The following is a 57,671-nucleotide window of genomic DNA, read 5'->3' as shown; positions in this document are numbered from 1 at the left end:
ACGGCGTTTTTTCCTGAATCAGAGACCGGAACTGCTGCGCTGCATAGGAAATGGGCAGCGCATCCATCGGGTAAGGCTGCTTGCGGGGGGAGCCCAAATCTTCCTTTGCAGGGTCCGGTCCGCACACGCCCATCATGACTTCAGCCTGATAATAAAACGGCTCGAGGTCTTCATATTTCAGGGCCCAGTCACGGCCCTGACCATAACGGGTTTTCAGTTCAAAATCAGATGGCAGATAACGCCAGGCACACCCGGCCCAGTGCCATGTGGTGCCGCCCATCATCCGCAGATAAACCTGCTGGTATGCTTCGGCATTCGGGCCGGACGTATGCAGATACTCGTTGGGTGTCTGCTGGTTGGGCGGATGCCGCGCCCACGGCACAGCCGGGAATGGACCCTGATAGGACGGCTTGTTTTCCAGATTGCGGAAGTTTTCGACAAAATGCTGGCGATCAACCCGCGGGCCGGCTTCCAGCACGATAACGGAAATACCGGCACGGGCCAGTTCGTTGGCAATGGAACTGCCTGCGACGCCTGATCCTACAATCACAACGTCGGCAGAAAGGGTTTGGTCTGAAGACATAAAACTGGAAATCCTGCGCTATCAGGTCGGTTCGATGACGAACGGGGAAGCGGAAAGTGCCGGATGCCCGGTTGGGCGTTCGACTTCCGGTGGCTTGGTTGTCCAGTAGAACGGACCGCCTGTTGCGTATGTTTTGGGATAAACGGCATCTTTGGTGATGTCGAACATCAGGGCGGAGCGATAGACCACCACTTTGTTGTCTGCCACGCCGCGATACCAGCCTGTCAGAATCTCATGAATAACATCTTTCAGCGCCGGATCAGCCTTTTCAGCCGCGTGGGCAAGGTCTGCCGCCGTTGCCGCCTTGCTGCTGTCCATAAGGGCACGCAGCGTCTGGATCTTATCTTTACGATCCGGGTTCGCATGCACAATACCCATATACAGGGCTGTGCCAATGTTGGCATCCAGCGTATCGCGGTCGGTCAGACGCTGCGAAACCGCCATAAAGCTGGCGACCTCGCCTGACTGATCTGCACCAGCGGACGCATTGGGTTGCACCGTCTGGGCATGCGCCCCAGAGAGGCCACCTGCCACGGCAAAGCCAAGGCCACCCAGCAGCGCATCACGGCGCGACATGCGCACAAGGCGGTTAAGCCGCATGGCATTAGGCGACACACACCAGTCAGCCACCGGCTGACGGTTTCGGTCCTGTCTCATAAACCTGTTTCCTCACAAAGCTGGCTCCGCTCTGTCAGGAAAAAACACGCGGAGTGGGTATAGGGGGTCAACAATGCGCCTTTTTTATAGCCCCGCCCCCAAGATGCAATCCGTCATGACGGGATACCACCTATGGGGCTGGCTGGACGGAACCTTTGCCCCGCCTCCGTTTCTGGCAGAAAGACAGGCTGCCATGCGTGGCTCTGCCTTTCCCCTGCCATAAGATTCGACCATGCTGATGGTCCTGTTTCCGGTCGTTTTCTTGTCATTCGACCTTCTGCAATAAGGACCAAGCCCCCTGCTGCACCATCTGGACACCCTGCTTCAGCATTACGGCTACGGTATCGTCACCCTGATTGTCATGATGGAGAGCATGGGCGTCCCTGTGCCCGCTGAAGCCTGCATTATCACCGCATCGCTCTACTGCCTGAAGACACATCATCTTGCTATTGAAGGTGTGGCTCTGGCGGCTGTGGCAGGTGCCATTATTGGCGATAATTTCGGCTACATGATTGGCCGCCGGGTGGGGCTCCCCCTGCTGCGGAAGTATGGGCCAAAAATCGGTTTATCGTCCGACCGCCTGATATTGGGGCAATATCTGTTTCACCATCATGGCAGCGCCATTGTTTTCTGCGGGCGTTTTGTTTCTGTTGTGCGTGTCTTTGTGGCGGTGTTGGCGGGGGCCTGCCAGATGCACTGGCCACGCTTCATGCTGTTTAATGCGCTGGGCGGCACATGCTGGGCAGGCGGTTACGCAATAGGCACCTACCTGCTTGGCCGCAAAATTTCACAGGTCTCTGGCCCCACTGGCATTGCCATGGGCGTGCTGGCCGTTGTCGGAGTACTCGCCTGTGGGGCATTTCTGAAAAAGAACGAGCAGAAACTGACCGCCCTTGCCTTGCAGGAAGCCAAACAGGAACAGCAGGAAACCACCTGACGGAGCGCACGCCCCCTCCGTTGCGGTCCACAATTTGAAGACGCCTTACCGAATAGGCGTTTCACTCTCCCACGGCACAAGGCCATCTTCTATCCGGCGTGTTGTCACACCATAGACTGCCCGCACCGTGTCATCTGTCAGATCCGCGGGGGGGATGCTCTGAACAATCGTGCCCTCTTTCATCAGCACCAGATGGTCACAGAAGCGCGTTGCCAGCAGCAGATCATGAATAACCAGCACAATGCATCGTCCCTCTGCCGCGAGGTCTCGCAACAGATGCATAACGGACAGAGCATGCGCCGGATCAAGCGCCGCCACCGCTTCATCGGCCAGAAGAAGAGGAGCTTGGGTGCTCAGGGCGCGTGCCAGCATCAGGCGAGCCCGCTCCCCCCCTGACAGTTGATTGGCCGCGCGGTGTGCCAGCTCCTCAAGCCCTGTCAGGCTCAAGGCTTGACTAACAGCCGGATGCAGGGCCGCTTTTTGCCCCGCCTCACCATAAGGCAGGCGGCCCAGAGACGCTATTTCCCTGACCGGCATGGGCGGAAACGGTGGAATATCCTGCGGCATATAAGCCATCAGGCGGGCCCGTTCACGGGATGCAACCTCGACCAAGGGCCGCCCCTGTAGGCTTACATGCCCGGCAGAAGCCGGAAGTAGCCCGGCCATGACACGCAGCAACGTGCTTTTGCCTGCGCCATTCGGGCCAATCAGCCCTGTGACGTGCCCTGCCGCAAACTGGGCGGAAACAGACCGTAACAACTGTCTTTCGCCTATCTGGCAGGAAAGATTTGTGACTGTCAGCATCAGAACCCTCCGCGTTTTCTGAACTGAATGACACGATGGAAAAATACAGGGGCACCAATCAGCGCCGTCACAACCCCAATCTGCAATTCCTTATGGGTTGCCGCCAGCCTTACCAACACATCGGCCCCCAGCAACAACACCGCGCCACCCAAAAACGCGGGCAACAACAGCCGTGACGGACGATGCCCCGTAACCGCACGCAGCACATGCGGGACCACCAGCCCGACAAACCCAATAGCCCCTGAAACCGCAACGCATGACCCCACAGCCAGTGACGTACCCAGCACAATCCGCATCTGCACGCCGGTCACGCCCTGCAAGCGGAAGCCAAGGGTGGTGGCCACGTCATCCCCCAACGTCAGCGCATCCAATGCCCGGCCAGAAGACGCCATCAGCACCGTGCCAAGGCAAACACCCGGCAAAGCCAGCAGCACATCCAGCAGAGTGCGATCAGTCAGAGACCCCATAAGCCACCGCATGATTTCAAACGATGCATAGGGGCTGGGTACCAGATTGAGCACCAGCGCTGTGAGTGCAGCAGTGAAGCTGCTTAAAGCCGCACCAGCCAACAACAACACAAGTGCGCCCCCCTGCCCCACCAGCAGGACCAGCATGGCCGCAGCAGCAACAGCCCCCAGAAGCCCCCCAAGCGGCAGCATGGCCAGCCCCAGTTGGGCAAGGCCCGTATAACACACACACACAGCGCCTAATGCCGCCCCACCGGAAACCCCTAGCAGGCCGGGGTCAGCCAAGGGGTTGCGCAGATACCCCTGCAACACCGCGCCAGACAGGCCCAACGTACCACCCACCATAATGGCCAGCACCACGCGCGGCAGGCGCAACTCCCCCAGAATGACCGCCCCGACCGTGTGTCGGCCTGCCCACCAATCCTGCATTGCCTGCACAAATGAAAATGCATGTTCTCCCCACAACAGGGAGACCGCAGACAATGCGGCAATGCCGGCCAGCAGCAGACCGTTCAGCATGATAGGTTTTGTCGTCATGGTACGCCCTGCATCTGTTTAAGGCTGTCACGCACGTTCCGCAGAATGGCAACGGCATCCAGTGTCTGCGGTAAACCACAAAGCCATAGCGACGCAGGGACATCGACCGCGTGGTTGTTGAGAAAAAAATGTTTCAACACCGGGTTATCAAGCATGCCTTGTGCCAAAGAATACCCCTGTCCTGATCTGTCTCGTATCAACAGATCGGGTTGGTGCGCCAGAAGTGTCTCTAACGGCACGCGGCCAACTGCGGTGATACCCGCAACGGTTGAGAGATTACGCAACCCAGCATGGGCCAGCACATCATCTGGCAGAGACTTTGGGCCCGCCACAAACCCGTTGGCTTCATACACCGCCGCCACCGGGTCAGTCTGCTGACGGGATAAGGAAATTTCAGCAAGACGTTTCTGAAACGCTGCCACCAGTGCGCCCCCCCGCTCCGGGTGCCCGACAGCCCGCGCCACCTGCATGATCTGTACCGGAATATCTGCCAAGGACGATGCCGGGGGTAAGGTCAGCACCTGCGCACCAACCTCACGCGCGGCCTTTACGGCCACACGCGCAGTAAACTGTCCTGCCAGAACAACATCGGGTTGAGCCGCAATCACGTTTTCAGCCGATGGCGCGATAATTGGCACAGTTGCAGCTGTCTGACACAGCACCGAGCCAGAACAGTCTCTCACTAACGGGCTCAGACCAGCAATCTGGGCCCTGTCTGCCAGCAGCAGGGCCAACTGGTCTGTGCAGAGATTCAGCGAAACAATCCGCTCTGCCGCCTGCACCGAGGGCAGGCTCCCTGCGCCCACAACACAGACGCAGAGCAGACGCAGAAGCCAGCGGCGCATCAGTAACTCACGGTAATGCCGCCATACCCGCCACGCCCCGGCTGAAGATACCCGATCGGCTCCTCATACTGCCGGTTCAGCAGGTTATCGGCACGCGCAAAAATACTGATGTAGCGATTGATTTTATAGTTTGCAGCAATATCAATGGTGAAATACCCATGCCCTTTACCGCATGTACTGCAATAGGACGTACCGATAACCGGCAGGTCACGCCAGCCGCTGACGTACAGAATATTGCCAGAAAACGTCAGATCCTGCACCGGGGTCCATGTTGTATTGAAATTAAACTTATGCTGTGGGCGACGCTGCAAAACGGTATCGTTGCTTAAATCGCGCGCATGGGTCCATGTATAGTTCAGGTTGAAATCAAGGGTTTTAAGCGCTTTCCAGTCAAGAAACGCCTCAACCCCATACATCCGGGCCTGTGCGACGTTGTCATAAGAATACTGGTAATAGGGGTATCCACCCGCCATCTGCACTGTATCTGTTGACTGGATAAGGTTTTTAACCCGGTTATCATACCATGTTGCGCCGAAATGCAGTTTATCACTCAGCAGTTTTTGCTCCACCCCGGCATCATAACCAATCAGCCGTTCGGCCCGCAGATTGGGGTTACCCGTTTGGGAATAACTTGACCCAATCTGACTGAAGAAAAGCTGATAAAGGGTTGGCCCATGAAAGCCCGACCCGGCACTGGCTTTGATAATGGTGCCCGTATTAGGAATATGGATGGACGGCGCTACTCGCCACGTCACGTAATTTCCGTACCGGGAATTGGAATCATACCGAATGTTGGCAGCCCCATACAAAATATGGTTCCAGTTGCCCTGATACTGACCATAGCCTGCTGTCGTATCCATGCTGGCCTGTGTGTGATAGCCGGTATCGTAAGCAGATGCCGCCGTGTGGCTGGAATCAAACGTTTCATGAAAATGCTCAGCGCCCACCAGCAGGGTGCCGTATTTCTTGAAATCGAACGTGCCGTGCCAGTCTATTTTCAGGCGGCTCGACCGATAATAATCTGGCCCGGTGGCATACAGCCCCGTTTCGTTCCACCGATTACGGTTGGTCATGTAGCCAAGGCCAATGACCTGATCAAGAAACCCGTTCCATGACACCAGATGCGCTGTGCCACGTACAATGGCTTCGTTCTGGGTGTTCTGCTCCCGAACAGGGCCGCCTCCGTAGGCTTCACTCTGCAAGTCATACAGGGAATAAGTGTGATAATTGCTTTGTATCAGACGCGCTGTCAGGCCGAGATCAAAATTATGGGTAACGTCGTACCCCAGACGGATATTCGCTCCCCGGTTATCGTTCCGGTTCGATTTATGCCGTTGGTCACGCGTGGCACCATAATACCGTTCAATATAACGCGGAATGGAATGAAAACCGTCCATCCGGTAATGAGACAGCTCCACATTATAATGGAAGCGTCCCTTACTGCCCCGTGCGCCCAGAACCTGATTGAACGTACCGTAAGAGCCGCCTTCTATCCGCACAAACGGCTTAAAACGTCCCTGCCCCTGTGCCGTGGTCATATCAATGACGCCCGCCATGGCGTCTGCACCATACAGGCCGCTTTGCGGACCACGCAGAATTTCAATACGGCCCAGACCATCTGTCACAAACTGGCCTGCATCAAACATACCGCTGGCTGAACTGCCATCGTTAATGTCCATGCCATCCAGCCGCACCTTCACTTCATTAGCGTTATTACCACGCATGAAGATTGAGGTTGTTGCCCCGAAACCGCCAGACCGCACAACATTCAGCCCCGGCTGCCGCGCTAGTATGTCTGGCAACGTGCGGCGCTGCTGTGTTTTGATCTGATCTTCCGTAATAATGGTCAGTGCCGTCCCGATATCGTCCGTGCGGGTTGGGGTGCGGGCGGCACTCACCGTAATCTGCTCAGCCGCACTTTCTGCCTGACGCACGACAGAGGGCGCAGGCTTTACCGCTGCGGGCACATTGATTGCCGGCTTACGCACATTCTCTGGCACCGCATGTTGCGATGTAGCCTGCCGTTTTACCGATGAAGACGGCGGCACATCAGCCGCGTGCGCAACAACATGGCACAGCGTGAAAACGGTGGAACTGACAAGAAGCGTTTTGCGGAACATCACAGAAACAGAGCCTCGTGGTAAATAAGACGTTGCCACGAGAGAAAGACTGAAGACGCAACCATACCCTGACACTCTGGCATGGCCATGATCCAGTCGCTCTGCCGACACACCCCGATCAGCATTTCCCGTCTGCAACCCCGGCTGATGGCAGGTTTCCTGACTTACGGTATCGCACCCTGCACTAACCTTCCCAGGATGTGCTCCCAGTGGTCTGGCCGTAGCCAACATGCAGGGCATTCCGCTTACAGTTGCGGGGACAGCCCGGGCCTTGCCCGCGACATGCAGCAGGCTCACCCGGTTCCCTTTTGCATCTTTCCCGCAGGGGGAGAGAACCATCAGGCCCGGATGTGCCGCCAAAGCCATTTGACTGTCAAGAAATACGGCGGACTACCGCGCATGCAGCTCCAACATTTCCGTTATTTTCACAGTCAGATATTGATATGTTATACTATAACATTATATGCTGCCATGATGATCTCTGACGTTTTTTAAGGAAGCCCCCATGCCCGCCTTATTGCCCGTTACCGTGCTCTCCGGCTTTCTGGGGGCAGGCAAGACCACGCTGCTCAACCATATTCTCAATAACCGCGAAGGCCGAAAGGTGGCGGTCATTGTAAACGACATGAGCGAAGTGAACATTGATGCCGACCTGATCCGTGAAGGAGGCAGCGACCTGTCCCGCACGGATGAAAAGCTGGTGGAAATGACCAACGGCTGCATCTGCTGCACATTGCGCGATGACCTGTTGCAGGAAGTGCACCGGCTGGCGGCAGAAGGAAAGTTTGATTACCTTCTGATAGAATCAACCGGCATTGCAGAGCCCCTGCCCGTAGCCGCGACGTTTGAATTCCGGGATGAAGACGGTAACAGTCTAAGCGATATCGCCAAGCTGGACACGATGGTGACCGTTGTCGATGCCGTGAATCTACTGAATGATTATGCCTCGACCGACTTCCTGAAAGACCGGGGAGAAACCGCGGGTGATGAAGACGATCGCGCCCTTGTTGATCTGCTGGTTGAACAGATTGAGTTTGCAGACGTCGTGGTAATCAACAAAATTTCGACCGCCACGGCAGATCAGGTTGAGGCTGCCCGGCAGATTGTCCTGGCACTGAACCCGGATGCGGACATCATAGAAACCGATATGGGTCAGGTGCCGCTGAACCGTGTGCTGAATACTGGCCGCTTCGACTATGACAAAGCCCACCAACATCCCCTCTGGTTCAAGGAGCTTTATGGCTTTCAGGACCACACGCCTGAAACCGAGGAATACGGCATCAGCAGCTTTGTCTATCGCGCCCGCAGGCCATTTCAACCGGAAAAATTCAAGGCATTTCTTGATTCACACTGGCCCGGTGTTGTGCGGACAAAGGGGCATTTCTGGCTGGCCACGCGCCCGGACTGGGTGGGTGAAGTGGGGCAAGCCGGTGCACTGGTACGCAATCAGGCCATAGGGTTGTGGTGGGCCGCTATTCCCAAAAACCAGTGGCCGGACACAGACCAATGGCGCGACTTTGTGCTGAGAAAATGGGATCCGGTGTTTGGTGACCGACGGCAGGAAATTGTGTTCATCGGCACGCGGGATATGGATGAAACCGCCCTGCGTGCATCACTGGATGCCTGCCTGATACCGGAAGACGGCATCCAGAAATTTGACCCGGAACGCTATGCCCATCTGCCAGACCCCTTCCCCATCTGGCGACGTGAAGCCGCCTGACGAGGTTCAGCATGACCACACGCCACACCCTGCACTCGGCTTACAAAAGCAACTTTGTTACAACCGATATGCCATCAAACGAGCGTACATTGCGTCACGAAATCTGGCATCGGTACCAAGGGGATGAATGGTCGGCGTTCGATCAGCTTCCCCCTTCAATCAGGCAGAGATTACGTGAGCATGCGTATGATGCGTGGGCCGTCAATGCGCTGGTGCTCTGGCGTCATTACAAACGCGTTCATGGCCCCACCCACCGGGCGGAAAGGGCGTTGATCCGCTACCTTGACTACTGCGAGCGGCTGGAGCGAGACGCCTTTGCCACACGATACAATACTGATTACGGAAACCCACTGCCGCACGATGCTGCGGCTGTCAGCATCCTTCGCTATGCAGACACAAAATCAGGTAATCCGCTCTAAAAAAACCGGCCTGTGCGTCAAGAGTCAAACACGCACGGACGCTCATGAGCATCATGATCGGTTTTGAGAAGCCTCACTTTTCTGTATAAATCAGAACAGCAAACGGCAGAGTTTTTAGTAAACGAAAATGCTCTGCCTCTTTTTTCTGGTGGTGGTGCTGCGTCATGATGGTCCGTTCCCTTCTTCTGGCTAGTGTTTTTCTGACAGCGTCAGTGTCCGTCTGTCAGGCAACACCGGGGAACGAACAGAAAACCGCGCGTATTTTCACAACACTGCAATCTGACCCGGTGCGACTGGCACTCTTTATGCGGCAGTTTCCCAAAGGGGCTGATCTGCACAATCATCTGGTCGGTGCTGTGTATGCGGAAAGTTACTTGAAATGGGCGGCACAGGATGGGCTCTGTCTTTCCGTCAATCAGGGTAAAATTCTTCCCCATGGGTGCACGGCTACGCTGGGCAAAGGGGAATTGCCCGCCACCGCTCTGGCAAATAATTCCGGGGCCGAAAATCGTATGATTGACGCCCTGTCGATGCGCGATTTTGTACCAACTGCCACCGACCGTTCAGGGCACGACCATTTCTTTGCAACGTTTTCCGGTTTTGTGGCAGCCGCAGAAAAACATATGGGTGACAGTCTGGCTGAAGCGCTAGACCGTGCCGCACAGGATCACGTCACATATGTAGAGTTGATGATATCGCCTGGCTTGGGTGGAATGATCGCAGCAGGCAGCAAACATCCGCTACAGGACGAAAACTATGCTGACGCCATAAAAGCACTGACCCCCGAATTGCCGCAGTTAGTCGCCGCAGCACGACACGAAACCGACCAGATGGAACAGCAGGCACAGCAGGTCATGCAGTGTGGGTCTGCACACGCGCACCCCGGTTGCGCCGTTACCGTGCGTTATCTGTATCAGACGCTGCGCACGCTGCCCCCAGAAGCCGTTTTTGCGCAGCTTTATGCGGGTTATGACGTTGCGCATACAGACCCGCGCTTTGTCGGTGTCAACATTGTCGCCCCGGAAGACGACATGATTTCAATGCGTGATTACGATAAACATATGCGCATGTTTCAGGCATTGAACGCTGTTTACCCAGACGTAAAACTAAGTCTGCATGCAGGTGAACTGACCCCGGGTCTTGTCCCGCCAGAAGGGCTGACACACCATATCCGGTCCGCAGTGGAAATTGCCGGCGCCCGCCGCGTAGGCCACGGTATTGATATTCTCTGGGAAAATGATGCCAGCAGCCTTTTGACGGAAATGGCTAACAAAAAAATTATGGTCGAGATCAATCTGACCAGCAATGATGTTATTTTGAATATTAAAGGGAAAAACCATCCATTTTCCTTGTATCGCCGTGCTGGTGTACCTGTTGCCCTGTCAACGGATGATGAAGGTGTTTCCCGCGGAAACCTGACGCAAGAGTACATCCGCGCAGCGACCACATGGCCCCTGACTTATCAGGACATAAAGCAGCTTTCCCGCAACGGTCTGGAGTATGCGTTTATACCGGGCGAAAGCCTGTGGCAGAAAGGTGCTATGACTATGCTCTGCAAAAAACCAGAAGCAAAAATCTGCCAGAATTTTCTAAGTCATAATGAAAAAGCCCGTCTACAAATGGCTTTGGAAAAGAATTTTTCAGAATTTGAAAATAATGTTGTTAAAAATGATCTTTTCTCCCATTAAATTTTAGAACTGTATTCCGTGACACAAACTGGTTTCCTCGCTGCTTTGGTTTAAGGGTGTGTCACAAGCGCAGGCCAAAAGCGAGATGATGCATTGACACAAAGGGATAAATCCGCTTTTTCCAGTGTTGCTTAAAGAAACTGGTTAACATCATAATATATCGTGCTTGTGCCAAATAATTTCAAAAGCAGGTGTAGCATATCACCTGCTTTAATCACGTCGGGTTGCCCATGGTGCTTTGACAAAATTGTGTGTCAGGTAATCCAAGAAAACCGTTAGCCGGATGGGACGTAGCAACGTTGGCGGTGTAACCAGATAAACCGCAATGGACGAAGCCTGCCATTCCGGTAGCAGCGGCAAAAGGGAGCCGTTTTTCAAGCCATCCCACACCATGAATTCAGGAAACAGACCATACCCAAGCCCCGCATATAGCGTCGGCAAAAATGCTTCCGCATTATTCGCCCGTAATCGGGCATTTTGCGACAGCACATATTCTGGCTGATGCGCATGCTTCAACCTTACTGTGCCGGGTGCAGACAGATTGGTGTACACAAATCCTTTGTGGCGAGCCAGATCATACGGTTGCGCTATTCCGCCGCTCTTACTTATCCAATCCGGTGTCGCCACCAGAACCCGCCGTACGGTGCAGAGTTTTCGTGCCTTGAGCGAAGAATCTGCCAGCGCGGACACCCTCAAGGCGACGTCGTATCCCTCCGCCACAAGATCAACCACGGAATCATTGAAGTCGATTGTCAGATCAATATCGGGGTAGAGGCGTAGAAACTCTGGCAAAAGAGGCGAAAGGTGCTGAATGCCAAATGTCATGGGCGCAGCCACTCGCAGCACACCCGCGGGGCGCAATGTACCCTCCCGCGCCACGGCTTCTGCTGCTTCTGCTTCACTCACCAGTCGATGTGCGTGTTCCAGAACGCGCCGCCCTGTTTCTGTCAGGGAAAGCTGACGCGATGTTCGGTTGAGCAAGGCGGTACCAAGGCTTGCTTCCAACCGGCTGACAGCCTTTGAAACCGTTGGTTTTGACAGGTGAAGAACATCGGCGGCACGGGCAAAAGACCCTTGTTCTGCCACGCAAGCAAAAACGGCCCATGCCTCCAGATCTGGCAAGCGCATCAGTTAAAATCCGGAAATGATGTGTTTCTTTCATTTCTATATATTGGCGACAAGAAACCGTCTAGCTTTGGCTCAATAACAAAACATCATCTGGAGAAACGTCCCATGATTGACGTCAGACCTTTTGCAGAATTGGGCCATGCCAACCACGGCTGGCTGGATGCGCGGTATCATTTTTCCTTTTCACAGTATTTCAACCCCGAACGTATGCATTGGGGAACGCTGCGGGTCTGGAACGATGATACAATCGCACCCGGCGGTGGCTTCCCGACTCACCCACATAGCGACATGGAAATTATTACCTATGTGCGTGAAGGGGCCATTACCCACAAAGACAGTCTGGGTAATGTTGGGCGCACCGAAGCAGGTGATGTACAGGTTATGTCTGCTGGTTCCGGTATCCGGCATAGTGAATATAATCTGGAACAGACTGAAACCCGACTGTTTCAGATCTGGATTCTTCCAGACCGCAAGGGGCATACCCCATCATGGGGAACACGGCCTTTCCCTAAAGCCGGGCGGGACGGACAATTTGCCGTTCTGGCATCAGGCCATACTGAAGATAAAGATGCGCTTCGCCTAAATACGGATGCACGCGTTCTGGGGGCATCTCTAAAACAGGGGCAAACAATATCCTACCCATTGGGAAAGGACCGCCTTGCTTATCTGGTCGTTGCCAAAGGCGAAATTTCGATAGAGGGAAAGACGCTGCATGAGCGTGACGGTGCTGCCATTGCAGATATGGACAGTGTAACGCTAACTGCCGCGGCCGACGCCGAACTGGTCATGGTGGAAACGCCGCCTATTGATTAACTTTCTGGCTTTTCCCGGCAAAACCAAAAGGCTGTGCAGAAAATCTCTGCACAGCCTTTCTGTTACGCTCATCCCTATGGAGGCCACAAGCAACTTCACCCCTGCCTCTACAACATCTTATTGCAGAACAGGCTTGCCCAAAGCCGGATCAGTTCGACTTGGCTTTCCGGTTTCAATATGCCCGGCAAAACGGTTTTCCGTTTTCGGTTCTGCTGCAATTTTCACGCTGATATCATACCACTGATCACTCTCAGCAAGAGTGAGCGTTTTATGCGCCACAGCATGGGCTGCCACTGTTACAGTCTGGCTGGGCTGACCATAGGCGTTATCATGAATATGAAGCGTCTGGGTCCGGTTGGTGCGATTTACAAATGTCAGCACCAAAGCACCTGCTGTGGTATCATCCGTCGCAGACACCAGAACAGATATCTGGCCACTACGATGGAAATAACGTGCAAAGCCGTTAGGGCCAAGAACCGTGAACTTTGCCAGATGGTCAGCTGGGGTTCTCCAGTTATCCTGAAGGGTTGCACCCGCTCCGACTGTATAACGGCGCGGCTTTTCACTGGTATGGTCCTGATAAACATAGAAGCAGGCCCCAGTTGTGCCCTGATTTTCAAACTGGAGTGTAAAGCTGCCTTTGGGGCCAGAGACTTCATGCGCACCAAGAACATAGGGCAGAGGCCGCGCAGGGCGGCCGCCTTCTTCCTGCTCCCCAATATCAGACAGGCTGCTTGCAGCCGGTATGGCCGGGTCAGGCAATTTGCAGGAAAGATCGACCTGTTGTCTGTAATCTGATGTATCAGGCAGCCCGCTTTTCAGCCCCTGTTTGCGCGAGAAATCAAACGCACTGGTCAGATCCCCGCAGACTGACCGACGCCATGACGTAATGTTGGTTTCACGCACGCCAAACCGGGCCTCGATAAACCGTAAAACCGAGGTATGGTCAAAAACTTCCGAGCAGACAAAACCACCCGTGCTCCACGGAGAAAGCGCCAGCATGGGGACGCGAGGCCCCAACCCGTAAGGCAGCATATCTGCGGTGTAGCGGTTCGGCTCATACGGGGTAATCCGATCATGGATTTCTCCATGCGTATCAACCGTACTTTTGCCCGGCAGAACAGGGGTAGGCGGTTGCGGTGGCGGCACATGGTCAAAATAGCCGTCATTTTCGTCATACATCACAAGCAGAACGGTTTTCGCCCACACTTGCGGGTTTGCCGTCAGGGCATTGAGAACGCGGGCGATGTAGGTTGCCCCGTAACCCGGCGTCCAGCGAGGGTGTTCGGAAAAGGCTGCCGGGGGCAGAAGCCAGGAAACCTGTGGCAGGCGGTCAGTCATGACATCCTGACGCAGATCATCCAGCGTGCGCTTGGTCATGGCGCGCTGGTGCAGTGGGGATCCTTCGGGTGCATCAACATAGTTTCGGAAATTCATCAGCACGTTTGTGCCGAAATTTCCGTTTTCAACATCAGATGCCGAAAGTCCCTGCTGGTAAACCTGCCAACTGACGCCAGCGGCCTCCAGTCGTTCAGGATAGGTTGTCCATGTAAACGGATCAGGCACCTTGGGGTAGAAAACGCGATCAACCCAGTCAACGTTATCCAACACCGGGCCGCCGCCCACGCCCTCACCATCCACTGTGCCGGTCATCAGGTAAAAGCGATTGGGATGCGTCTGGGTGGGGGTGGAGCAAAAATAATGATCACAGACCGTAAATGCATCAGCCAGTGCGTAATGATACGGAATATCCTCACGCGTGTAATAGCCCATGGTCATATCGGTTTTATGTCTGGGCCACTGGTCGTTCCAGCCTGCGTTAATGGCTGCGTGTGTTGGCTTCCAGTTGTGGTCAAGATCGAGAACACACTGAGCGCTGCTGACATGCGTCCGCAGTTGGAAGGGCATAATACGCCCTTCGCCTTCCTTTTTACGCCACTGTGACCAGATGGGGGTGCCATCTGGTGACCGAACCGGGTGACGGTCAGCCACCCCGCGTACGCCACTAAGATGGCCAAAATAATGATCGAAAGAGCGGTTTTCCTGCATGAGCACAACAATATGCTCAACATCTTCCAACGTACCGCTCCGACGCTCTGCCGGAATAGCGAGTGCCCGGTTAATGGATGCCAGAAGGCCTGCTGTCACAAGCCCGCCGCCACTTTTTAAAAGTCCTCTGCGTCCAATAACCGGCATACTCACCCTCTCATCTGATATCAGTAATAAGATAACATTTATGAGAGAGTGAGACCAGTTTCTTTAGAAGTCGCTGCTGATTGTTGCAATGGCCGCAAACGGTGATGCAATTTTGTAAGTCGCGGATTTACCGCTGATGGTATTACCGAAGATACCCGTAGCAGTTTTCGCATTCACCTGCGGCGAATTGATCCACCCCAGATAGCGTTCGTTTGAAATATTCTGAAGGTTCAAACGAATGGTCGGGCTTTTGAAAATCCCCATTTTCGGCAGACGGTACCCCACATTGATGTTCATACGCACATAGCCGGGAATATGTTCGTCATTTGTGAAGGTTGAATACTGCTTGGCAACATATTTCAGGTTGAAGCCAGCAAAGCGGTGCCCGTCGTCATAGTCCAGACCAAACCCAACCTGATAGGCTGGGGCCTGCGGTGCCACCTTGCCTTTGGTATGCATGTAATCTGTTACTGCGCCGCTGGCTGAAGGCAGATTGCTGTCTGTTACCGCATGCAGATATTCAAAAGACACATAAGGACGTACGTGGTGGAACGGACGCGTGCCGATTTCAGCATCCACACCATCTGAATGTTCACCACCACCATTGATATTGGTCGTCCAATACTGACCATTTTCATTGGTAACTGTCTGCGTGAACAGGCGGTTGGTGAAGTTATAGTGGAAATAGGTGATCGAGCTTGAAATCAGGTCATCCTGATAACGCCAGCCAGCTTCTTCCGAAATGGAAATTTCAGGCTGCTGCTGTGGGTTTGCTTTTGTAGAATAACCCGTTCCTTTTACATAGGAACCAGAATCATACAACGCGTAGTTCTGCGGCATACGATAGTTGGTTGCGACAGAAACAAAGACCTGATTGTGCTCATTGATCTTATAGCGAACAGCGGCTGTTGGCAGCGCCTGATAATAATTGGTCTGAACGTATTTCTGGCCGACATCTGGCAGATAGTTTGTGCCCTGACGCTTGACGATGGAATATTTCAAACCGGCATCAATGGTCAACTTACCGTGGAACAGAGAAAGGCTATCACCAATGAATGGTGTATGGACCTGCGTCTGCGTCAAGGTGTCACGATACTGGGCTGTTTCACCATTGCTGAGAACAACATTGTTGCTGTCGCCCCATGTGCTGAGCGGGGTACCGTCGTCACTGACACCACTATAGGGCGCCGTCTGACGCTGCTTTGAATATTCAAACCAGTACCCAACCATCAGACGGTTAATGCCTGCTGTCCATGTCAGTTTTGTTGTCGCCCCGGGGCGATAGGTTTCCGTCAAAGACGGGTTGTAAAGCATGACTTTCCCAGACGGTGTCTGCCCGTCGATGCTCCCTGCCATGGTCTGGCTGCCGTAGGACATTTTGGTCATGTCCGTAGAATAGCCACCACCGCCGTTGCCATAACCGTACCAGAAATAAGGTGTTTCGGTCAGAACCAGATGGTCTGTCAGCTTGAAGGTTGACGGCATGGACGCGTAGATATTGGTGAAGGGGTTGGGGCGAAGCTTGTAATAGTTATTATCGCCTTTCACGTAATGACGTTCATAAACCGTGTTCGGCGGATCACCGGCTTTTAACCCACTGCTACCAACGGGGTTATCAAATCCGATACCCCATTTATCCCAGCTTGCTTTTGTAATGCTTGGATATGCGTTGTTCTTCAGAGAGTTGCCGACAACCGCCAGCGACACACGGTTACCATCACCCCAGTCATTCACGATTTTCATTTCACCGTGCTTTTTGTTTTCCCAACCCGGACCACGCCAGTGATCCTGACGCCCCTGTGAGTAGGAGAAATAAGCACGGAGATTGGTATTACCAATATAACCGGTATCAAAACGGGCAAAACCACGGGTTGCATTGTAAGACCCATAAGTCATGTCCACATGACCACCCATATTTTTCTTTGGGTCAATCATGTACATATCAACCACACCACCAGATGCGCTGATATGCGGGCTATCAAGATCTGCCGAACCCTGTGCCAAACGCACAGTCTTCAGGTTTTCGGCGTCCACAATTTCCTGCGGGTAAACGGCAAAGTTGCCGATATCGTTAATCGGGAAGCCTTCAAGCGTGAAACCCATCTGAGATTCAGTCAGACCACGTACCGACATATTGCCCCCGGTCATACCCAGCGGATCTGTATCGGACACGTTTGCACCTGGCAGCAGAGCAATAAGCTGCATCGGGTTCAGGGCGGGGTTCTGTTTGGCAATGTAGTCGCGTGTAACGGCTGACACGGATTTGGGAGAATCGGTCGGCGTCATCAGACCACCGCCGAATGCACGCCCCGTGTCACCATCACCCAGATCACGCGTGTGACCATGCACTTCCACATTTTCGTCAGTGGGAGAGGTCTGCCCCAGCATGGTTGGCAGAACGGTTTCCTGTTTTTTGGCAGGCTTTGCTGCCTTTGTGGTGCGGGACTTGCTGGCTGCTGAATCGACTGTTTTCTTTTCTGACGCTGTATCAGCCAGTGCCACCAGAGGTGAAGACAGAACAGTCGAACAGATCAGGCAGGCAAGAACGGATGAGCGTCGTTTGAGGGTCATTCAGTCTGACTTTCAATGAAGGCATGGGAGGAATCTTAAACGGCATTTTATTCAGTAGATTTTCGAATAGAAGACATTCATAATAATTTCATATTTCTCTCCCCACTCACGATCGAGCGGTTAGATGAAAATCGCATCCCGTTTCGGTAACGAAACAAGTTATGATTTTTTTTAATGGCTGACATGCACCCAAACAACTATAATCTTCATCAAATCCATATAATTTACAGAAAAGTAATATTTATGCCCAAATACTTTCCCGCTTTCGCTCTTACCGGCGCAATTCTGCTCGGCGTGGCATCTACCAGTACGCAGGCGCTGGCATGGGGGCGTGAAGGCCATCAGGTTGTTGCTGCATTGGCATGGGATTACCTGACACCGGATGCACGCCAAAAAATTGATCTTATTCTTAAGCAGGACAAGGACACCCTGACCCCGCCCGATTTTCTATCGCGCTCAACATGGCCAGACGCATGGCGGGCCGCCGGTCATAAAGAAACGACCGAATGGCACTTTGTCGATATTGAACTTGACCACCCAGATCTGGCTCAGGCCTGCTACAACTTCCCCCAACAGACCGGCCTAGCCAGTTCTGGCCCTGCCAAAGACTGCGTCGTTAACAAAATTCCGCAGTTTGCAAATGAGTTGAAAGACCCCAAAACCCCGCCAGCAGAACGTGTTCTGGCCCTGAAATATCTGGTCCATTTTATTGGTGATCTGCACCAACCCCTGCATGCGGCCGATAATCATGACAAAGGCGGCAACTGCGTACGTCTGTCTCTGGGCGGCCCACGCACCACCAACCTGCATTCCTACTGGGATACGGCCATTGTGTCTGAACTAGACCCAAGCCCAGCCAGCCTTGCAGATAAACTGTTTATGCAGATTACGTATGATGACAAACAGGCATGGCAGCAGGGAACTGCCGCTGACTGGGCCCAGGAGAGCTTCAGCCTCGCGCAGAAATATGCCTATCAACTGCCGGTTAAACCCGGTTGTGACCCGGATAGCGCCCCAATCGAACTTCCCCCCGGTTACGATGCCGCAGCGCAAAGTGTTGCGCGCCAGCAGCTTATGAAAGCAGGAGTGCGTCTGGCCTATGTGTTGAACAACGCGCTGTCTGGCACCAAAACCGAACAGTAAGTCAGATTTAGACTACAGATACCCGACACGGCAGACGCACCCCCAATCGCACCAACTGCTGTGTCGGAGGCGCTTTCTTGTTAGAGGAGTGCTGCCTTGTGAGTAAGGCACCTCGGCTGATCCAGTCTATTGAACGGTCTGCTTCCATTCTTGAAGTCATTGCACAGGAAGGCGGAAGCGCACGCTTACAACAGATTGCTCATCTCACCGGGCTGGGCAAAACGACTGTTCATAACATTCTGCGCACGCTGGACCACTTAGGCTACGTGCAGCGTCGCCCCGGTGACATGCGGTATCATCTGGGTGGCAGAATACTCAACATTGCCCGTATGGCCGGGGACGATAACGCGTTACGCAACCGCCTGCGCCCTGCCCTTCTTGCCATAGCGAAAGAAAGCGGCGGCACCGTCTATTTAGGCGTGCCCAGCGGGGACGAAGCGTCTTATCTGGATATTGTCACGCCCGACCAGCCGCCAGATGCACCCCGTGACATCTTACGACGGGAAGCATTGGAAGGCTCTGCCATCGGTCTGGTATTTCTGGCTTTTGTGCCGGGATTGGCCAAGAGAGTGCTGGCCCGTCTGGATGCAACAGAAGATGAAGCACTGTTTGCCCGCATAGAAACCGTGCGGGCCAAAGGCTATGCGCTTGATATTGGTGCCTACCGACAGGGCCAGAATGGTGTTGCCATTCCCTGTCGGGAAAATGGAGAAGTCCGTGCCGGTATTGCTGTGGCCGGGCCAGCGGAACTGTTTCCGCCCGCACGCCTGATCCGACTAAGCTGGATGATGACGCGCCATGCAGAACTGGCAGCGGTTCAACACTGTTGAAAAAATAAGGTTTCTCTGGTTTTACATATTCCCTCCTGAATCAGCACGTCTAGGGTGCGGTTTCTTTTCCACACAGACGGGCCAAGACCATGAAACTTTCTTCTGCCAAAGCCATGCTTGCGGCGGCGCAAGCGGAAGCAGAACGCCTTGGGGTAACAGTCTGCATCTCCATTCTGGATGCCGCGGCGTGGCCGGTTGCGTTCATACGCATGGATGGCGCCCCTTTGGGCGTTATTGATGTTGCTAACAAAAAAGCCCGCACGGCTGTTCTGTTTCATATGAACAGCGCAGACTTCGCGAAAATCGGCCATCCGAGCGGAGAGGCTTATACTCTGGAAAACACAAATGGCGGCCTGACCAGCTTTGGCGGCGGCCTTGTGCTGAAGACTAGTGAGGGTACCGTCATCGGTTCGATCGGCGTCTCCGGTGCCTGCACGGAAGATGATATTGCCATTGCCCACATTGCCGCCAACACCCTGCTGGCCTGACCCTTTTTACTGAGCGGATGCTTCTTTTATGACGACAGATACTTCCCTGCCCGAGGCAGCCGCCATACCGGCGGCGTTGCCCGCAACGCCTGTGGCCCCTCCCCACGGTAGAACCGCAGCCCTGCTTATTCTGACATTCGGGACCTTTGTGGTGGGCACTGGCGAATTTGCCATTATGGGCATGCTGCCAGAATTCGCGGCATCCCTCGGTCTTTCCCCAGCTGACGCGGGTTATGCCATCACAGCCTATGCCATTGGCGTCGTTGTGGGGGCGCCGCTGATCACTATTCTCGGCGCGCGCCTGTCACGCCGAGAACTGCTGCTGACGCTCCTGCTGCTATTCTGCTTTGGGAATATTCTGAGCATTCTTATGCCCACACCGGGATTGGTGGAAGTTGCACGCTTTATTACCGGCCTGCCGCACGGGGCATTGTTCGGTATTTCGGCTCTGGTTGCAGCATCCATGGTGGAGCGCTCTCGTCGTGGCTGGGCTGTGGGCCGCGTTCTTTCGGGTATTGCAATTTCAACCTTGATTGGTGCCCCATTTTCCACCTTCGCGGCCGATCATTTCGGGTGGCGCGTTGCCTATCTGCTTATCGGTATTTTGGGACTTGTGACGTTTCTGGGTGTCCTGCGATACATTCCTGCTGATGTGCCCAACCGCAAAAACTCGCCACTGAAGGAAGTCACAGCACTGGGCAACACGCAGGTTCTGCTGACGTTGCTGACAGCTGCTATTGGCTTCGGCGGCATGTTTGCAATCTACACCTACCTGACCAGTGTGTTGCAGAATGTAACACACGTCCCGGAATGGGAGGTCATGGTGTATATGGTGGTCTGGGGTGCTGGCATGTTGACCGGTGCCAATGTTGGCGCATGGCTGGTTGATCGCAACATTGACCTCGCCGCCATGCTGGCGCTAGCGGGCAGTGCAGTCACCATGGTGGTGTTCCCCATTGTGCTGCATAGCCATTTGGGTTTGATGCTGGATGTTTTCCTGGTTCCCGCATTCGTCAATGCACTTGGCCCCGCCCTTCAGACCCGGCTAATGGACTTTGCAGGAGATGCCCAGACACTTGCAGCCTCCCTCAATCACTCAGCTTTTAATATTGCTAATGCTTTAGGGGCGTCTTTGGGCAGCGTGCTGCTAGCGCATCAATACGGCTATGGCGCTCTGGGGTTCGGAGGAGCAATTCTCTCCCTGGCAGGGCTTCTGACCTACATTATCGCCCTCATTTTCCTGAAACGCAGCGGCATTCAGGAAGAACGGCAAACCATCGTTTAATCGCGACTGTCTTGACACATGCCGACCAAACTCTGTCAGAGTTTGGTCGGCTTACGCTAGGCAAGCAATAATATTATATGCCTCACGTATAATTATTTTGTCTCGACATGTAAAATAATATTTTATTATATTGCAATTATTTGATACAAAACGGTTCTTAACTTACAAGACACAGTAATAATAAAATATATTTTCTGAAGATATTATCTAAAATAATCAACTTTAGAGAGGTTTGTTTCAAGATAATTTTTCACATCAACTTCATAATTTGTAAATTTTTTATCTCTTAACCAGACCGCTCCTATTTCAATCTTCATATCTGGCAAAATTTCGACCTTCGGATAACGATCAGAATTGATCTGTTTTAACTGTTCAAAAGAAAACAGTGCCAAGCCAGAAAAATGAGAAACCATTTTTTCAGTTGCAGCAACAGAGTTTACTTCAATGCGCCGAATGGGAAAGGATAATCCTCTTACAGCTAATGCAGATTCAAATTTACTCCTTAAAGTATTCCCCACTTCTGGTAAAATCCAAATTTTTTCTGAAAAAATAGTCCATTTCTCTAATATTTCTGGAATGGAATATATATTTCCCTTAGTTACAACAGCATAATTTTCTTCATACAGTTTTTTTATACTAAACTGCGGAAAACGCTTTAAATCAGCAATATTTGTGAAAATAAAGTCATAAACGTTAGATTCCAAGCCACAGAGAAGAGGGTGTTGCTCTGTGCTATTCAAAGTCAAATGCAAATTTGGGTATTTTTCTTTAATTTGTGCAATATTTTTAGCCATACCATCATGAAAAATGGATGTTTCAATTCCTATTTTTATGTTGTCCTTTATACAATCCTTTACTAAAAACACTTCATTCATCAGATTTTTGAGTTCATTATTAATTTTCCTGCCTGTCATAATTAACTGTTCACAAATTGGATGAGGAACAAGGTTCCCTCCCTTTCTAGTAAAAATTTTAAATCCCAATATATTTTCTAATTCAATGCATGCTTTTGAAACGGCCGCAGGTGTGATATTTAAACGGTTTGCAGCTTGACGAATGCTCCGTGTAGCAACCAGCATCTCCACAAGACGAAAATGTCGTAATTTGATCTGTACACTCAGATCTAAATTTTGAGGCACAACAGTTTCCCTCACCACGTCCGGTTTGAGCGTTTTTATTTCTCATTGGACGAAACCAATAATTTTAATTGAAAATATTCATATAGTTTTGGGCTAACAAGAGATAATATATATCCTTTCTTAGGTTTAATTATATTGAGTAATTTAATTTACTTTTTTTATTTGCTAATACCAAACATTATTTTTATACATTCAATTTTATTTTTTTATAAACTATAGATAAAATAAATACTCCAGAAATAAATATTTAATTATGAAAGGCAATAATTTTTTACTTACTGTTTTTTATGATGTTTTCTTAATTTTTTTTATGATAAATTCACTTGCATATTGTGCTGCTGCACTCAAGCTCGTATCCTGTAACGATACGATCCCATTTTCTAATTGCATCTCTGGTAAAAATCGTAACGATGTCTCTGCCTCATCGATTGTACGTCCCAATGCCTTCAGCATGGTGAGAGGGAGTAAAGTATAAGCATCGGAAAGAGCTACTATTTTCTCCCCCCCGACAGGGGAGTTGATTTCAATACGACGCTTTGGAAGAGACAATCCTCTTGCTGCCAGCACAGAGTCAAATCTATCCCTCATTGCTAATCCAGGTATCGGCAACACCCATGTCGCAGATGAAAACTCCGCCCATTTTTCGATAACATCTGGAATAGAATGAATTTCCTCCATACTGGCTATGACGTATTGCTCTTTCCCTAACGATTGCGTTTTAAATCGTGCACGCGATGTTATATCGGTCAAATTGATAAAGATAAAATCGTATTGGTTTGCCTCTAACCCAGAAAGAAGATTTTGCCGAGAAGCATATTCAAGAGTTAAATTAAGATTGGGGTGAATTTTCTTCATTTTTGCAACACCCCGAACAATCGCATCCTGCAACATCGGTGTCTGAAAGCCGATTTTTACACTATCATGGAAACTTTCTTCATGAAGCGTAATATCCACCATTAAATTTTTCAGTTCTGCGTCTATCCTTCTCCCTGCAACGATAAGACGTTCGCAAAGAGGATTAGGTATAAGCCCCCCAGCTTTTCTTATAAAAAGTTTGGTACCTAAAATATTTTCAAGCTCCAGACACGCCTTTGAAACCGCAGCCGGCGTAATATTCAGTCGTTCAGAAGCAAGCCTGATACTTCTTGTATGAAATAATATTTCAACAAGTCTAAAATGTCTTAGTTTCATATGTTGACGTAAATCAGGTATCTTTTTCATTTCTTCTAAACCCAAAACTATCTGAAAAATTTTTATTTTGTTTTATTTGAATATCTAAACCAACATTTTTACATTGAGATTTATAATCCACCGCCTAACGCAAGATAGAACATTAAACAGAAATCTTTGAAAAAACCAAACGGTTGACGCTTGTAAACTTTTTTTCGATGTAACCTTGTTAGTCAAACTGATACATTTTTAATAGTGAGGATAAGCCGTCTGTTTTTCTTAACAAATCTATGGATTGGTTTCTCAACATTATAATATTTCGTGTAAGATATCGTTAAGGAAAACAGAATGTCTTCAGTGACCAATGGTATTTTGTATGTTGATGATTACGTCACGACCGGGAACGGTACAATTCCAACGGGAAATTTTTATGGAGCAAAATATAGCTCTGTCGTTATACAAGGCGGAGGCACTTATACAGGTCCTATTACGATAGCTTCAGGTGGCAAAGTAACGATCAACACAAACGGCCTTCTTTCTGGCGGAGCCACGTTAAATGGCGGCACAATATTCTCATATGCTTCTAACGGAACTTTCTTTTCGTGGGGCTCCAGTGGCGGATCTCTTGTCTTAGCAAGCGGAGCTGTCGATACAAATGAGAATCCAAAAGCTGGTAGCGCGTCAATTTTTATTCAGTCTGGCGCAACTCTTTCAAGCTCTACGCTTCAATCTGGAAACAGCATTGTTGTTAATGGAGGAGGAACACTTTCCAACACAACCATAAACGCGGGTGCAACTGCCATTTTCTCATCTGGAGCAAATGAGAGCGGTGTCACACTGAATGGTGGCACGATCAGTGCTTATAATTCTCCCCCATATTTTCAGTGGGGATCGAGTGGTGGCAAACTTATATTAAAAAGCGGCGCGGTCGATACAGGTGAAAGCCCTCAGCAAGGCGCAGCTTCAGTCATAGTCGAATCTGGGGCTTCTCTTTTACGTGGCACTTTTGTTTCAGGAAACCTCATAACCGTTAATAACGGTGGCGTTGTTTCTAACATTACGCTCAATGATTTCGGCACGCTATATGTTCAATCCGGGGGATTGGCCGACCTAACAACAGTTGCAAGCAATGGGCAAGTTGGGCTGGTTGGCTCCGCCACGAACACAACAATTAACCGTACTGGTTTGCTTGAAATTGTGTCCGGCGGCGTCGCAACAAACACAACGGTCGTCAGTGGTCAGGTAGTCGTTGACGGCGGTGGTACACTCAATTCTGCCGCTGTTACCGGTGCTAGCATCAATGGCAACGGCTCTTCCGTTCCAAGCGTACTCGTTTCTAGTGGCGCAACGATGTCAAACGTCACTGTAGGTGACTGGGCACAGTTACAGGTGAGTGCTGGCGGTTCTGCCATCAACACCATCATTAACAGCCGTGGTGGGCTTGGATTGCAGGGCTCTGCAACGGGCACAACAATTAATTCCAGCGGCGTACTAGATATTGCCAGCGGTGGCAGTGCAGATGATAATACTATCACGGCGGGTGGGGAAATTTATGTTGCTTCAAACGCAACGCTAGGTAACACAAACGTCGGCAGCGCAGGTATTGTCAGCGTCGAAAGCGGCGGAAACATTTCTGGAACCATTACCCTTCAGGCTGGCGGATCTGCTACAATCTGGAACAACGCTGGTGGATCAGTTGTCCTGCCTAGCGATGCCAACCACGGGTTAACCATTTCCGGTTTGGAAAATGGCGGCATTGTAAACACCATTATCAACGGATTTAGCGGGAATGCTCTCGGTGATTCTGACAGTATTGATTTGGCCGGTGTCTCGGCTAATGGGGTATCCTATGCTTACCCGTCAGACGATCAGGTGGTCATTACGCTTTCTAACAATACGACGATTACCCTCAATATCCCCGGTGTGAAAAATACCGGCTTTGTACTTGCTGACGACGGAAGTGGTGGGTCTCTTGCGGAAGTGTGCTTCCTAAGTGGTAGCATGATTGAAACACTGGAAGGAGATATTGCTGTCGAAGACCTGCGCAAAGGCGATAAAATTATTTCATATAATCAAAACGTAGCTAAAACGGTTACAGTAAGCTGGGTGGGCAAAGCTCATACTGTAGTGCGGACTAGGCAACGCACAGATGAAGCCGGCTACCCGGTACGTATTCGTAAAGATTCCATTGCAGATGGTGTACCTTACAAAGATCTGCTTGTTACTGCTGAACATAGTCTGTTTTTGAACGGACGGTTTATTCCTGCGCGTATGCTAATCAATGGGAACTCCATTCTCTATGATACCAGCATAAGCGCTTATGATTACTACCACGTAGAAACTGAACAGCATTCCGTTATTCGTGCGAATGGTACATTGACGGAAAGCTACCTAGATACCGGAAACCGTCGGACATTTACTCAGGAAGGACCTGTCATTGCTCTCTATGGCACGAATCATAGCTGGGAGAATGATGCAGCCGCCCCTCTATGTGTCGAGCGTAATTTTGTAGAGCCCATTTATCGCAAGCTCGAAACACGCAGTATTGAACTTTTCGGGCAGGCACAAAATGGGTTTGAGGCACAAATCACTGATGATTCCGGTCTACATCTTGTGACCGACAAAACCCATCTTGTACGTGCGGTACGTCATGAAGATGGAAAATACAGCTTTATGCTGCCCCCTCACACAGAATACGTACATATCGTATCGCGTACCAGCCGCCCATCAGACATTATTGGCCCGTTTGTTGATGACCGACGTGAACTGGGCGTAGAAATTGGGGACATTACCTTTATGACGGGCAAGGAAAAACACGATATTGTAGAACATCTGAAATCTAAACCGCCACATGGTTGGTATGCTCGGACCACACAGAATCGGTCTGCGTGGACAAATGGTTCTGCCAAGCTGCATATTCATGATATAGTGAGTAATCAAATGGGTTTACTCACTTTGACTATTTGTTCTTCTGGACCATATTTTGTATCAGAACAAACTAGATTCAAAGAAATTCTTTCTGCTTAATTAGAAAAAAGGGGATGCAGATACACAAATCTGCATCATCTTTACTAGAATTGACCAGAAAATTTTTAAGGTATATTTTAAACAGTCATTCCAAATTATTACGATTCAAGATAATGTCTCGAAATGCCTGATTATCCATGACATCTCATAAAGCAAACCCATACTCACGAATGCAATGTGGAAACGGCGATTAGTCGAAACAATCGCTACGCCACATAAAGCAAGATAAACGGGAATACGAAACCAATACTCTATAGAAAATAATGCGTAGTGTTCTGGTCCTTTAATAAGAGTGTCAATTAAATCAAAAATTACTGTTAGTGCAAAAAATGAAAAAAACCATTTTCGTCTGGAAATAAAAAAATCCTCATATCCGGTATAGTCGCTAATAGATTCTGGAAATAAAAATGCACTTAGAAAAAAGAGTACAATCGCATACAGAATCAGAAACAGATACGTTTCAAACCGCCACATCGGTAGTTCAATCAACCACAACTCCCACCACCAAAAATGCATTAACATTAAAAGTAGAGTCAGAACCCAACCAATATGTACCGGATAAATCCGTGTCTGGTTGGGGTGTTGAATGATACGCACAAGACCTGTCAGAAGCCGTGTTACACTTAAACCGACCACCATACCCATAATCATGCGGACATGCTGGAAGATGTCAGGAGAAGTCAATGGATGCAGAACCATGATAGTTTTCTCCTTATTCCATCTATTTTACAGAAACTTTCTAAATAATTATATCGGATGTTATTAATATGTTTCTCGCAGAAGAAATATTCCTCATTAACTTTCATTTTTATACGATACAAACATTTCTATATTTTTTACCGATCAATATCTTATCAAAAAGAATATACTGTCGACAATCTTGAAAAATGACTCTCTAAATTAAAAAATACAGTATCCTCAAACAGAAAAATCCTACAAGATAAATATATTCCGCATCCATCCTGTAGGTTTTTATATTTTTGTAAATTTGATTATTTAGTGGTGTACCCGCCGTTGACCAGAATGGTCTGCCCCGTCACCCACCAACCGTCCGAGACCAGAAAGCGAACAAACGGTGCAATATCTTCAATATCAGTCAAACCCGTTTTGCTAAATGCTGACAATGCAGCAGCAGATTTATGGTATACCACGGCATCTGGTGCTTCCTGACCGTAGAAAAACGGGGTGTCCATAGGGCCCGGTCCGATTGCATTCACGGAAATACCACGGGCACCATACTCTTTGGATGCAGCACGCGTGAAATGTTCCACCGCCGCTTTTGATCCCGCATAGGTAGAATAGAACGGTGTATAAGCGCCCAGAAGTGACGTCACCAGCGTTACAAGTTTGCCATTATCATTCAGGTGAAGGCCTGCTTCTTTGATAAAGAAATAAGCTGCTTTCGTATTCACAGCGAACATAGCATCAAATTCGCTTTCGGATGTTTCTGCGATAGGTTTCTTCAACACTTTACCAACCGTGTTGATCGCAATATCCAGCTTACCGATAGCGGCAATCGTATCCGTGAATAATTTTGTCGTAGCAGCGGCTGTTGTCAGGTCAGCCTGAAATGCGACAGCCTGCACACCAGCGTCTTTCAGAACAGCAAGTGTTTTCTCTGCATCAGCTTTAGAGGCATCACTGTTGTAATGGATTGCAATGGCTTTCGCCCCCGCAGCCGCAAGATCACGCGCAATCAGACTTCCCAGATTTTTTGCGCCGCCAGCAATCAGAACGGTTTTGCCGTTAATAGTATGGTCTGCCATGGGTTTATCTCCCTGTTCGATGAAGAACGTACCAGTCACGCTTTGCTGGTTGAGAGAGTATCATTCATGATATCATGATAAATATACCATTTTTCGACAATACATGTCGGAAAATACGAACAATCTATAACCTACGTGTGGAGTAACAGTGCTGTGGACCGGATTGATCTGTTTCGTATTTTTGCCCGGATTGTAGAAACAGCCAGCTTCACGCGGGCAGCCACAACGCTAAAGATCTCCCGTTCGACAATTTCCACGGCTATTCAGGAACTGGAAGCACGGGTCGGTACTCAATTATTGGTGCGTACCACCCGATCAGTTTCTGTCACACCTGACGGCGCTGCATTTTACGATCACTGTGTAAGACTAGTGGCTGATGTAGAAGAAGTGGAAGCACTGTTTCAACAGGACTCTGTCCGCCCCCAAGGGCTACTCCGTGTTGATCTGCCAGGCCGAATTGGCAGGCTGATTGTTGCCCCTGCCCTGCCGAATTTTTTAGAGCGCTACCCAGATATTAATATTGAACTTGGCATGACAGATCGCGCAGTTAATCTGATTGAAGATGGAATTGACTGCGTTTTGCGGGTAGGCCCTTTACAAGATTCAGGCCTTATTGGCCGTAAGGTAGGCGATCTTGCCCTTATTAACGTGGCAAGCCCGACTTATCTTGAACGATATGGTTCTCCTGCAAATCCTGACGATCTGGGTCATCATCATATTATCAGATACGCTTCACCCAGTTCGGGACGGGTGGAAGACTGGGAGTGGGTTGAAAATGGCGAGGTCTGCCAGATGCCAGTCAAAGGTCGTGTAACAGTAAACAGCGCAGAAGCGTCCATTGCGTGCTGTCTGGCTGGCCTTGGACTAATTCAGATCCCGGCCTTCGACGTAAAAAAGCATCTTGTAGAAGGAAACTTACAAGAGGTCATGCCAGATTGGCGAGCAGCATCACTCCCCATGACAATTCTTTACCCACACCGCAAACATTTGTCACGACGTGTCCAAGCATTCGTGGAGTGGATTATTCCATTATTACACGATCTACTTTGAAAAATACTTTCCTGGTCTATTACTATTAAGAAATTCAATAAATTTGAGATTATATTTTATGATTCAAGAGAGGCTTACATCGTAAACCTCTCTCGTTGAAAATTTACGCTATTTTTGAGTTATCATAATCAATACGTAAAACTGACTTCCCCCAAGAACATTCTACCGGCAGAAGGCGTAGCACGGTTTGAAAACAGGCTTTGATAATTCAGGCGGTTGGCAAGATTGTATCCATTCATGGAAATCTTCCAATGTTTATCAAACCGATGAGAAATCATCGCACTGAAATCGAGGTTGGCTGGTGCACGCAGTGTATTGGCTGCATTTAACCAAACATGTTGACGCCATGTAACCCCTCCCCCGAAGGAAATATTGTACGGCGTGTTTGGAAAAGCGTTATAAACAGACCAGAGTGTTGCCTGATTATGCGGCACATATTGAACATTTTTGCCGCGATTGGCCTGTGTAGCTGAATAGGTCGTGTCGCTATCATATAAAGCGTACGTCGCAGTTACATTCCATCCCGGCAGAATAATTCCGCCTACGGACAATTCCAGTCCCTGATTACGCTGACGGTCTGATGACCCCTGCACTTCACCTGTGACAGGGTCAGCGTTCATAGCGTTTCCTTTATCAAGACGGAACAGAGATGCTGTTGCCCCTATACGGTCATGAAACAGGCTGTATTTTGCACCAAATTCGTAAAGCTGTGCTTTTTCTGGGCTGGCAAAGGAATTTGTACCGGGACGAATAGGAACCGAACCGTTGGTAACGTACATCCCCATAGGCGTTGTTGAACTTGCCCATGTAAAATAATAAGTCTGATGTTCATCAGGGGTCGCAACAAGGCTGACGTTCGGATTAAACACGCCACTTACATCATGAAAATGTTTGTCAGGATTGGCTGCAACATTTCCCCCGGTCAGGTTGTAACTTGTCTGCCAACGGTCCCAACGAAAGCCTCCTTTTACAGAAAGCCATTTTGTCAACCAAATCTGGTCAAACAGAAACAGTCCTGTATCAAACCCGTATCCACTACTATGCGGTTTTGCCCCCAGACTGCCTAATGTAACCAGACCGGCAGGATTAGACTCACCCGGAACAAGGTCGAGATTACCAACATAGGGGTTGGGATTTACCAAATTCGCGTAGGGCTTGGCTTTCAAATATGTTGATTGTGAGCGCACATCATTCACGCGTTCAATATCAACCCCGGCAACCAACTGATGACGTAAAAAGCCCGTGTTAAAATTTGCAACCATTGACGCAACATTTTGCACCGACCAGCTTCTTTGCTCATATGGCAGGGGAGCCATATAGGTTCCAGGCCCGGTACCTTTCCCTGCACCAGATGGCCCAGACCGTGCAACCAATGCGGACGCTGGGTCGCCATTGAAATAGTTATTCACGCATGTTGTATCGCATGTGGCTTTAGACGCCGCAAAATTACGATAGTACTGGCCGCCACGCAGGTCATCATAAATGGTAATATGGTCGTTCACTTTATAGGTAAACCGGGCCGTTTCCATATTATCATTGGTTGAATTCTGGTCATTATTCGTCCCGTACCAATTAGTACGGCGAATACCATATTCGGTAATGGGCTGCCCGTAAGACGCACCCGGTTTTGTTACCACCGGCACACCGAAATCAGGTACAGAGTTTTCTTGCTGATGCAGATACTGCAAAACAAGTGTCGCGCGCTTCCCAAGGCCGAATGCTAAGGATGGTGCAATCCCCCAGCGATGAGAATAGATAAAGTCTCGACCAACAACATTATGTTCGTCTCCCATTCCGGTCAAACGAAACGCTGTTGAGCTATCCAGCTTCTGATTAATATCAAGCGTACCCCGGTAATAACTTCCCGAGCCACCTGTAAATTCGGCGGAGTAACTATTATGCAGACCCGGGGTTTTGGTGACCATATTGATGGCACCCCCTGTTGTCCCGTTACCAAACACTTCAGAAGATGGACCTTTGATAACAGAGACGGATTCAAAATTAAAAGAGTCTCTGGAGTAAACCCCAAAATCCCTTAATCCGTCTTCATAGATATCGTTCTGGGCCTGAAAACCGCGAATAAGAAACTGGTCCCCATTCATACCCCCCGCGCCTTCACCAATAGAAGCAGTGACACCCGGCACGTTCCGCAACGCTTCATCCAGAGATTTGACATTCTGCTGTTTCATCAACGCTTGCGGCACCACGTTGATATTCTGGGGCGTATGCATGACATCCTGCGGCATACGCGACAAACCAAGTGACTGATGCATGGTGTTAAACCCATGCCCTTTGACAGTCAGACGTTCTTCATCTTCTGCATTGATGCTGGCAACGTCCGTTGCGGTGTGTGCATCCGTTTTCTTGAACCGCTTGCTTTCGCGTTTGGGATGTTTTTCAGCGTTTGGCACATCGGGGGAAGTAGATGCCAATGCCTGAGCGGAAAAAAACAGAGCACTCGCAACAGACATAGGCGTAAGACACGCCCGATACACTTTGGTCATTCCCAGACACTCACCCCGATGTGATAATTGTGTCTGAAATATAGCAACTGATAATTATTCTCAACATAATATTTGATAATTCTGACTCATGTCAGTGCTGTTTCTCACGCATGATATTTATTAAAATTATTTTTAATTTTTATTCTTTTTATCTCTTAATTTGTAATTCGCAATGTTTCTCATAAATGGCATCAGATTTTGGGGGTGTATTATTCTGGCATCACCTTAGAATTATATTCGTCTGTATATATATTTATGCATGGAGATATATAGACAACCCGACCTTTGACCCGGCAAAAGGAGCCACCAACTGCTCTTTATCATAATGTCGGACTAGCCAGACTGATGCACAATCGTTTTTACACTACCTTCGCCAGCGGAACTTTTGGCGCACTGTTATTGGCCTCATCCGCTCTTGCCGCCAGCCCTGCGCCGCAGCCATATGGCAAAACTGATAAAAAACAGCCGCTCAAGGTCTCTGCTGTCAAAAAGCCAACGCCTACCCGGGCTCCTATTGCCGGGATATTGGATGGCTCGAACGGTGAAACGATTAACGTGCATGGACACCATGCGGCTGATGGCACCGCGTCAAAATACATGAATAAGGTTGTGTATCTCGGCCCGTTAGGCAACCGGGACACGCTGGATACCCCTTATTCTATTATGGGCGTGCCGCACGATGTGATTGTCAATCAGCAGATTCGAAACATCAACGACATGGCGGAGTTTCTGCCATCCGTACAGCTTGAAATCCGTGGGGACCCCAACACATCACGCCCGCAATCGCGCGGGTTTGAGGCTGATGTGGTTGCCAACTCTCGCCTTGATGGTCTGAACGTTGTGTCCACCACCCCTTACCCTGCCGAGTGGGTTGATAACCTACAGGTTCTGAACGGTTTGGCTGGTGCCATGTATGGGCCACAAAACCCCGCTGGCGTGTTTGAATATACACTCAAAAGACCAACAGACCGCCGGACAGAGCGTCTTTCAGTTGGTGTGGACTCCATTGGCACGCCAACCGTAAATGGCGATATTTCAGGTCGGTTGGGCCGAAATGGCTGGTTTGGCTATCGTTTGAACCTGCTACATGCCAATGGCACGGGCTACACCCAGGGTAGCTGGATGCGCCGTGAAATGGTCAGCGGTGATTTCGATATTCACCTTGATGATAAAACCGTCATTGAAATTGACGCCAGCCATTATAACTACGCGCAACGTGGCACAGCCCCTGCTTTTGGTATTCTGGCAACAGGCGTTGGCGGTAGCCATCTGCCTGAAGCACCAGATCTCAGCAAGCAGTTGGCTCCGGAATGGAGCGGCTACAACATGGAAACCAATACGTTTCTTGCCAAGATTCGGCATCAGTTCAATGAAAACTGGAGCTTCACACTGGGCGGTCTGTATCAGGACGCTGCGCGGCAGGCTTTTGGCGTAACCGATACACTGTGTGACGGCAGCAAAACCTGTGGCGGCCTGACGGGCAGCAACGGCTGGTTCAGTTCAAAAGCAACGGCCACAACAACTGCCAATGATTTCCGTGTTGGCAGTAATATGGCCTACGTCAATGGCCGTGTTTATACAGGCCCTATCAAACATGATCTGGTGATTGGCACCAACGGTTACATGATGGGCAACTATAATCCGACCGGAGCCTCAACAAGTGCTCAAAATCTCGGGGTTTATAATTTGTATGGTGCGTCCCCATCCAGCGGCACGCAGCCTTATTATCATGGCCGCTATAAATCCAGCAGTGTAACCAGCCAGTCTTTTATTGTGGGCGATACTCTTCAGCTTAACAAACACTGGTCTATCATGGGCACCCTGTCGTGGAGCTGGATTCATCAGGAAGGGGCGCTAAATGCCAAAAGCCCGCTGACAACACGGTTTGAAAAGTCTGCAGCTTTCAGCCCCACCACCAGCCTGATGTACAAACCAACCGATAACCAGACGTTCTACTTCACCTATGGTCGGTCAGTAGAAGCCGGGCCAGTAACACCCAATAGTGCAAGCTATACCAACACCAACCTTGCGCTGCCGATTGCCCATTCGGAAGAATATGAAGTCGGCTATAAACTTCGTTTCCAGAAAATGCAGGTCAATATTGCGGGTTTCCGCATGACATCACCCTATGCCATGTATGTATCAGCCGCAAACCCGACCGGCTGTGCCGCTGCTGTAAACTGCCAGACCTATCAATACGGTGGCACACAGCGCAATTATGGGGTGGAAGCGCAGATTTCAGGTGAAGTTCTACCAAATCTGTCCGTTCTTGCCGGCATGACGTGGCTGGATGCTGAACTGGTTGACGCGGCATCATCTTCCCTGAACAAGAAGGAAATTGTGGGGGCTGCTCCGCTGCAAGCCAATATCCTGCTTGATTATCGTCTGCCTGCTTCTCTCGGCAGTTTTGCCTCGGGCTGGGCATTCAATGCGAATGTGCATTACATGGGCAACCGTGCGGCCAATGTTACTAACACGCTGCACACCGGGTCTTACACCACCCTTGAACTGGGCACACGCTACGCCTTCCATGTCGCAAAATTCCCGTGGGTTCTGCGTTTCGGCGTCAGCAACGTGACCAATGAACGCTATTGGGCGTCTGTCTATACGGGTGCACCAAGCGGAACATCAGGTGCAGCGTCCAGCCTTTACGCCGGGCTGCCCCGTATTTATCACTTCACGTTCTCTGCCGAATTCTAACTGGCCGTCTCCCTCCTTCTGATAGAACGCATCAGAAGGAAGGAGATTATGCGCGTTAATCTGTTCCAGATCGGACCATTTCCCAGCACACCCGAACAGTGTTACCGTTCCTGATCTTGTTATTATCAGATTAGTGTGTGGCGCGTTGAAACCGTATTTTATTTTTGGCTTGGGTGCACTTCTTCTTACGGGCTGCACACCTGCTGATTTTCATAAACCCGGCCCACTTCAGAAAGAAGAGGCGTATAATCGTCTCTTCCCGCAATGGGTTGAACTTTGTGCTGTTTCCCAGATTTCAAAAAAGCCCGGTTATGGGGCTGATATTGCAGGTGGCCCCGGCGGCCACGCCGTATTCTTTCTCCATGGTGCCTGCCTGGACCCCACATCCCCTTATCCCGTGCTGACATCTTGCCCAGATGGAGAAACAGGGGTCAGCATGAACTCGCATTTCAAGAATGCAAACTGGGTTGGGATTTCCCATCGTGATTTTTTCTATAACGGCCTGCTGAAACCAGACGAACCACTCACCAAAGCCACCTACACAGCCACAAAGCAGGAAGCACAAAAAAGAGGTCTGTATAGTGCCATCCGCTTTCAGGATTGGACTTCTGAAGGAAAACCGGCTGATGTTTCAGATGAGCAGTGGAAATACGAAATTTCAATTGGCACGGATTATGCCGTCAGTTTTGGTCGAGCCAGATATTGTGCACGGCTTCCTGTTAGTGAAGAACAGTTCAAACAGGTTATCTCTTTTCTAAATGGCCGGAACGCACTTTACCATAATGGGCCAAAAACTTTTGAAACCAATGTTCTACAGGATAACTGCAATCACCTTACCCACAATGCCTTGGCCGCAGCAGGTTTCTGGCACGAACTGCCTGTACATCAGTTTATTCTAAAAGCGGCGTTAACATTTCCCGTACCCAAAAACGAAGTTGTCAATCTTCTTGATCAAACCCAGCGGCACGATATTGGTAACCTGCATGCGCTGTACCATGACAAACTGACACGTAAAAGCCTGATGGAAGATGGATGGCTACCAACAACGCCGGGCGTCATGCTGGATTCAAACCCGGTAAAAACCCCCAACGAGGTCTATAATACCCAGCTTTCCCTTATTTTTTATGATGACCCGCTGCTTGGGCATTATAATAAAGCGTTCGATCGATACCTTAATCAGCCGCGTTATCATGACCTGAAAACCAATCTTCTGTGGTATCAGGGCCTTTATGCAAAAGCGGCGGCTGAACGCAAACCTTTGGACTGGTGGTTAAAAAAAGAGCCTGCCGGGTTTGCGCCTTTTTACAATGCCTATTACGCGTGGCTTCAAAAACAGCAGGATCTGGTACAGCGCGGCCTTACACTGCTGTCTGATGATGCTTCCGCCGCCAGCGGGTTAATGCCAACGCAGCCCGAAAGGCCGCAAGGGGAACCTGAACACGCAAACGGCCTATGAAATCACCCGCCAGAAGGGAAATAATGCTATCGCGCATCCGAAAAAGGTTTTTGGGGTTTAAAAACAGTTCGCGTTGGGCGGGGTCATTAATACCGTAAATAAGCCAGGAAACCCGCCGCATTTCTGCCCGGGTTTGCCGTTCCTCACGTTGGGCGACACGCCTGCCATCCTCGGGGTTACGCAACCAGGCTTGGGCAACACGCGCCCCGCGAAAGGCACTTTTCATGGCCAGCAGAACGCCCGATGAAAACACCGGATCAAGAAAGGCGAAGGCATCGCCTATCATGTAGTAACCATTCCCCCAGTTGCGGTCAGCACAGTAGGAATAATTGCCCGTTGTGCTTAAATCACCAATCTGTTCTGCCGGGGCCAGACGCTCTGCCACACTGGGGCTTTCAGCCACTTTCTTCCAGAACAGGTCTGTTTTCGGCCCCGTATGTGACTGGAAAGCGTTTTTATCCCCCACAAACCCAACACTCATGATGTTGTCCCGCAGGGGGATCATCCAGAACCATCCATCGGGCACCAGATGAATGGAAATATAACCTTCCATCCCCGGTTCACGACGTTCTACATTTCGAAAATGAGCATAAATAGCAGCCGTGGAGTTATTTTTATCTGCTATCCGCGTATGATACCGCTTTGCCAGAAAACCGTCACGGCCTGACGCATCCAGCACAAAACGCGGTTTTATAACATGCTGATTGCCGTTTTCATCCTGAACGGTAATTTTTTTGGGACCATCCTTTGAAAACTCTGCGTCCTTAACCAGTATATTTTCAAACGTTTTTACACCGCTGGCCGCTGCGTTCCGAAACAGAATTTCATCAAATTCCGAACGTCTGACCTGATAGGCATGTTTGGCTCTGGGGCTGATAGCCAAGCGAAACGGGAACGCGACGCGCCCCTCCCCTTGGTCTGAAACAAATTCGGCACCGGGTTTGAAAACACCGATTTTTTCAACCTGATCAAGAACACCAATTGTTTTCAGAAGCGGCAAATTGCAGGGTAGCAGGGACTCACCAATGTGAAACCGCGGATGGCACTCTTTTTCCAGCATGACAACCGACAGCCCTTTACGGGCCAGTAACGTTGCTGCGGTACTGCCAGCAGGGCCACCCCCTATAACCAGAACATCACACTGAGCGGGAACCTGCGTCATGCCATACCTCCGTTAATGCCTATTGTCTGCCCGGAAATATAGGCAGCTTTATCAGATGCCAGAAAGGCAATCAGATCCGCCACTTCCTGTGGTTTTCCCGAACGACGTGCCGGGACAAGAGCCGCAATATCCGTCGTTGTCATGATGGCGGCAGTTGCGGGGGAGTCTATAATACCTGGGGCTACCGCATTGACCGTAATCCCACGGCTACCGACCTCACGCGCTAACGAACGCACGGCCCCTTCAAGCCCAGCTTTGGCCGCGGCATAGTTAACCTGCCCCTTATTCCCCATACGGGCTGAAACGGAAGAAAGGGCAATGATACGCCCCCACCGTGTGCGTGTAAGCGGCAAAAGTAATGGCTGAACAACATTGAAAAAACCATTGAGCGAGACGCCTATGACATCATGCCACTGGGCTTCGCTCATCCCCGCCAGAGTCGTGTCATCATGCGTACCGGCATTATGCACAATAACCTGTGGCACTCCCTGCGCCAGAAGAGTTTCAAGCCCTGTTCGGGTTTTGGTTGAACAGCTTAGGTCACATTGCCAGATTTCTGCTTGACCACCCTGTGTCATAAAATCTGCAACCATAGCCTCGGCTTTGGCAGGGTTATTATGGGTGTGTACAATAACGTGCAAACCGTCAGCCACCAGTTGCTGACAGATGGCCTGCCCTAACGGGCTTGTCCCCCCCGTAACAAGCGCCCGTTTCATGCTGATGCCACATCCACTGGTGTTCTGGCGCGGAACATCACCATGCCCCGGCCTTTCAACAACGACGCGCCCTGCTGCGTAGAGACAGAAAAACGATAGACCATGCCAGCAAGGTCATGCTGTTCTCGGCGCACAAAAATATTGAGAACACCATAGTCAGCCCGATCAAGACGATCGCATGTGACCACCAGATCACGCAAGGAAGCCAGATAGCCTCCTGTTTTTGCATCCTGATCGCCCGTTAATGCACCATGAAGCGCCGCTGCCTGCATGGCCATTTCCGCCCCGACAATCACGCCAAGCTTATCCTGATACCGTAAAGGATTATCCGCACGGAGATGCGCTGAAGTCTGGGCTGTGAGTGTATCGGCTGTCCACGCATCACATCTATCAAGCAGGCAGCTTTTTCCCTGATGCGGAATATGGGTTAAAATGTCTTCTATAGTCAGCATGGTGTGACTGCAATTGATAAACTACCTGGTACGGATGCCATTTTTACGGTGCCTTCTGTCCTGCTGGCAATTTTTTCCAGCAACGGCAACGCCCTTGCCGCAGGGTTGGTTGGAACCAGCTTCATCAGATCGGGATGCAAAACCTCATCCTGCTGCGTCGTGGTAGCACCATAGGTTATATCAAGAACACAGATACCATCCTGAGTGGTATCTGGTTGCAAAACAAACGCACATCCAAACGGATTTTCCGTTACGCGGGCTTTACCGATAGGACCCGGAATAGGCAGATCATACACCACCAAGACTGTTGGCGTTTTTTCCACCAGACATTCGGCGACGGCCTTTAGCAACCCTTGTGCAAACGACCAGTCATAACAGCCCAAGGCCACTGCGGGCACATGCGTATGGTGCCCAATGGTCCAATACCCGGCAGGCGCATTATGAACGGAATTGTGGAACTGTGTGGGGGAAACCTCCCCTCCCTCCGTTGTAATGGCTGACAGGATGGAATCAACAATGGCCCCATCCCCGTTGGAGCAGGCAAACACCCCGCGCAGCGAAGACGGTTGCAAACCTGACTGCTGGCTTGCTTCCTCTGCCGCAGCCAGCGCAAGACGTGTCAAAGGGCCACTTCTACGGCGTTCGTTTGCGGGCAGGCATTGTGCAGGTGGCGGCGTCACGGGTCCGTCCTGCCATGTGTCTTCTCTACGCAAAACCCGTTCTGCGTGAGGCCACCCTGCAAGACCTGGCCCCCAGACTGATAATCCCTGAACAACAACGCGCATCAGGCGGCCTCAAATATCAGGCTGCAGTTGGTGCCACCAAAGCCGAACGCATTGCTCATGACACGTCTTACCGGCCTGTTTTCATTGTCTGTCAGCACAGAACTCTGAAAAGAGGGGTCGAGTTGTGTCACATTCAGGCATCCGGGGATAAATCCTGATTTCATCAGGCCAATGCTCATCATGGTTTCAAGAATACCGGATGCGCCCAATGTGTGGCCGGTCCATCCTTTAGTGGAAGAACAAGGTACCTTTTTGCCAAATACCGTGCTAACGGCCTGATCTTCCATACTGTCATTTACCACTGTGCCTGTGCCATGCAGATTAATGTAATCAATATGGTCAGGCTCAAGATCGGCCTGTTTCAGGGCATCCTGCATGGCGATTATTGCCCCCCGTGCCTGCGGGTCTGGAGAAGACATATGGTGCCCGTCACTACTGACGCCATATCCGGCCAGACGGGCCAGAGCGGGTACCTGCGGTCGTGCCCCTTCCCGTTCAAGCAGCACAAAACCGGCTGCTTCCCCAACGGAAATGCCGTTACGGGCCGCATCGCATGGGCGTGTCGGACCGTCAGAAACCAGACCAAGAGACGCAAAGCCCCGTAACGTCATACGGCACAGGCTATCCGCCCCCCCGACAATAACCGCATCACACAAACCTGCCTCCAGCCAGTGCCGTGCATCGACAAACGCGCGTGAGGATGACGCACACGCGTTGGAGACTGTTAGCAGCGGCCCCTTTGTCCCCAAGCGTTCAGCCAGAAAACGGGGTAGGGAAAACAGGTCTTGCGTCCCTGACTGATGAAACGTCTGGGGCGGAAACCCTGTTTGTGCATCGACATCAAGATACGCATTTTCGGCTGACAGAATGCCAGATGTGGATGTGCCCACCACAACGGCAATACGGTCAGCCCCGTAAAAAGTTATGGCATCCTGCACGGCATGTTCAAAACCATCCTGCTGGCACGCCATATCGGCCAAGGCGTTATTGCGGCAGGCAAACGCACTTGGGCCGTGCGTGATAACATGACTTTCAACCCCGGAGACCCGGCCAATATACCCGGTGGTAATACCGAAAAAATCACACGGAATCAGACCTGATTGGCGCGTTTTCAGGGCATGGCACTGTTCTGCCAGTCCATGGCCAATGGCACTGACAATCGTGCCTGCTGTTAGCACAAAGGGGTTCATGAAAACGCTGCTCATCCCATCTTGGGGCGTTGCCCCGCCAGCAGAAAGCCATAAGCCATGGCAAAGAGGACGCCAAGAGCCACCGTCTTACCAATTTCCTGCAACAGGGGAGTATTGCAGGTAGCCAGCAGGCCGAATGTCAGCACCGTCATGGCATTGCACGTCAGCAACGTGCGCATGGTGCGGGCACGCTCGGCATCATCCAGTTGGGGGCGGGCGAAAAACAAAGCGTAATCAAGGCTGACACCCAACACAAATTGCAGCGAAATCAGATGAATTAACGTTAGCGGGTGCCCTAACCCTGCAAGCACGGCCAGCAGGCTGATCAACGCAGCGCCTACACTCGCCGTAACACGCACCAGTCTACTGACCGACCGCAGGCCATAGACCAGAACACCCACAGCCAGAACACACCCAACCAGCATCCAACGCAGCGTGCGGGCTGTGTAATGGGCTGACAGACCATCTATCTCCCGCTTCATATCCACTACAAGCACATTGGGCTGATCAGCCAGCGCGTGCTCTATGGCTGCGCGGTTTTGCACCCGTTCTGGAAAAACCAGCCCAAACCATTGTCCCTGACGCTCAAACAACAGGGGCGACAAAGCGGCTTCAAGGGGCGTGCCTGCCATATCCTGCACGGACAATGGCGTAAGGGTGCGCGCAGACGCCACATCATGCACAAAGGCCGAAAACGCATCAGGCTTGAAAGGAAGATTCTGCCGTGCTTCCGCTACCGCGTTCTGTAAATCTGCCACTGAAGGAAGGGATGCAACACGGTGACGCTGGGTCTTCATGGAGGGCAGCAGACGGGCCGCATCCTGCACTCCTGATAACGCCCCCTGTTGCTGCAAACGCGTCCATACACTTGCCAATGTTTCCTCACGCTCCAGAACAGCTTGGGCACTGGGGGCGGACACGGCCAACATTAATGACGCATCTGGCACGCCCAGTTCATGCCGCAGTGCATCATCCAGCAGGTGTGCCTGTTCCGGTATGGGGCTAAGGGCTGCCAGCCGGGTATCCAGCGTCAAAGGATGCTGCCAAAGCCAGAACACACTTATGAGCACTGGCACGAGACAGAACACACGATAGCGACGCACTGTCTCGGCCCGCACCAGCTTGCGCGATGGGCCGCTGACCGAAGGAGCAAGGTCTGCCGCCACAACCAGACGAGGCATCAGGTAAAGCGTTACACACGCGGCCACCATCAACCCAACAGCGGCGAATGTGCCCAACTGCGCCAGCCCCGGCAACCCGCAGAATATCATACCGGTCAGCCCCAGAATGGCGGTAGTCACACCAAGCCGCAGGCTATGGCCTATCCGGTGCAATGTGGCCTCTGGTCCCTCACCCCTGTCACGGTGGCCTATCAGCAGCACAGGGTAATCTAGCGCCACCCCCAGCATGGTCATACCAAACCCCAAGGCAATGCCATGCACGTAGCCAAACACCAGCCGCACCACCACCATGGCAACGCTGATAGACAGGAAAAACGGAACCCCGATCGCCGCCAGCACCCAGAGCGAGCGAAACCGCCAATACAGCACACCCGCCACCATAAGGATGGAGCACAGGGCCATAAGGTCCATATCCGCACGCATGCCACTTGCGCTTCTAACCGCGAAAATGGACGGGCCGCTCATCAACAAACGGGCTGCCCCCGGGTGCAGCCCCGCAAAAGCAGATTGCAGTGTCTGCTGCACAGCTTTTTGCCTGACGAGATCCATCCCCGGTGCTGTGGTACGTAACAGCAGCAAAGCACGGGGCTGGTCTGAGGCAAACCACACGCCATGCTGCATACGCACCTGTACGTCTGGTTCCAGCGCCTGCACCGCATTGAGAAAAGCCTTTGTCGGGTCACGCAAAAGCATGTCTGAAAATACAGACCCGGCGCTGGAGCCCAAGCCATCCAGCACCGTGTCAAACGCCTGTTCGAGTGCCTGTGGGCTGAAATCACGCGTCGATGCATCGGGCGCAAGCTGATAGCGATGCGCCATCATGGCGTTGTGCAGCCCCTGCGTTTGCTGGACGGAAAAGACGCCGTTCATAACAGAAACAAACTGCGGATCGCCAGAAAGAGCCTTCTGAAGACCAAGGCTAAGGCGGGCCAGTTCTGGCTCTGGCGCGCCTTCAATACCCAGCATTACAACCGTGCCAGCAACCCCTTCCTGCACTTCGCGCAGAAGAAAGCGGGTTCCGTCATCGTGCCCTTTTGGCAGAAAGCCTGCCATATCCAACCGCAGGGGTATGGCCCACATCACAACAGCAGCCAGCAAGGCCGACAGCGCAAGGGCCGCGGCCAGAAAATGAGGTCTTGCGGGACGGGTCAATGGTCTATCATCAGAGTTTGTCTATCGCCGTTAGCCTGAATAACCTTAAGGCTTTCTACGGCATTATTACGGCCAGACAGCACCACCTGACGCACCATTTTATGTGCCTGTTCAGATAGAGGGGTCATGGTCAGCGTCCATGCCCCCATGTCGCCTTGCGCGGTTACGGTGTAGGCTTGCCGCAAGGCCGCCATGTTTCCTGCCAGCGGCGCACGAAGCGTTGTGGCCAGCAACGCTAAAGCAGGGTTTTGGGCCAGAAGAATATGCCGCACATGCCCGCCCCGCTGGACTGATACGGTATCACCATCAATCACCAACGTTTCAGGGCGAGGCGACAGTGTTTCTTTTTCCAGAAATGCCGGATGCCTGAATACCAGCACACCTGATGACAGGAGCGGATGCGTCAGAACACCAAGTTCTCGCGTTTCATGAAAATGCTCTGTCCGTTCAGAAACGCTGCCCAGATGTGTCACAATCTGGGTGGCCAAATCATCCGGAACGGTTTCACAGTGGGCCTGTGGCGCAACCGTAAAAAATCCACCACAAAGCAAGAGGACTGCAAAACGCTTCATGGCAGTTCTTTCCAGTAATCATAAAAATTAAACCAGGAGAACGGGGCTTTCGCACATTGTTCCTGCATCCAGCGGGCGTAGCGTTCTGCGGCGTCCTGAACAAACTGCGGGCGGTCTTTTCTGCTGGTTGGATAGGGCACGTTAAATGGTTCGAACCGGACCTCATACGCTCCATCGCGCCCGCGGGTGGCGCAGAGAAGGAGGATGGGCACACCCGTTGCCAAAGCCAAGCGATAGGGGCCTTCGGGCAGAAAAATATCCTTCCCCAGAAACGGCACCGTTACAGTGCGGCCTGTATCCGGTGACCGATCCCCTAGAATGCCGATAACATGCCCCTGTTGCAGGCTTTCTGCCACCTGCAACATGGTCTCTGGCTGACCTATGGGAATAATGGTGTTCTGATAGGACGGATCAAGCGCTTCAAGAACCTGTGTCGCGCCCCCAAGGTTGGAGCGATACATCAACATCTTCAATGTAATAGCATGATCTCGTCCAAGAGCCCGCAGCGCCTCAAATGACCCGATATGCGCACCCAGCAGCAGACAGCCCTGCCCTTGCTCCATAATACGCAAAAACGCATCCCGCCCGGAGCACCTGACAGCGGGCATGGTCTGGGGGGCCATCAGAAAAAACAGTCTATCCAGAACTGCTTGGGCAAACGTGTGAAAATGCCGTACAACCTGTCGATGACCTGCCCGTTTACGCAAGATACGGGACAGATATACCCGCGAAGCGCGCCGCGCCGCAGCATGACAAACAAAAAAATAGACCGCTATTGGCCATAGTAAAAACTGCAGCCGCCGCCAGCCAAGGCGCTTTGCCAGCCAGATTGCCAGCCCCATGGCGACCCGATTGCCGCGTTCTGGTACCACCCACCGCTGATCAGTTTCAGTTTTCAACGGGTCGCGCCTTTAGCACCGCACGCAATACTGTCTTGCCCAGACACTCCGCCGTCAGACGCAGAGACACCCCGGCCCGCCGGATCGAAAACACCACGGGTTGTTCGGGGAAAACAGGGTGCAAAAATTTGACCATATCAAACTGAAAGTTAGCATCCGGCAGCAGAGCGTACGCGGCGTCCAGCAGCAGAACGCCGGGAACAACCGGCTGCTCCGGAAAGTGGCCCGCAAGACAGGGATGATCATGCGGCACCGTCACTGTGCCAATTTCCTCTTCCGCGTTTTGCGTTGCCGCTAAGTCACGTAATGCCTGCAAGGTCAGCTTTCCCACAGCATTGCGGGGTAATGCGGCAACCTGCACAATACGACGTGGCAGAAAAACCGGGTCTATAAGCTGCCGCAACGCCTGCAACAGACTGTCAGCGGACACTGTGGGGGCCACAACAAAAGCCTGCATGCGCGCCTGTGGGTCCACGCCTGACATGTCTGGCGGCAGAAACGCCCCGTCCTCCACGCCCGGCAGATTATTCAGCACTGCGTTAAGCGCCGCCAATGAACCCCGCTTGCCCCCCAGTTTCAGCAGATCTGTAACTCGGCCCAGAAGCTGGAACGTTCCGTTCGTGCCCGTTTCTATGAAGTCTGCCAGAACGTAGCTCAACACGCCGGGGGCAGACAGTTCGACTCGCCCGTCAGCCATCGTTTGTAACGTAATATCCCGATACCACGTCCAATACGGGCCGCTTAAGGTACGCCGAATGGCAACGGAACCAGTTTCGGTGGAACCATAAATTTCAGTCACGTCCGTCTTCAGAAAACGCTCGGCTTCTTCGGCCAGCTTTTCAGGCAAGGGGGCGGATGCTGACACAACACGGCGCACGGCAGGGGGTTGCAAACCCGACTTGACTAGCCCCCGAAGTTGCAAAGGGGTTGTGACCAGAATACGCGGCGCCGACGCTTGTTCCAGCCGAGCAACCCAGTCTGCCGGGTAGGGACCGGAACCCGCAATGGTTTTGACACGGGTGTTCAGCGTTTGCAGCACCAATGTTTCAAAACCATACATATGATAAGGCGGCACCGTGCCCACCATCGATGCAGGCTGGGCTTCCGGGTCAAGCAGGACACGGGCTGTGACGCTTCTGGTTACCAGCCCACCCCAATATTTTTTATGCCCGACAGGCTGCCCCGTACTGCCCGATGTAAACACAACAGCAACCAGACGTTGCGCCTCTATGACGGGATTAAAATCACTGTTTTCCTTCAGATTGGAAGCGGCGGGTGGTTCGAGGTCAACATTCAAGGCCGTGCCGCCATCAGGCAACTGCGGAGCTTCCGGATCTCCTGCCAAAGTGACGCAGGTGGCGTTATGCTGCTGCGCCAGATGAGCAAGCCGCGTTGGTGAACGATCACTTGAGAGCAGCACATAATGACCCTTTATCAGGGCCGCTGCGAAAAGCAGGGTGAAATGAAAGACATCGGCACAGACCGGCACAACCGGCTGATCTGGCAGGTTTTCTGCCAGATGATGGGCCGCCTGCAAAAATGTATGCCCCGTAACCGGGCCTGTTGCGGTTACAAAAACCACGCGCTCTGGCGCATAGACCAAGGACAGGTCTGGCCAGGTCTGATCACCCACACCCTTATACAAAAGAGATTACCCGGCAGAAGAACGGTTTGCCTGCACATACTGGCACAATGCCCGTAGGGAGCTGAAAATCTGTTTGTTATCCGGATTATCAGACCGCAGGGTTACACCGTAATCACGCCCAACCAGCAGGGAAATTTCAAGGGCGTCAATGGAATCAAGCCCCAGACCTTCCCCAAACAAAGGGGCTTCTGGCTCAATTTCATCTGCCGTGACTTCAAGCTGCAATGCCTCGACCAGCCGTTCAGCCACTTCGTGCTCAAAAGGGGTTTGCGATGCGGAAGAACTCGTCGTATTCACAGCCTAATCTCATCTTTAAAATGCAGATCGAATGGATCAGCTAACACAAACACTTCGCACAGAAAAGCCGTGCCATAACAGAAGCAGAGCAATGCCAAAAAAAACTGTGGGCATAGCGCTATTTTTTCTCTCACTTATTCTTGCACATGTTCCTGATTTCTTCGCCTTAAAAGACCCAAGCGTTACTATTATTTTTATACTGCAAGGCGCCGCGCTCACCCTTTTGATGGGACACGGTCTGCCTGTTACCTGCGCCACAGTTTTTTTCTGTGTTTTAGCGATTTATGCGCCGCAACAGGCACGCACTGCCGATGCTATTCTTCTGTATATTGTGCCGCTTGGGGCCTTATTGGGTACGTTCGCCTACTCCCTGCTTCCATCCGGCTCTCCGCTAATTTCACGGGTCGCGCAGCAGGTGCATGGACCATTGCGAGCAGATATTGCCCGTTATACGCGATATTTGACGATGTTCTGGGCCGCATTTTTTGCGCTTGCACTGCTGGCCCCTGCCGTGTTGGCGTTCACTGGCCCCTATGGGGCATGGCGCTGGCCATTATCGGGCGGCACGTTTGGATGTGCAGCCGGCATCATGGTGATTGAAGCCTGTGTCAGACGCCTTGTCATCCGCAATTTTGATCATGTTTCGTTGAAAGAAACGGTTTCCGCTTTCCGCAAAACATCCGCCAAAGCCACGTCAGAAACAGTCTGATATGCATAAATGTCAGACGAGCATTGTCTCTGCCATACTGAAAATGGGAAATGCCACCGTCAGATTTCTCCAGATACTGCACGGGAGCTGGTTTATTGACGGCAGCAACACCGATCCACACCAGCCGCACGGCTATTTCCGGGTCAAAGTCAAACCCGCGCATAAAGCGGGATTTCTGCATAGCCTGTAAAAAGGGCGGCAGAGGATAAACGCGAAACCCGAACAGGCAGTCTTTGACCGCCCCCGCCGTTTCAAGCCACACCAATCCGTTTGAAAGTTTTCGTCCCCAGACACGCAGAGCAGGTGCATCCGGCCCAAAAACCGGTTTTCCCAAAATCATGGCCTGTGGGTTCTGTCGGCTTTCTGCCATGAACTCTGGCAGAGAACGTGCCGGATGCTGACCATCTGCATCCATTGTCAGGATATGGGTGAAACCTGCCTGCGCAGCCCATTGTGCACCATATAAAACCGCCCGCCCTTTCCCCCCGTTGCGTTGCAGACGCACAAGGTGCAAGCCCGCATGGTGTGGCAACAGGTCATCAAGCGCATGCTGGCTGCCGTCCTGACTGCCGTCACTCACCACAACCACCTCGGGCCATACGGTCAGAACTTCGGCCACTGTACGGTGCAGTAATTCTCCTGAATTATAGGACGGAATCAGGACAATACAGCGAAAAGCGCCAGACATGGCAGAAGATAACTCCAACAACACAGGAACAAGACTGTTCCGTCTATCGTAATTACGATATGACCCAAACACCAAGCCTTTGAGAAGCGATCTTTTTCATGTCCGATAAAACCCCCTGCCCCCCACACCCTGTATTACCGGCCTATTATGAGAACGGCAGCGAGCGCGTGGTTTTTGTTCGGTCTATTTTTGATCGGACGGCGCGTTATTATGACCGTATCAACAGCATTTTTTCTTTGGGGTCAGGCAAATGGTACCGCAGATGGATGCTGCGCATGGCAGGCCTACAGCAGGGACATAGACTGCTGGATGTTGCAACCGGCACCGGGCTGGTGGCACGGGAAGCCGCAACATTGACTGACCCGGCCAATATTATCGGGCTGGATATGAGTGCAGGTATGTTAGCAGAATGCCGAAGCAAACTGCCCATTCAGGTTGTGCAGGCCGATGCGCAAGCCCTGCCTTTTGCCGATAACAGCATGGATATGCTCAGCATGGGGTATGCCCTGCGTCATGTTCGGGATCTGAACGCAACATTCACGGGGTATCTGAAGGTTCTGAAACCCGGCGGTAACATGCTTATTCTTGAAATCGGTCGCGCCCGTTCCCCTGCGGTGCAAGCGTTTCTGCGCTTTTACTTGGGAAAAGTAGTGCCCTTCCTGTCTGGCGTTACCGCATCCCGCGAAAGCCGCACTCTGATGGCCTATTACTGGGATACTATCGAACAGTGCATCCCCCCTGACCAGATTCTTCAGAACCTGAAACAGGCCGGATTTTCAAACGTCCGCAAACACACCTCATTCGGTGTCTTTCACGCCTATATGGCAACAAAAGCATCATAGATGAACGCTAACGTGGCTTTCACGTTCTAACTGTATTTATTTCCCCGCATATGCGGGGAACACAAAATCGCACAGCCCCTCCATTTCTGGCCGGTCGGTTCATCCCCGCGTGTGCGGGGAACACCGCATCACGGATCGGAAAGCGTCTGACATGGCCGGTTCATCCCCGCGTGTGCGGGGAACACGCTTTTGCCATTTTTGGCTGGCTTCCGCTTATCGGTTCATCCCCGCGTGTGCGGGGAACACTCTTTCTGGAAAGAGTTGATTTCAAAGGATTATTTTGTTGTCAAAGAAACTACCGATTACGCAGGCTGTATTCTACCCTCTTCCGCGTCGGCGGGGAAGTATGGTTGTGGCTGGGCCCTGTTGGGCTGGCAATGCAGCTTCGGGGTCAAAAGCAACTAGTCGCAGTCCATCCAGATCAACTGGGACACGGCGGTTTTTGCCACATGTATCAAATTCAAAACCCGCATCATTCGGGGCGGCCCAGGCAATGACACCGTTTCCATCTTCTATATAGGCGCAGACCTGTCCCCAAATCATTTCACGCACTCGGCGTCCGTAGCTGCCTATGTAAACGCCAGCCCGGACCTCCAGCAGCCAGACTGCCAGCCGCCCCCGCAAACGCGGCGGCGCGTTTTCAACCACGATGACCAGCATCACCCAGTCCTTTCGGGTCAGCAAAGGCCACAGGCATTGCTTCGGGCTGTGCAGGCGGTGGTTCTGCGCCACCAGCCAGAAGGACGTCTTCAATCAACGGAATAAGGCGTGCCAGAATATTGGTCTTGCGGAACTGGTCCCTGCACCGATGCCGCACAGCAGCAACAGGGTCTGCTATTCTCTGTCCCTCCAACGGCCGGTCACGTTGTACTGCAGCCGCAACCCGAAAGGCTTCAGGCACCACGACTTCAAACTTTACAATATCTGCAATGTCATAAACAAAGCTTTGGGGTTTTCCTGTATGCAGAAACCCGATAGCGGGCGCATAACCAGCCGCCAGAATAGCGGCTTCTGTAATGCCATACAGTGCCGCCGTGGCTGCGGAAAGACAACGGTTTACAACATTTGCTGTATCCCATTCGTGCGGGTCATAACGCCGACCATCCCACTCGGCCCCGCATGATTTGGCTAAAAGCCGATAGGTTTCGCGCACACGCGCGCCCTCAATCCCCCGCAACTGATCAACTGACCGTTTTTCGGGTGCGTCTTCCGCAAAACGAAGGGCATACATTTTGCGTACAACATTCAGCCGCGCTGTTTCATCAAGCGCAAGACGGGCCTGAAACAAAAGTCTGTCTGCTCGCGCGCCACCGGGCTGGCCCGATGCGTATAACCGCACCCCGGCCTCCCCTACCCAAATCAATAATGTACCAGCCCGAGCAGCCAATGCAGCAGCCGCATGACTGACACGTGTGCCGGGTTCAAGCATCAGGCAGGCCAAGCCACCTATGGGAATATGGGTGCGAATACCGTTTTGATCGACCAACACAAACGCGCCATCAAGCACATCAAGCTGGCCCATTGCGACAAACAGAATGGACGAACGCTCCTTTAACGGAATAGGGCGCGGTGGGGGCAACCCAGGCAAAGGACGCGACATCCATCTTATCCTTTTACAAAGCGCGACGAATGAGCATAAGCCCGCACCCAAACGCCTTGGCCCGGCCAAAACCATGCATCAACGCAGGAACAAACAGCGCCGGGTCTGTAACACACAGCGCACCAGTAACATTGACCACGCCAAATGTTGCCTTGCCTTGCCCCGCTTCACGCGCCACACGCAGCACATCACACCCCTGCACGGAAAGAGCATCAGGCTGCAACGCAAACCCGGTACGCTGCCCCTGCCGCAGAAGCCAGGATGTAATGGCTTGCTGCACTACACCATCACGCGCATGGGCTCGCTGCTCTTTGGGAATGTGATAGAGCGCATCCATAACAATATCATGACGTTTGCTGCGGGCACGCCCTTCACACTTCCGGTCAAGTGTTGCATTGGCACGCAGCATGAACCCCAATCGGCTGCCATCTTTCAGGCGTGGCGCAAAAACCTGACTTTCAATATCGAACAACCCATGCGTATCAACGGGTTCTCGGGCTGATAAAACCAAAAAACAGCCAGGGTCAGTCTGACGCCACAGAAAATCCCTTTTCCGGTCTGGCGTATCACCAAACAAAACCCATAACAGGTGATGTGCTGCTTTGTGCTGGTTGCTCTCCCCCTGCGGCACAAGAAGCCGGGCTATAGCCTGAACAGACGCATCTTGCCGTAAGGAGATACGAGAGAGAAACCCGGCACTCATATCGCGATATCCTTTTTGCAAAGAAGCATCGCTTCTTCCCGCAAGCCAAATTGCCAGCGTGTGCGTGAAAGCGGTTGATCACGGCGCATTTCATGACGCACGACCGGGTAGTTACCCCCGTGCGCCGCAACATCTGCTGTATCCATAACCACCACTACATCCGTTTGTGTGTCTGGGCCGGTCAGGTGATTTTTGAACAAGCCAAAACGGGTCTGCACACTTTGCTCCGGTCCGTGTTTATAGCGGTCTAGAACGGCAGTAATGGCGTTGTCTGCACTCTGGATATCTGGAGCCAATGGCAAACCCGGTGGGCAAGATTTACGCCCTAATGACGGTGAAAAAACCGGCTGTTGCATAGCCATTTTTATGCTGTCCAATGACCAGCGGGGCATATCAGCCCGCACCCACAGCACACCCAGATGCCAGCTTCCCATGCGGTAATCCCTGCGGGACAGGATGGTTGCAATCTCTCCCGGTGCGTCCGCCAGTTCCTGTGCGCGTGTTGCCGGGGTCCAGTTGCGGCGCGCGGGTGCTGTTTGCGTTGTATGGTAATCAGTCAGCAATCGACCGGACGCGTGGCATAAAACAGCCAAGCCATACTGATGCGCCAGATCTTTCTGGGCGTCTTCATCATCCCGTGTCAGACCAAGACACGCCCCCACCAACCCCAGCACGGCAGAGCGGGCGGGCCTATCACTACCATCCCGGCGCTCACCAACAGCAAGCGTCCCGAACGATGCCATAGGGGCTACCATGGCAAAGGTTAGGAATTGCCCCATGGGGTTCAGGCCCGACAAAAGGCGACAATATCTGCCAGTGTCGCGCTTTTTTCATCCCCTAGCGCCATTTCACAAACATCCTCGGCCCCTTCACCGTAAACGCGTGTTAGTTCAGCGCGGAAGTTTTTCAAATCTGCAATAGATTGCTGCATTAAATCCTGACCCGCAATAGGCCGTGCAAAAGCACCCGCCAGTGTACGGGGCTGCGCATTTCCTTTTTCTGCCAAGACATACCCGGCACGCGCCAGGGCAGCATAACTATTCTGCTTGCCTGACGGAGAAACGGTCATTGCTGCTTCAACCAAAGCCCCTAGTGCGGCTTCGGCCACGCTAGTTTCGCTTTTATCGCCAAGGTTTTTCTTTAACAGATCACGATTAACGCACAGATAAAGATAAAACACGCCAGACCCAAATCCGGCTTCCCCCAGAAAACCTGCGCCTGCGTCTTCTTCATCCTGTTTCAGGTCATCAATAGCGGTATAATAATCGTCTTCCACCGTCACCCGATGGGTTGTGATAGCGTGGGCTACCTGCACGGCCGCTTCCCGATTAAACGCTGGCGCCCCCGCCAGCATCCGCCCGAACAACGCAATATCCGCCGCTGAGTCTGACCGGTGCAGCAAGCTCTCCTGCTCTTTCTTCACATCCACTTTTTCCCCTGCTGCAAGCCGGTCTGCCATAGCAATAGCGGCAGCGTGTTCGGATGGAGAAATAAAAACAAGCTGTTCCGTACGTGTCGGGTTCTGGTCTTTTTCCGCCTTTACCTTTCCATACACACCCGCAATCTCACGCGCTATGGATGTTGCCTTTTTTTCATCCACACCTTTTTGTAAAAGATGCTTCAGAATTTCCTCCCCCAGACGCTGGGTGCGTTTTCCCTCATGACCGGCCAAAGCAGATGAAAAAATATCCGATGTACGCCACGCACGTTTCAACGCCTGCGAAGAAATACGTAACCGCGTCACCCCGCCAACTGTCGCTGTCTTGGGGTTGCCAGCATCATCACGATTCACGTTTGATGGCGGGTAGAATGTCAAAAGGTGAAGCTGCAAAAAACGGCTCATGATAATAATCCTTTTATATTACTGATTATCAGATGGTTTTTCCAAAGTGGCAGTATTCCAGTAACGATAAACCCAGTCACGCCTTACTCTGTCTGCTGCAAGTTCATCCTGAGATTCTTCACGCGGCCATGCCATAAGTGCAAACGCCATATCCGCAACATTCACTGCACCACCTGCCAACATGACAAGCCGCCGAAAAGCACGAAGACAGTCATCATAGCTTTCTGTATCCAGCAGCTTTCTGAACCGTAGAGGCTTGCATAGGGCTGTTTTTTCATCATCAGCCTCTACAGGGCCAATTTGACGTGCAACAGGAACACCAACCCGGTTTGCCCTGACATACGCCAGAACACCCGCAACCAATGCCGCCCGCGAAAATGCAGAACCACTGGTCGCACCGCATTTATGTAAAAATAGCTGCGTTTCACGCTCAAACAGCAGCTCTGTTATCGTTGAACACCGCCTAAGGCGCGCCAATGCAGCACGATCACCCTGCTGATTTTTGTCAGGATCAGGTTGCAATCCCTGCCACCATGTCACCGCCACACGGGACGTTTCCTTTCTGGTAAGCATCAGACAATTTTTTCCGTCTTTTTATCAGTTAAAACAGGAAGTCCCAGACCATTCATGATTTTTTTGCCCTCTGTCCCTTTCCCTGCGACAGCAATACTCAAACGCTTACGGGCAGCCGAAAACCGTTTTGCATCTTGCATGGTTGTTTCAGGCTCTAATGTAACAGTCAGATCAAATTCACGCAGAGCAGCGTGGGCAAGAATGCGAAACCATTTTGTTTTCAAAGCCACATCATCACTTGTCGTAACCGCTTCGTGCAAGATGGCAAAAAAATCTGACTCCGTTTGTTCCCAAAACCGTTCACGAAGATTAGCAAGAAGCGTCACGTCAACTGATACTGTTGCTTTCCCAAACAGGGCTTCCCGCACAGAGCTACGCAGTAAATCTGCAATCTGCGTCGCGGCCCCCACACAGTCTCGGGCCAGAATGTCGATATTTTTTTGTCGTTCAATGTCTTGAGCATCAAACAACGGCATCTCGCTTTCAATAAAACCGCGCGCTTTCATATTATCCATGTCATACCCGGCAGCAAGCAAACGGGGAGCCTGAGAAAGACGAACGTCTCTGGCCCTTTCGTTTCGCCACGTTACGACACAACTGGCTGGCAATTTGTTGCCATCGGCGCTTTCAACAACAATACCAGCCCAATGTCTGTAACCGATGCCACCGGGCTGAGGATGAATTGCCAACCATTCTGCCCCAGTCTTCTGTTGATAACGCGGGGTCAGAGGATGAACTGTGCCTGCGCCATACGGCATTCCTATCCAGCCAGCATATTTCGGACCATACGGCCTTTGCTGCCAGCCTGTTACCAAAACCGTATCTGACTGCCCGGTAAGATCACAGACCTGATCATTATTTTTTTCGAACACCAGCCTGATTCGGCGTGGCATACCCCACCAACACTGTAATGGATGTGCATTTTCAGAAATGCGCACATCTGTTCCGTCTTTTCCTGATGCAACAGTCGGGGCCAGCCATGGAAAAACTTTTGTTTTATCAGCGTTTTTTATTGCACTTCCATTCGGCACATTCGCCCAGACAATACGCCACAGGCTTCCTCTTTCTTCAGGCAGAACCAACGTGGTAAGCGGGCCACCGCCACGCAAACCTGTCATGTTCCCGGCCCCACCGCTGGGAGCCCAAGATTGAAGGGTAAAAAGAGCAATTGCCGCAGTTGAACGCGCCATACGCTCAACCTGGCCACGATGCACGAACAGATCAGCATTTCGCTTTACCGTGCTTTCGCCTGGGGCATCAATCAGAAGACGCTCTGCATATTCCGAGTCACTTTGCAGGGTATCATAATCCTGCAAGAAACGCGCCTGAAGGCCATCTAACCAAAAAGCATCGGCAATTTTCGCAAAGGCTTCGTCCAGTTGTTCCACTGACGGAGGCTTTAACCAATTCTGCACCCACGCTCTATGGGTTTCAGGGGGACAGGCTGTCGCCAATAGACCAATCAAAAATTCAAAAGACGCCACTCGGAAATCAGCTCTGGGCCACATAAACCCGACAATAGGATTGTCTTTTATATCTTCTACAATCTGGGCTGGGCGAATAACGCTTGCTTCACCCGACCGCCGTGAAACAGGCAACCATGGGTCTAAAAGTAGATTGAAGGGCTTATCATCAGTCATGAAAAGGCCACCTAGAGCAAACAACCAAAGATACGATGACTTACCACTCTGAGTTACGCAATCATTTTTCTGATAACATATACTACATAAGACTTATTCATTGGGATATTCAAATCCCTGCCGAAGCAGGGAACAGAAACAGTCCAGTCGCCACACAGACTACTTAAGACGGTTCATCCCGATATCGCTGGGAAGATTTGCAAACCATATAACTGATCATATTGAATCACAACATCTTGTCCTTTCCCATTACGTCCAGAACCCTGCCAACCCGATTCATTTGGGGTCAAAAGCAGCAACAGAAACTGATCCTCTGCTTCACGTTCCCACCATGACCAAACACTACGCGCCCTTGAAGCCGCCTCTTTAGCTTCCGGCGGTATGAGACAGTGAGCCAGTTGTTTACGACGTACAGACACTTCTGATAGCGCCCAAGCTCGTTTCTGCTGGTGTTGGGTCTCCAAGGAACTGTCTATGAACGCAGCCCAAGGACGAACAGTCTGTCCTTCTATAATAGCAAGCCGCACCGTGACATGAGGTTCATCTTCCAACCGGGTAGGAGTACGAATATCAGACTCCCACAAAGCTACGTCTGGCGCATAGCCGGCCTCATAATTCAGAACATTCTGCATCGCCAAACCTTTTTCCGCACGACCTCTTCCTTCGGCGCTGTTTCTATCCCCCATTAATGCTTCAGGCACATCAGACAGATCGGCAGCCTGCTCTATTAAATATCTTATGTTTTCGGGGCTTTTTATTTCTTTTTCGTGTTTCAAAACATCTGCCGTACGCCACAATAACGCAGCATTTCTATAAACACCGGCAGTTTTTGGCAAAAAATGACTAATCCAGTTTTTATCTACATTTTTTTCAGTAACTGGTGATAAAATATAAAGTTCTTCACTTTCTATCGGGCGCTTATTTCTTTTATGCCGTTGCAAACGGCCAGCACGCTGAATAACCAGGTCCATTGGAGCAATATCTGTACATAAAACATCGAAATCTATATCTAACGATTCCTGTAAAACAGGACTTGCAATCAAGACCGCCGCTCTGTCGGCCTCACTGCTCTTGGCACCAAACCGCCTGAGCACTTCACGCTCTATTGCCAGGCGATCAATCATGGCAAAGCGCGCGTGAAACACAATGGGTTTAATACTGTCTGTCGTCAGAGCCTGAGCAGAGGCAATAACGTCATCTACGCTGTTACGAACCCATGCGACCGCAGCATTTTTAGCAGCAGCATCCTTTATGATGTGAACGACAGAGGCTTCATCTGAGATCAGGTGAACGGCAACTGTTCGTTTTAGTTCGTCCCGCGCATTGCACGGTAATTCCAGAACATTTTCTGCCCCAACGAGTGTCACTAAAGGGTATGCCGCGCTTGATAAAGTCGCAGTTTCTTGTATGCGTAACCCATCCTGAAAAGCCGTTGTCAACTTTTGACGCACAGCCCCGGTTAATGTAGCAGACAATAAAATGGCCGAACCACCCATAGCCGCATGAAAGCGTAAAAGTGCTGCCATTTCTTCTTGCATATAAGAATCATATGCGTGGCATTCGTCAACGAGAAGAACTTTCCCCGCTAGCCCTGCCTGACGCATTGTAGCAAATTTGACAGGCAGGACAGCCATAAGAGCTTGATCAATGGTCCCCACACCTACTTGAGCCAAAAGAGCCCTTCGGGAGTCACGACCTAACCACGCCGAACAACAAATTTCTGCGGCGCTGGCTCTATCGTCTGGGATAAATGTCACATCCAGAGCGTCATCTGGGGCCAGAACAGACACAAACCGCTCGTCCAACAAAGCACGGCTATGCGCTAGAGCAAGCGATGGACGCGAAGAAGGGAGGAAAAGATTCCGATAAGCCTCAACCAACCGATCATACATGGCATGTGCAGTGGCCATAGTTGGAAGCGCAACGAACAATCCAGAAGCGCGCCCGGATGCCATCAATCGGTGGGCCGTAACCAACGCGGCTTCTGTTTTGCCAGACCCCGTCATGTCCTCGATAATCACTAATGCCGGACCATCAGGTAAGGCCACAGATTGCATAACGTCCTGTACCGGTGATGGCTTTTGGATATGGGAGAAAAGTCGTTCTATTCCTTGGAAAGAAGCAACCTCAACAGGGCCAAGCCCTGCTTGTAAAATTGCCTTCTGTGCATGTGGCAGAGCATGATTCCAGAAATAAGCTGTCGCATCCATCACGGCATCCGGCGTCACATATGGAAACCATGTTTTTTGGGAGCCTATCCAGTCAGCCTGATTGGTTAACCCCGCTAATTGCCATTCTAATCGGCGCAAACAATCGGGAGAGTGAAATAATGGAAGGGCAGGCGGATTAAAGACTTTCAGGAGAATTTGAATAAACTGTTGAGCATATGGCGCTATAAATTTGAAGCTGGGGTCCTGTTTTCTTTTGTCCCAATCGCAGGCAGCAGGCTTTCCATGATGCCCCGCTACCGCACGCCATAACTGGTCTTTTTCACTCTCTAACCAGTCCAGTTGCGCGTCATCTGAATTTTTGAACAAAGAATCAAGAGCCTCTGCACAAAAATAACTAAGCAACAGAAAGCCATCAGCATCATGACGTGATTCTATATAATTTTCAGAATAAGAACCTAAGCCTTGCTTTGGCCAGCATGCCGGTACTTTTTTCTGAAATGATGGCATAAGCTTGCCAATGTCATGGAGCGCTATCAGCATCCCCAACTGTCGATTATCAAGCCCCAGTCGGTCACTACCGGGCAACAAGATAGCCACAGCAGCGACATCTAACACATGAGCGATAAGCGGATGCATGAGAGTAGAAGAATCTGAAGCCTGCATCTGGTTTTCAGGGTGTGCTTTACCCCAAAAATACCGGAGCGCATCCGTTTTGTTCATTTTAGCTTCAGCCATTATGGACGTTGAAAGAGGCTACAGTGCTGAAATTTTCTCGTGACATTTTGCTGACCCAAACCTTGTTGTGTCG

48 protein-coding genes and 1 riboswitch (1 of these 49 running past the window's edge) are annotated in these 57,671 nt (G+C 51.4%); of the genes, 15 read left to right on the top strand and 33 right to left on the bottom strand.

All coding sequences use genetic code 11. The features are described from left to right. Together Abin_RS11945 and Abin_RS11940 are read right to left on the bottom strand one after the other, a co-directional pair. Positions 1 to 583, bottom strand: the 5' end (the start) of a protein-coding gene (locus tag Abin_RS11945) for a GMC family oxidoreductase (protein WP_048847207.1). 1,055 nt of this gene lie to the left of the window's left edge; the window shows 583 of its 1,638 coding nt (coding positions 1–583); it begins with the start codon at positions 581 to 583; its stop codon lies beyond the left edge, outside the window. 21 nt (positions 584 to 604) lie between these two features. Next, positions 605 to 1,240: a sorbitol dehydrogenase family protein gene (locus Abin_RS11940; RefSeq protein WP_048847205.1), complete on the bottom strand. Its 636-nt coding sequence runs from the start codon at positions 1,238 to 1,240 to the stop codon at positions 605 to 607. A 364-nt stretch (positions 1,241 to 1,604) separates the two neighbouring features. Between Abin_RS11940 and Abin_RS11930 the strand changes: the two genes are divergently transcribed. Further along, the gene (locus tag Abin_RS11930) at positions 1,605 to 2,177 is read left to right on the top strand and encodes a DedA family protein (protein ID WP_255319334.1); all 573 of its coding nucleotides are present in this window, start codon (positions 1,605 to 1,607) and stop codon (positions 2,175 to 2,177) included. Positions 2,178 to 2,222: 45 nt separating this feature from the next. Here the strand turns inward: Abin_RS11930 and Abin_RS11925 are convergent, their stop codons facing one another. Genes Abin_RS11925 through Abin_RS11910 form a run of 4 tightly spaced genes read right to left on the bottom strand, consistent with a single transcriptional unit; the run spans position 2,223 to position 6,950 of the window. Beyond that, on the bottom strand, positions 2,223 to 2,981 hold the full coding sequence (locus Abin_RS11925; RefSeq protein ID WP_048847200.1) for an ABC transporter ATP-binding protein: 759 nt from the start codon (positions 2,979 to 2,981) through the stop codon (positions 2,223 to 2,225). Next, positions 2,981 to 3,985: a FecCD family ABC transporter permease gene (locus tag Abin_RS11920; protein ID WP_048847198.1), complete on the bottom strand. Its 1,005-nt coding sequence runs from the start codon at positions 3,983 to 3,985 to the stop codon at positions 2,981 to 2,983. Before Abin_RS11920 ends, Abin_RS11925 begins: the two co-directional genes overlap by 1 nt. Next, complete coding sequence (locus Abin_RS11915) at positions 3,982 to 4,830, bottom strand: ABC transporter substrate-binding protein (protein ID WP_048847195.1); 849 nt, start codon at positions 4,828 to 4,830, stop codon at positions 3,982 to 3,984. The genes Abin_RS11920 and Abin_RS11915 overlap by 4 nt, the downstream gene beginning before the upstream one ends. After that, complete coding sequence (locus Abin_RS11910) at positions 4,830 to 6,950, bottom strand: TonB-dependent receptor plug domain-containing protein (RefSeq protein ID WP_048847330.1); 2,121 nt, start codon at positions 6,948 to 6,950, stop codon at positions 4,830 to 4,832. The genes Abin_RS11915 and Abin_RS11910 overlap by 1 nt, the downstream gene beginning before the upstream one ends. Positions 6,951 to 7,082: 132 nt before the next feature. Continuing rightward, positions 7,083 to 7,305: riboswitch (cobalamin riboswitch) on the bottom strand. A gap of 150 nt (positions 7,306 to 7,455) precedes the next feature. Here Abin_RS11910 and zigA point away from each other — a divergent pair. The 3 genes from zigA to Abin_RS11895 all read left to right on the top strand — a co-directional run bounded on the left by zigA (position 7,456) and on the right by Abin_RS11895 (position 10,777). Continuing rightward, positions 7,456 to 8,670 (top strand): zinc metallochaperone GTPase ZigA, encoded by a 1,215-nt coding sequence (zigA, locus tag Abin_RS11905; protein WP_048847193.1) that lies wholly within the window; start codon positions 7,456 to 7,458, stop codon positions 8,668 to 8,670. 68 nt (positions 8,671 to 8,738) lie between these two features. Then, positions 8,739 to 9,089 carry a DUF6525 family protein gene (locus tag Abin_RS11900; protein WP_048847328.1) on the top strand — a complete coding sequence of 117 codons (351 nt, stop codon included), beginning with the start codon at positions 8,739 to 8,741 and terminating at the stop codon, positions 9,087 to 9,089. 164 nt (positions 9,090 to 9,253) lie between these two features. Next, positions 9,254 to 10,777, top strand: a complete 1,524-nt coding sequence (locus tag Abin_RS11895) for an adenosine deaminase family protein (RefSeq protein WP_048847191.1) — start codon at positions 9,254 to 9,256, stop codon at positions 10,775 to 10,777. A gap of 210 nt (positions 10,778 to 10,987) precedes the next feature. Here the strand turns inward: Abin_RS11895 and Abin_RS11890 are convergent, their stop codons facing one another. Then, positions 10,988 to 11,905 (bottom strand): LysR family transcriptional regulator, encoded by a 918-nt coding sequence (locus tag Abin_RS11890; protein ID WP_048847190.1) that lies wholly within the window; start codon positions 11,903 to 11,905, stop codon positions 10,988 to 10,990. Between the two features lie 105 nt (positions 11,906 to 12,010). Between Abin_RS11890 and Abin_RS11885 the strand changes: the two genes are divergently transcribed. Then, positions 12,011 to 12,718 carry a pirin family protein gene (locus tag Abin_RS11885; protein WP_048847326.1) on the top strand — a complete coding sequence of 236 codons (708 nt, stop codon included), beginning with the start codon at positions 12,011 to 12,013 and terminating at the stop codon, positions 12,716 to 12,718. 117 nt (positions 12,719 to 12,835) lie between these two features. On the opposite strand, the gene Abin_RS11880 is transcribed toward Abin_RS11885, so the two are convergent. Both Abin_RS11880 and Abin_RS11875 read right to left on the bottom strand, forming a co-directional pair. Continuing rightward, complete coding sequence (locus Abin_RS11880) at positions 12,836 to 14,914, bottom strand: phosphocholine-specific phospholipase C (protein ID WP_052948222.1); 2,079 nt, start codon at positions 14,912 to 14,914, stop codon at positions 12,836 to 12,838. A gap of 63 nt (positions 14,915 to 14,977) precedes the next feature. After that, positions 14,978 to 17,485: a TonB-dependent receptor gene (locus Abin_RS11875; protein WP_048847188.1), complete on the bottom strand. Its 2,508-nt coding sequence runs from the start codon at positions 17,483 to 17,485 to the stop codon at positions 14,978 to 14,980. Positions 17,486 to 17,728: 243 nt separating this feature from the next. Between Abin_RS11875 and Abin_RS11870 the strand changes: the two genes are divergently transcribed. The 4 genes from Abin_RS11870 to Abin_RS11855 all read left to right on the top strand — a co-directional run bounded on the left by Abin_RS11870 (position 17,729) and on the right by Abin_RS11855 (position 21,231). Further along, positions 17,729 to 18,628 carry a S1/P1 nuclease gene (locus tag Abin_RS11870; protein ID WP_052948221.1) on the top strand — a complete coding sequence of 300 codons (900 nt, stop codon included), beginning with the start codon at positions 17,729 to 17,731 and terminating at the stop codon, positions 18,626 to 18,628. Between the two features lie 98 nt (positions 18,629 to 18,726). After that, on the top strand, positions 18,727 to 19,458 hold the full coding sequence (locus Abin_RS11865) for an IclR family transcriptional regulator (protein ID WP_048847187.1): 732 nt from the start codon (positions 18,727 to 18,729) through the stop codon (positions 19,456 to 19,458). Between the two features lie 89 nt (positions 19,459 to 19,547). Further along, positions 19,548 to 19,946, top strand: a complete 399-nt coding sequence (locus tag Abin_RS11860) for a GlcG/HbpS family heme-binding protein (protein WP_048847185.1) — start codon at positions 19,548 to 19,550, stop codon at positions 19,944 to 19,946. Between the two features lie 28 nt (positions 19,947 to 19,974). After that, positions 19,975 to 21,231, top strand: a complete 1,257-nt coding sequence (locus tag Abin_RS11855) for an MFS transporter (RefSeq protein WP_048847184.1) — start codon at positions 19,975 to 19,977, stop codon at positions 21,229 to 21,231. Positions 21,232 to 21,434: 203 nt separating this feature from the next. Here Abin_RS11855 and Abin_RS11850 read toward each other — a convergent pair whose 3' ends face one another. Continuing rightward, positions 21,435 to 22,385, bottom strand: a complete 951-nt coding sequence (locus tag Abin_RS11850; protein ID WP_146867662.1) for a LysR family transcriptional regulator — start codon at positions 22,383 to 22,385, stop codon at positions 21,435 to 21,437. 270 nt (positions 22,386 to 22,655) lie between these two features. Continuing rightward, a complete protein-coding gene (locus Abin_RS11845; RefSeq protein WP_048847179.1) occupies positions 22,656 to 23,591 on the bottom strand; it encodes a LysR family transcriptional regulator in 936 nt (311 codons plus the stop codon). Positions 23,592 to 23,888: 297 nt separating this feature from the next. Here Abin_RS11845 and Abin_RS11840 point away from each other — a divergent pair, with 297 nt between their 5' ends. Further along, positions 23,889 to 26,567 carry a Hint domain-containing protein gene (locus Abin_RS11840; protein ID WP_084593613.1) on the top strand — a complete coding sequence of 893 codons (2,679 nt, stop codon included), beginning with the start codon at positions 23,889 to 23,891 and terminating at the stop codon, positions 26,565 to 26,567. Positions 26,568 to 26,672: 105 nt separating this feature from the next. Here Abin_RS11840 and Abin_RS11835 read toward each other — a convergent pair whose 3' ends face one another. Together Abin_RS11835 and Abin_RS11830 are read right to left on the bottom strand one after the other, a co-directional pair. Next, entirely contained in the window at positions 26,673 to 27,266 is a 594-nt protein-coding gene (locus Abin_RS11835) for a hypothetical protein (protein WP_048847178.1), read from the bottom strand. Between the two features lie 293 nt (positions 27,267 to 27,559). Continuing rightward, positions 27,560 to 28,333: an SDR family oxidoreductase gene (locus tag Abin_RS11830; protein WP_048847175.1), complete on the bottom strand. Its 774-nt coding sequence runs from the start codon at positions 28,331 to 28,333 to the stop codon at positions 27,560 to 27,562. 153 nt (positions 28,334 to 28,486) lie between these two features. On the opposite strand from Abin_RS11830, the gene Abin_RS11825 reads away from it, so the two are divergent. After that, positions 28,487 to 29,383: a LysR family transcriptional regulator gene (locus tag Abin_RS11825; protein WP_048847173.1), complete on the top strand. Its 897-nt coding sequence runs from the start codon at positions 28,487 to 28,489 to the stop codon at positions 29,381 to 29,383. Positions 29,384 to 29,511: 128 nt separating this feature from the next. Here the strand turns inward: Abin_RS11825 and Abin_RS11820 are convergent, their stop codons facing one another. Continuing rightward, the gene (locus Abin_RS11820) at positions 29,512 to 31,854 is read right to left on the bottom strand and encodes a TonB-dependent receptor (RefSeq protein WP_170237856.1); all 2,343 of its coding nucleotides are present in this window, start codon (positions 31,852 to 31,854) and stop codon (positions 29,512 to 29,514) included. A 378-nt stretch (positions 31,855 to 32,232) separates the two neighbouring features. On the opposite strand from Abin_RS11820, the gene Abin_RS11815 reads away from it, so the two are divergent. Then, positions 32,233 to 34,587, top strand: coding sequence for a TonB-dependent siderophore receptor (locus tag Abin_RS11815; RefSeq protein ID WP_048847171.1), 2,355 nt, complete (start codon positions 32,233 to 32,235; stop codon positions 34,585 to 34,587). A gap of 145 nt (positions 34,588 to 34,732) precedes the next feature. Further along, on the top strand, positions 34,733 to 36,043 hold the full coding sequence (locus Abin_RS11810) for a hypothetical protein (protein WP_048847170.1): 1,311 nt from the start codon (positions 34,733 to 34,735) through the stop codon (positions 36,041 to 36,043). On the opposite strand, the gene Abin_RS11805 is transcribed toward Abin_RS11810, so the two are convergent. From Abin_RS11805 to Abin_RS11760, 10 genes are read right to left on the bottom strand one after another with little or no spacing between them, the layout of a single operon-like run. Next, positions 35,946 to 37,205, bottom strand: a complete 1,260-nt coding sequence (locus tag Abin_RS11805; protein ID WP_048847168.1) for a tryptophan 7-halogenase — start codon at positions 37,203 to 37,205, stop codon at positions 35,946 to 35,948. The genes Abin_RS11810 and Abin_RS11805 overlap by 98 nt on opposite strands. Next, complete coding sequence (fabG, locus tag Abin_RS11800; protein ID WP_048847166.1) at positions 37,202 to 37,921, bottom strand: 3-oxoacyl-ACP reductase FabG; 720 nt, start codon at positions 37,919 to 37,921, stop codon at positions 37,202 to 37,204. Before fabG ends, Abin_RS11805 begins: the two co-directional genes overlap by 4 nt. Further along, positions 37,918 to 38,373: a hypothetical protein gene (locus Abin_RS11795; protein ID WP_048847164.1), complete on the bottom strand. Its 456-nt coding sequence runs from the start codon at positions 38,371 to 38,373 to the stop codon at positions 37,918 to 37,920. Before Abin_RS11795 ends, fabG begins: the two co-directional genes overlap by 4 nt. Next, positions 38,367 to 39,158: a beta-ketoacyl synthase chain length factor gene (locus Abin_RS11790; protein ID WP_084593612.1), complete on the bottom strand. Its 792-nt coding sequence runs from the start codon at positions 39,156 to 39,158 to the stop codon at positions 38,367 to 38,369. Before Abin_RS11790 ends, Abin_RS11795 begins: the two co-directional genes overlap by 7 nt. Continuing rightward, positions 39,158 to 40,348 (bottom strand): beta-ketoacyl-[acyl-carrier-protein] synthase family protein, encoded by a 1,191-nt coding sequence (locus Abin_RS11785; protein WP_048847313.1) that lies wholly within the window; start codon positions 40,346 to 40,348, stop codon positions 39,158 to 39,160. Before Abin_RS11785 ends, Abin_RS11790 begins: the two co-directional genes overlap by 1 nt. An 11-nt stretch (positions 40,349 to 40,359) precedes the next feature. Then, the gene (locus Abin_RS11780) at positions 40,360 to 42,681 is read right to left on the bottom strand and encodes an MMPL family transporter (RefSeq protein ID WP_255319332.1); all 2,322 of its coding nucleotides are present in this window, start codon (positions 42,679 to 42,681) and stop codon (positions 40,360 to 40,362) included. Continuing rightward, positions 42,678 to 43,253 (bottom strand): LolA-related protein, encoded by a 576-nt coding sequence (locus Abin_RS11775; RefSeq protein WP_048847163.1) that lies wholly within the window; start codon positions 43,251 to 43,253, stop codon positions 42,678 to 42,680. The genes Abin_RS11780 and Abin_RS11775 overlap by 4 nt, the downstream gene beginning before the upstream one ends. Next, on the bottom strand, positions 43,250 to 44,152 hold the full coding sequence (locus Abin_RS11770; RefSeq protein ID WP_048847161.1) for an LpxL/LpxP family acyltransferase: 903 nt from the start codon (positions 44,150 to 44,152) through the stop codon (positions 43,250 to 43,252). The genes Abin_RS11775 and Abin_RS11770 overlap by 4 nt, the downstream gene beginning before the upstream one ends. After that, positions 44,142 to 45,785: an AMP-binding protein gene (locus tag Abin_RS11765; protein ID WP_158319916.1), complete on the bottom strand. Its 1,644-nt coding sequence runs from the start codon at positions 45,783 to 45,785 to the stop codon at positions 44,142 to 44,144. Before Abin_RS11765 ends, Abin_RS11770 begins: the two co-directional genes overlap by 11 nt. Before the next feature lie 18 nt (positions 45,786 to 45,803). Next, complete coding sequence (locus Abin_RS11760; RefSeq protein ID WP_048847158.1) at positions 45,804 to 46,094, bottom strand: phosphopantetheine-binding protein; 291 nt, start codon at positions 46,092 to 46,094, stop codon at positions 45,804 to 45,806. Between the two features lie 91 nt (positions 46,095 to 46,185). Here Abin_RS11760 and Abin_RS11755 point away from each other — a divergent pair, with 91 nt between their 5' ends. Next, positions 46,186 to 46,803: a COG4648 family protein gene (locus Abin_RS11755; protein ID WP_048847156.1), complete on the top strand. Its 618-nt coding sequence runs from the start codon at positions 46,186 to 46,188 to the stop codon at positions 46,801 to 46,803. Here Abin_RS11755 and Abin_RS11750 read toward each other — a convergent pair. Continuing rightward, on the bottom strand, positions 46,715 to 47,491 hold the full coding sequence (locus Abin_RS11750) for a glycosyltransferase family 2 protein (RefSeq protein ID WP_048847309.1): 777 nt from the start codon (positions 47,489 to 47,491) through the stop codon (positions 46,715 to 46,717). The two genes, Abin_RS11755 and Abin_RS11750, sit on opposite strands and share 89 nt — an antisense overlap. A 98-nt stretch (positions 47,492 to 47,589) precedes the next feature. On the opposite strand from Abin_RS11750, the gene Abin_RS11745 reads away from it, so the two are divergent. After that, complete coding sequence (locus Abin_RS11745; RefSeq protein WP_048847154.1) at positions 47,590 to 48,333, top strand: class I SAM-dependent methyltransferase; 744 nt, start codon at positions 47,590 to 47,592, stop codon at positions 48,331 to 48,333. Between the two features lie 318 nt (positions 48,334 to 48,651). On the opposite strand, the gene cas2e is transcribed toward Abin_RS11745, so the two are convergent. From cas2e to Abin_RS11705, 8 genes are all read right to left on the bottom strand, one after another. Further along, positions 48,652 to 48,993: a type I-E CRISPR-associated endoribonuclease Cas2e gene (gene cas2e, locus Abin_RS11740; protein WP_048847153.1), complete on the bottom strand. Its 342-nt coding sequence runs from the start codon at positions 48,991 to 48,993 to the stop codon at positions 48,652 to 48,654. Continuing rightward, positions 48,974 to 49,933, bottom strand: coding sequence for a type I-E CRISPR-associated endonuclease Cas1e (cas1e, locus tag Abin_RS11735; RefSeq protein ID WP_048847152.1), 960 nt, complete (start codon positions 49,931 to 49,933; stop codon positions 48,974 to 48,976). The genes cas2e and cas1e overlap by 20 nt, the downstream gene beginning before the upstream one ends. Positions 49,934 to 49,946: 13 nt before the next feature. Then, positions 49,947 to 50,636: a type I-E CRISPR-associated protein Cas6/Cse3/CasE gene (gene cas6e, locus Abin_RS11730; protein ID WP_048847150.1), complete on the bottom strand. Its 690-nt coding sequence runs from the start codon at positions 50,634 to 50,636 to the stop codon at positions 49,947 to 49,949. Then, entirely contained in the window at positions 50,633 to 51,415 is a 783-nt protein-coding gene (gene cas5e, locus Abin_RS11725) for a type I-E CRISPR-associated protein Cas5/CasD (RefSeq protein WP_048847308.1), read from the bottom strand. The genes cas6e and cas5e overlap by 4 nt, the downstream gene beginning before the upstream one ends. A gap of 5 nt (positions 51,416 to 51,420) precedes the next feature. Then, a complete protein-coding gene (cas7e, locus tag Abin_RS11720) occupies positions 51,421 to 52,479 on the bottom strand; it encodes a type I-E CRISPR-associated protein Cas7/Cse4/CasC (protein ID WP_048847148.1) in 1,059 nt (352 codons plus the stop codon). 18 nt (positions 52,480 to 52,497) lie between these two features. Further along, complete coding sequence (casB, locus tag Abin_RS11715) at positions 52,498 to 53,052, bottom strand: type I-E CRISPR-associated protein Cse2/CasB (protein ID WP_048847146.1); 555 nt, start codon at positions 53,050 to 53,052, stop codon at positions 52,498 to 52,500. Continuing rightward, positions 53,052 to 54,692, bottom strand: a complete 1,641-nt coding sequence (gene casA, locus Abin_RS11710) for a type I-E CRISPR-associated protein Cse1/CasA (RefSeq protein WP_048847305.1) — start codon at positions 54,690 to 54,692, stop codon at positions 53,052 to 53,054. The genes casB and casA overlap by 1 nt, the downstream gene beginning before the upstream one ends. Before the next feature lie 173 nt (positions 54,693 to 54,865). Then, positions 54,866 to 57,583, bottom strand: a complete 2,718-nt coding sequence (locus Abin_RS11705) for a CRISPR-associated helicase/endonuclease Cas3 (RefSeq protein ID WP_048847303.1) — start codon at positions 57,581 to 57,583, stop codon at positions 54,866 to 54,868. Positions 57,584 to 57,671 lie beyond the last annotated feature (88 nt).

Origin of the sequence: Acetobacter indonesiensis, from assembly GCF_000963945.1 — a bacterium.
In the GTDB taxonomy this organism is placed as follows: domain Bacteria; phylum Pseudomonadota; class Alphaproteobacteria; order Acetobacterales; family Acetobacteraceae; genus Acetobacter; species Acetobacter indonesiensis.
Note: the sequence above shows the minus strand (reverse complement) of the source record. Positions and strands in the feature narration are given on the sequence as shown.

What these genes read in the sequence shown, in the direction of transcription:
- Abin_RS11875 (WP_048847188.1), bottom strand. Translation starts at nt 17,485, where the DNA reads ATGACCCTCAAACGACGCTCATCCGTTCTTGCCTGCCTGATCTGTTCG.
- Abin_RS11880 (WP_052948222.1), bottom strand. Translation starts at nt 14,914, where the DNA reads ATGCCGGTTATTGGACGCAGAGGACTTTTAAAAAGTGGCGGCGGGCTT.
- cas5e (WP_048847308.1), bottom strand. Translation starts at nt 51,415, where the DNA reads ATGGGGCAATTCCTAACCTTTGCCATGGTAGCCCCTATGGCATCGTTC.
- Abin_RS11925 (WP_048847200.1), bottom strand. Translation starts at nt 2,981, where the DNA reads ATGCTGACAGTCACAAATCTTTCCTGCCAGATAGGCGAAAGACAGTTG.
- Abin_RS11790 (WP_084593612.1), bottom strand. Translation starts at nt 39,158, where the DNA reads ATGCGCGTTGTTGTTCAGGGATTATCAGTCTGGGGGCCAGGTCTTGCA.
- Abin_RS11890 (WP_048847190.1), bottom strand. Translation starts at nt 11,905, where the DNA reads ATGCGCTTGCCAGATCTGGAGGCATGGGCCGTTTTTGCTTGCGTGGCA.
- cas2e (WP_048847153.1), bottom strand. Translation starts at nt 48,993, where the DNA reads ATGCTGGTCATCGTGGTTGAAAACGCGCCGCCGCGTTTGCGGGGGCGG.
- Abin_RS11860 (WP_048847185.1), top strand. Translation starts at nt 19,548, where the DNA reads ATGAAACTTTCTTCTGCCAAAGCCATGCTTGCGGCGGCGCAAGCGGAA.
- Abin_RS11785 (WP_048847313.1), bottom strand. Translation starts at nt 40,348, where the DNA reads ATGAACCCCTTTGTGCTAACAGCAGGCACGATTGTCAGTGCCATTGGC.
- zigA (WP_048847193.1), top strand. Translation starts at nt 7,456, where the DNA reads ATGCCCGCCTTATTGCCCGTTACCGTGCTCTCCGGCTTTCTGGGGGCA.
- Abin_RS11750 (WP_048847309.1), bottom strand. Translation starts at nt 47,491, where the DNA reads ATGTCTGGCGCTTTTCGCTGTATTGTCCTGATTCCGTCCTATAATTCA.
- Abin_RS11920 (WP_048847198.1), bottom strand. Translation starts at nt 3,985, where the DNA reads ATGACGACAAAACCTATCATGCTGAACGGTCTGCTGCTGGCCGGCATT.
- Abin_RS11745 (WP_048847154.1), top strand. Translation starts at nt 47,590, where the DNA reads ATGTCCGATAAAACCCCCTGCCCCCCACACCCTGTATTACCGGCCTAT.
- cas1e (WP_048847152.1), bottom strand. Translation starts at nt 49,933, where the DNA reads ATGTCGCGTCCTTTGCCTGGGTTGCCCCCACCGCGCCCTATTCCGTTA.
- Abin_RS11795 (WP_048847164.1), bottom strand. Translation starts at nt 38,373, where the DNA reads ATGCTGACTATAGAAGACATTTTAACCCATATTCCGCATCAGGGAAAA.
- casB (WP_048847146.1), bottom strand. Translation starts at nt 53,052, where the DNA reads ATGCTTACCAGAAAGGAAACGTCCCGTGTGGCGGTGACATGGTGGCAG.
- cas6e (WP_048847150.1), bottom strand. Translation starts at nt 50,636, where the DNA reads ATGAGTGCCGGGTTTCTCTCTCGTATCTCCTTACGGCAAGATGCGTCT.
- Abin_RS11900 (WP_048847328.1), top strand. Translation starts at nt 8,739, where the DNA reads ATGCCATCAAACGAGCGTACATTGCGTCACGAAATCTGGCATCGGTAC.
- Abin_RS11705 (WP_048847303.1), bottom strand. Translation starts at nt 57,583, where the DNA reads ATGAACAAAACGGATGCGCTCCGGTATTTTTGGGGTAAAGCACACCCT.
- Abin_RS11840 (WP_084593613.1), top strand. Translation starts at nt 23,889, where the DNA reads ATGTCTTCAGTGACCAATGGTATTTTGTATGTTGATGATTACGTCACG.
- Abin_RS11820 (WP_170237856.1), bottom strand. Translation starts at nt 31,854, where the DNA reads ATGTCTGTTGCGAGTGCTCTGTTTTTTTCCGCTCAGGCATTGGCATCT.
- Abin_RS11855 (WP_048847184.1), top strand. Translation starts at nt 19,975, where the DNA reads ATGACGACAGATACTTCCCTGCCCGAGGCAGCCGCCATACCGGCGGCG.
- Abin_RS11830 (WP_048847175.1), bottom strand. Translation starts at nt 28,333, where the DNA reads ATGGCAGACCATACTATTAACGGCAAAACCGTTCTGATTGCTGGCGGC.
- Abin_RS11870 (WP_052948221.1), top strand. Translation starts at nt 17,729, where the DNA reads ATGCCCAAATACTTTCCCGCTTTCGCTCTTACCGGCGCAATTCTGCTC.
- Abin_RS11915 (WP_048847195.1), bottom strand. Translation starts at nt 4,830, where the DNA reads ATGCGCCGCTGGCTTCTGCGTCTGCTCTGCGTCTGTGTTGTGGGCGCA.
- Abin_RS11755 (WP_048847156.1), top strand. Translation starts at nt 46,186, where the DNA reads ATGCCAAAAAAAACTGTGGGCATAGCGCTATTTTTTCTCTCACTTATT.
- Abin_RS11845 (WP_048847179.1), bottom strand. Translation starts at nt 23,591, where the DNA reads ATGAAAAAGATACCTGATTTACGTCAACATATGAAACTAAGACATTTT.
- cas7e (WP_048847148.1), bottom strand. Translation starts at nt 52,479, where the DNA reads ATGAGCCGTTTTTTGCAGCTTCACCTTTTGACATTCTACCCGCCATCA.
- Abin_RS11910 (WP_048847330.1), bottom strand. Translation starts at nt 6,950, where the DNA reads ATGTTCCGCAAAACGCTTCTTGTCAGTTCCACCGTTTTCACGCTGTGC.
- casA (WP_048847305.1), bottom strand. Translation starts at nt 54,692, where the DNA reads ATGACTGATGATAAGCCCTTCAATCTACTTTTAGACCCATGGTTGCCT.
- Abin_RS11805 (WP_048847168.1), bottom strand. Translation starts at nt 37,205, where the DNA reads ATGACGCAGGTTCCCGCTCAGTGTGATGTTCTGGTTATAGGGGGTGGC.
- Abin_RS11835 (WP_048847178.1), bottom strand. Translation starts at nt 27,266, where the DNA reads ATGGTTCTGCATCCATTGACTTCTCCTGACATCTTCCAGCATGTCCGC.
- Abin_RS11930 (WP_255319334.1), top strand. Translation starts at nt 1,605, where the DNA reads ATGGAGAGCATGGGCGTCCCTGTGCCCGCTGAAGCCTGCATTATCACC.
- Abin_RS11940 (WP_048847205.1), bottom strand. Translation starts at nt 1,240, where the DNA reads ATGAGACAGGACCGAAACCGTCAGCCGGTGGCTGACTGGTGTGTGTCG.
- Abin_RS11885 (WP_048847326.1), top strand. Translation starts at nt 12,011, where the DNA reads ATGATTGACGTCAGACCTTTTGCAGAATTGGGCCATGCCAACCACGGC.
- fabG (WP_048847166.1), bottom strand. Translation starts at nt 37,921, where the DNA reads ATGAAACGGGCGCTTGTTACGGGGGGGACAAGCCCGTTAGGGCAGGCC.
- Abin_RS11895 (WP_048847191.1), top strand. Translation starts at nt 9,254, where the DNA reads ATGATGGTCCGTTCCCTTCTTCTGGCTAGTGTTTTTCTGACAGCGTCA.
- Abin_RS11775 (WP_048847163.1), bottom strand. Translation starts at nt 43,253, where the DNA reads ATGAAGCGTTTTGCAGTCCTCTTGCTTTGTGGTGGATTTTTTACGGTT.
- Abin_RS11815 (WP_048847171.1), top strand. Translation starts at nt 32,233, where the DNA reads ATGCACAATCGTTTTTACACTACCTTCGCCAGCGGAACTTTTGGCGCA.